At 39.5% G+C, this 47,908-nt stretch carries 44 protein-coding genes, 2 tRNA genes and 1 rRNA gene; 9 read left to right on the forward strand and 38 right to left on the reverse strand.

What is annotated here, in order from left to right:
- Positions 1-93 precede the first annotated feature (93 nt).
- The 4 genes from OW157_RS06800 to dhaL all read left to right on the forward strand — a co-directional run bounded on the left by OW157_RS06800 (position 94) and on the right by dhaL (position 3,061).
- Positions 94-990 (forward strand): cation diffusion facilitator family transporter, encoded by an 897-nt coding sequence (locus OW157_RS06800; RefSeq protein WP_268752591.1) that lies wholly within the window; start codon positions 94-96, stop codon positions 988-990.
- Between the two features lie 98 nt (positions 991-1,088).
- Positions 1,089-1,472: a dihydroxyacetone kinase phosphoryl donor subunit DhaM gene (gene dhaM / locus OW157_RS06805; protein WP_268752592.1), complete on the forward strand. Its 384-nt coding sequence runs from the start codon at positions 1,089-1,091 to the stop codon at positions 1,470-1,472.
- Between the two features lie 12 nt (positions 1,473-1,484).
- Positions 1,485-2,474 carry a dihydroxyacetone kinase subunit DhaK gene (gene dhaK / locus OW157_RS06810; protein WP_268752593.1) on the forward strand — a complete coding sequence of 330 codons (990 nt, stop codon included), beginning with the start codon at positions 1,485-1,487 and terminating at the stop codon, positions 2,472-2,474.
- 14 nt (positions 2,475-2,488) lie between these two features.
- Positions 2,489-3,061 carry a dihydroxyacetone kinase subunit DhaL gene (gene dhaL / locus OW157_RS06815; protein WP_268752594.1) on the forward strand — a complete coding sequence of 191 codons (573 nt, stop codon included), beginning with the start codon at positions 2,489-2,491 and terminating at the stop codon, positions 3,059-3,061.
- 59 nt (positions 3,062-3,120) lie between these two features.
- On the opposite strand, the gene OW157_RS06820 is transcribed toward dhaL, so the two are convergent.
- The 4 genes from OW157_RS06820 to OW157_RS06835 form a co-directional block, all read right to left on the reverse strand.
- Positions 3,121-4,122 (reverse strand): NAD(P)-dependent oxidoreductase, encoded by a 1,002-nt coding sequence (locus tag OW157_RS06820; RefSeq protein WP_268752595.1) that lies wholly within the window; start codon positions 4,120-4,122, stop codon positions 3,121-3,123.
- 55 nt (positions 4,123-4,177) lie between these two features.
- The gene (locus OW157_RS06825) at positions 4,178-5,218 is read right to left on the reverse strand and encodes an AEC family transporter (protein WP_268752596.1); all 1,041 of its coding nucleotides are present in this window, start codon (positions 5,216-5,218) and stop codon (positions 4,178-4,180) included.
- Positions 5,219-5,368: 150 nt separating this feature from the next.
- Entirely contained in the window at positions 5,369-6,067 is a 699-nt protein-coding gene (locus OW157_RS06830; protein ID WP_268752597.1) for a response regulator, read from the reverse strand.
- A complete protein-coding gene (locus OW157_RS06835) occupies positions 6,039-7,529 on the reverse strand; it encodes a Spo0B domain-containing protein (protein ID WP_268752598.1) in 1,491 nt (496 codons plus the stop codon). The genes OW157_RS06830 and OW157_RS06835 overlap by 29 nt, the downstream gene beginning before the upstream one ends.
- Positions 7,530-7,602: 73 nt before the next feature.
- Between OW157_RS06835 and OW157_RS06840 the strand changes: the two genes are divergently transcribed.
- Complete coding sequence (locus OW157_RS06840) at positions 7,603-8,139, forward strand: DNA-3-methyladenine glycosylase I (RefSeq protein WP_268752599.1); 537 nt, start codon at positions 7,603-7,605, stop codon at positions 8,137-8,139.
- A gap of 9 nt (positions 8,140-8,148) precedes the next feature.
- Here the strand turns inward: OW157_RS06840 and OW157_RS06845 are convergent, their stop codons facing one another.
- From OW157_RS06845 to OW157_RS06890, 10 genes are all read right to left on the reverse strand, one after another.
- The gene (locus tag OW157_RS06845) at positions 8,149-8,799 is read right to left on the reverse strand and encodes an HD domain-containing protein (protein ID WP_268752600.1); all 651 of its coding nucleotides are present in this window, start codon (positions 8,797-8,799) and stop codon (positions 8,149-8,151) included.
- Positions 8,800-9,117: 318 nt separating this feature from the next.
- A complete protein-coding gene (locus OW157_RS06850) occupies positions 9,118-10,140 on the reverse strand; it encodes a branched-chain amino acid aminotransferase (protein ID WP_268752788.1) in 1,023 nt (340 codons plus the stop codon).
- Between the two features lie 173 nt (positions 10,141-10,313).
- Positions 10,314-10,562 (reverse strand): membrane protein insertion efficiency factor YidD, encoded by a 249-nt coding sequence (gene yidD / locus OW157_RS06855; RefSeq protein ID WP_268752602.1) that lies wholly within the window; start codon positions 10,560-10,562, stop codon positions 10,314-10,316.
- Positions 10,555-11,139, reverse strand: coding sequence for a DJ-1 family glyoxalase III (locus OW157_RS06860; protein ID WP_268752603.1), 585 nt, complete (start codon positions 11,137-11,139; stop codon positions 10,555-10,557). The genes yidD and OW157_RS06860 overlap by 8 nt, the downstream gene beginning before the upstream one ends.
- A gap of 78 nt (positions 11,140-11,217) precedes the next feature.
- Complete coding sequence (locus tag OW157_RS06865; RefSeq protein ID WP_268752604.1) at positions 11,218-11,676, reverse strand: Asp23/Gls24 family envelope stress response protein; 459 nt, start codon at positions 11,674-11,676, stop codon at positions 11,218-11,220.
- Positions 11,677-11,774: 98 nt separating this feature from the next.
- The gene (locus tag OW157_RS06870; RefSeq protein WP_268752605.1) at positions 11,775-11,984 is read right to left on the reverse strand and encodes a DUF2273 domain-containing protein; all 210 of its coding nucleotides are present in this window, start codon (positions 11,982-11,984) and stop codon (positions 11,775-11,777) included.
- Between the two features lie 15 nt (positions 11,985-11,999).
- Positions 12,000-12,581 (reverse strand): alkaline shock response membrane anchor protein AmaP, encoded by a 582-nt coding sequence (gene amaP / locus OW157_RS06875; protein ID WP_268752606.1) that lies wholly within the window; start codon positions 12,579-12,581, stop codon positions 12,000-12,002.
- A 183-nt stretch (positions 12,582-12,764) separates the two neighbouring features.
- On the reverse strand, positions 12,765-14,150 hold the full coding sequence (locus OW157_RS06880) for an L-cystine transporter (RefSeq protein WP_268752607.1): 1,386 nt from the start codon (positions 14,148-14,150) through the stop codon (positions 12,765-12,767).
- A 15-nt stretch (positions 14,151-14,165) separates the two neighbouring features.
- Positions 14,166-15,083 (reverse strand): LysR family transcriptional regulator, encoded by a 918-nt coding sequence (locus OW157_RS06885; RefSeq protein ID WP_268752608.1) that lies wholly within the window; start codon positions 15,081-15,083, stop codon positions 14,166-14,168.
- A gap of 97 nt (positions 15,084-15,180) precedes the next feature.
- Complete coding sequence (locus OW157_RS06890; RefSeq protein WP_268752609.1) at positions 15,181-16,044, reverse strand: VOC family protein; 864 nt, start codon at positions 16,042-16,044, stop codon at positions 15,181-15,183.
- Between the two features lie 264 nt (positions 16,045-16,308).
- On the opposite strand from OW157_RS06890, the gene OW157_RS06895 reads away from it, so the two are divergent.
- Positions 16,309-17,127 carry a ZIP family metal transporter gene (locus OW157_RS06895; RefSeq protein ID WP_268752610.1) on the forward strand — a complete coding sequence of 273 codons (819 nt, stop codon included), beginning with the start codon at positions 16,309-16,311 and terminating at the stop codon, positions 17,125-17,127.
- A 206-nt stretch (positions 17,128-17,333) separates the two neighbouring features.
- Here OW157_RS06895 and OW157_RS06900 read toward each other — a convergent pair whose 3' ends face one another.
- The 3 genes from OW157_RS06900 to OW157_RS06910 all read right to left on the reverse strand — a co-directional run bounded on the left by OW157_RS06900 (position 17,334) and on the right by OW157_RS06910 (position 19,243).
- Positions 17,334-17,759, reverse strand: a complete 426-nt coding sequence (locus OW157_RS06900) for a universal stress protein (RefSeq protein WP_268752611.1) — start codon at positions 17,757-17,759, stop codon at positions 17,334-17,336.
- Positions 17,760-17,855: 96 nt separating this feature from the next.
- Positions 17,856-18,944: a M42 family metallopeptidase gene (locus OW157_RS06905; protein WP_268752612.1), complete on the reverse strand. Its 1,089-nt coding sequence runs from the start codon at positions 18,942-18,944 to the stop codon at positions 17,856-17,858.
- A gap of 11 nt (positions 18,945-18,955) precedes the next feature.
- A complete protein-coding gene (locus tag OW157_RS06910; protein ID WP_268752613.1) occupies positions 18,956-19,243 on the reverse strand; it encodes a GNAT family N-acetyltransferase in 288 nt (95 codons plus the stop codon).
- Positions 19,244-19,477: 234 nt separating this feature from the next.
- Between OW157_RS06910 and ald the strand changes: the two genes are divergently transcribed.
- Positions 19,478-20,587 carry an alanine dehydrogenase gene (ald, locus tag OW157_RS06915; protein ID WP_268752614.1) on the forward strand — a complete coding sequence of 370 codons (1,110 nt, stop codon included), beginning with the start codon at positions 19,478-19,480 and terminating at the stop codon, positions 20,585-20,587.
- Between the two features lie 74 nt (positions 20,588-20,661).
- Here ald and OW157_RS06920 read toward each other — a convergent pair whose 3' ends face one another.
- The 10 genes from OW157_RS06920 to OW157_RS06965 form a co-directional block, all read right to left on the reverse strand.
- On the reverse strand, positions 20,662-21,465 hold the full coding sequence (locus OW157_RS06920) for a formate/nitrite transporter family protein (RefSeq protein WP_268752615.1): 804 nt from the start codon (positions 21,463-21,465) through the stop codon (positions 20,662-20,664).
- Between the two features lie 146 nt (positions 21,466-21,611).
- Positions 21,612-22,163 (reverse strand): folate family ECF transporter S component, encoded by a 552-nt coding sequence (locus OW157_RS06925; RefSeq protein WP_268752616.1) that lies wholly within the window; start codon positions 22,161-22,163, stop codon positions 21,612-21,614.
- Positions 22,164-22,194: 31 nt separating this feature from the next.
- Positions 22,195-23,733 carry a histidine ammonia-lyase gene (hutH, locus tag OW157_RS06930; RefSeq protein WP_268752617.1) on the reverse strand — a complete coding sequence of 513 codons (1,539 nt, stop codon included), beginning with the start codon at positions 23,731-23,733 and terminating at the stop codon, positions 22,195-22,197.
- Positions 23,734-23,762: 29 nt separating this feature from the next.
- Positions 23,763-25,094: an APC family permease gene (locus tag OW157_RS06935; protein WP_268752618.1), complete on the reverse strand. Its 1,332-nt coding sequence runs from the start codon at positions 25,092-25,094 to the stop codon at positions 23,763-23,765.
- A gap of 207 nt (positions 25,095-25,301) precedes the next feature.
- Positions 25,302-26,975, reverse strand: coding sequence for a formate--tetrahydrofolate ligase (locus tag OW157_RS06940; protein ID WP_268752619.1), 1,674 nt, complete (start codon positions 26,973-26,975; stop codon positions 25,302-25,304).
- Positions 26,976-26,992: 17 nt separating this feature from the next.
- Positions 26,993-27,622, reverse strand: coding sequence for a cyclodeaminase/cyclohydrolase family protein (locus tag OW157_RS06945; RefSeq protein WP_268752620.1), 630 nt, complete (start codon positions 27,620-27,622; stop codon positions 26,993-26,995).
- Positions 27,623-27,632: 10 nt separating this feature from the next.
- Entirely contained in the window at positions 27,633-28,532 is a 900-nt protein-coding gene (ftcD, locus tag OW157_RS06950) for a glutamate formimidoyltransferase (protein ID WP_268752621.1), read from the reverse strand.
- A gap of 390 nt (positions 28,533-28,922) precedes the next feature.
- A complete protein-coding gene (locus OW157_RS06955; protein WP_268752622.1) occupies positions 28,923-31,940 on the reverse strand; it encodes an ATP-binding protein in 3,018 nt (1,005 codons plus the stop codon).
- Between the two features lie 14 nt (positions 31,941-31,954).
- Positions 31,955-33,346 carry a glutamate mutase L gene (locus tag OW157_RS06960; RefSeq protein ID WP_268752623.1) on the reverse strand — a complete coding sequence of 464 codons (1,392 nt, stop codon included), beginning with the start codon at positions 33,344-33,346 and terminating at the stop codon, positions 31,955-31,957.
- A gap of 180 nt (positions 33,347-33,526) precedes the next feature.
- A complete protein-coding gene (locus tag OW157_RS06965) occupies positions 33,527-35,557 on the reverse strand; it encodes a urocanate hydratase (RefSeq protein ID WP_268752624.1) in 2,031 nt (676 codons plus the stop codon).
- Between the two features lie 199 nt (positions 35,558-35,756).
- Here OW157_RS06965 and hutI point away from each other — a divergent pair, with 199 nt between their 5' ends.
- Positions 35,757-37,025 carry an imidazolonepropionase gene (gene hutI / locus OW157_RS06970; RefSeq protein ID WP_268752625.1) on the forward strand — a complete coding sequence of 423 codons (1,269 nt, stop codon included), beginning with the start codon at positions 35,757-35,759 and terminating at the stop codon, positions 37,023-37,025.
- A 131-nt stretch (positions 37,026-37,156) separates the two neighbouring features.
- Here the strand turns inward: hutI and buk are convergent, their stop codons facing one another.
- The 3 genes from buk to OW157_RS06985 are packed head-to-tail and all read right to left on the reverse strand — an operon-like array spanning position 37,157 to position 40,022.
- Positions 37,157-38,233, reverse strand: coding sequence for a butyrate kinase (gene buk, locus OW157_RS06975; protein WP_268752626.1), 1,077 nt, complete (start codon positions 38,231-38,233; stop codon positions 37,157-37,159).
- On the reverse strand, positions 38,233-39,069 hold the full coding sequence (locus tag OW157_RS06980) for a phosphate acyltransferase (RefSeq protein WP_268752627.1): 837 nt from the start codon (positions 39,067-39,069) through the stop codon (positions 38,233-38,235). Before OW157_RS06980 ends, buk begins: the two co-directional genes overlap by 1 nt.
- Positions 39,070-39,095: 26 nt before the next feature.
- Complete coding sequence (locus tag OW157_RS06985) at positions 39,096-40,022, reverse strand: 2-dehydropantoate 2-reductase (RefSeq protein WP_268752628.1); 927 nt, start codon at positions 40,020-40,022, stop codon at positions 39,096-39,098.
- A gap of 78 nt (positions 40,023-40,100) precedes the next feature.
- Between OW157_RS06985 and OW157_RS06990 the strand changes: the two genes are divergently transcribed.
- Positions 40,101-40,991, forward strand: coding sequence for a LysR family transcriptional regulator (locus OW157_RS06990; protein ID WP_268752629.1), 891 nt, complete (start codon positions 40,101-40,103; stop codon positions 40,989-40,991).
- Here the strand turns inward: OW157_RS06990 and OW157_RS06995 are convergent.
- From OW157_RS06995 to rrf, 8 genes are all read right to left on the reverse strand, one after another.
- On the reverse strand, positions 40,988-42,034 hold the full coding sequence (locus OW157_RS06995; RefSeq protein WP_268752630.1) for a PTS sugar transporter subunit IIC: 1,047 nt from the start codon (positions 42,032-42,034) through the stop codon (positions 40,988-40,990). The genes OW157_RS06990 and OW157_RS06995 overlap by 4 nt on opposite strands.
- A gap of 91 nt (positions 42,035-42,125) precedes the next feature.
- Positions 42,126-43,535, reverse strand: a complete 1,410-nt coding sequence (locus OW157_RS07000) for a dihydrolipoamide acetyltransferase family protein (RefSeq protein ID WP_268752631.1) — start codon at positions 43,533-43,535, stop codon at positions 42,126-42,128.
- Positions 43,536-43,554: 19 nt separating this feature from the next.
- Positions 43,555-44,541 (reverse strand): alpha-ketoacid dehydrogenase subunit beta, encoded by a 987-nt coding sequence (locus OW157_RS07005; protein WP_268752632.1) that lies wholly within the window; start codon positions 44,539-44,541, stop codon positions 43,555-43,557.
- Between the two features lie 27 nt (positions 44,542-44,568).
- A complete protein-coding gene (locus OW157_RS07010) occupies positions 44,569-45,552 on the reverse strand; it encodes a thiamine pyrophosphate-dependent dehydrogenase E1 component subunit alpha (RefSeq protein WP_268752633.1) in 984 nt (327 codons plus the stop codon).
- Positions 45,553-45,563: 11 nt separating this feature from the next.
- Positions 45,564-46,976 (reverse strand): dihydrolipoyl dehydrogenase, encoded by a 1,413-nt coding sequence (gene lpdA / locus OW157_RS07015; RefSeq protein WP_268752789.1) that lies wholly within the window; start codon positions 46,974-46,976, stop codon positions 45,564-45,566.
- A gap of 496 nt (positions 46,977-47,472) precedes the next feature.
- Positions 47,473-47,545 (reverse strand) — tRNA-Thr (locus tag OW157_RS07020).
- A gap of 24 nt (positions 47,546-47,569) precedes the next feature.
- Positions 47,570-47,643, reverse strand: a tRNA-Asn gene (locus OW157_RS07025).
- A 13-nt stretch (positions 47,644-47,656) separates the two neighbouring features.
- Positions 47,657-47,772, reverse strand: a 5S ribosomal RNA gene (rrf, locus tag OW157_RS07030).
- Positions 47,773-47,908 lie beyond the last annotated feature (136 nt).

Consider the following 47,908-nt stretch of genomic DNA (forward strand, 5'->3'; position numbering starts at 1 on the left):
CTAATGTTAATTTAGTTAACATATGAAGTCAACTTATACTCCCCAGCTTTTTGTAGTATAATTGGAAAGCATTAAAGTCTAAGGAGGTCAGTCATGTCAAATCAAGAAGAATTACGTTGGGCGCGCCGAGGAACCCTTCTTGCCATCCTAGCTTATGCGGTAATTGCTGGTGCCAAGTTACTCTTTGGTCATCGCTTAGGATCACAAGCCTTATTCGCAGATGGACTAAATAACTTTTCTGATACCATTTCATCTACTGTCCTATTAATCGGTGTGCAAGTCGCCTATCGTCCAGCTGACAAAAACCACCAATATGGTCACCGGAAGTTTGAAGCCATCACTACCTTGATGGTCTCTTTTATTATCTTGTATATTGGTATTCAGGTAAGCCTTAATTCTATCGAAGACATCCTCACCCCTAGTATCAATCAAGCACCCGACCCTAACACGGTTTGGATTGCTATCGGCTCAGCTTTGCTCATGTTAGCAGTCTATACTTTCAATAATAACATCGCCCGCAAAATAAAAAGCAGTGCCCTAAAAGCCTCAGCCAAGGATAATTTAGCTGATGCCCTAACCTCCTTACTGACTGCTGGCGCAATCTTCACCAGCCAATTCAATCTTTATTGGTTGGATGGGTTAATGGCCTTAGTTATCGGTTTAATTATTATCAAGGCAGGTTGGGAAATATTTGCTGAATCTACCTTTGCTCTGTCTGATGGTTTCTCAGCTGCTGATATCGACCGCTATCAAACCACCATCAACAAAGTTCCAGGGGTACTGGCTATAAAGGATCTACGTGGCCGTAACTATGGTCCCCATGTCTACCTCGATGTCACCATCTTAGTAGACCCGAATCTCTCGGTGAGAGATGGTCACGATATCACCATTGCCGTCGAAAAAGTTCTCTATATGACCCATTTTATTGAAATGGTTGATGTCCATGTCGAACCCTATGAAAAAAGTCATTTACCCAAAGAAAATCATTAAAAACCAATGCAACTTAGCCGCCTTAATTGAATCATTTGTCACCCCCTATTAATATTGCTAAAATAAAGGTGTAATCGGATTCAAAAAAGGAGGCACTTATGCAAACATTGATTTTGGTTTCCCATAGCCTACAAATTACTGATGGGATTAAAGCACTTTTAGAAGAAATGGTTCCCAATGAAGACAACAGTTTTGAAGTTTTATCTGCAGGAGGAACTGAAGAGGGAGAAATCGGCACTTCCCCGACTCGGGTCTTAGAACAAATTCAAGCTGCCCAAGGGGAAAGAATATATTTATTTACTGATATGGGTAGTGCCGTCTTATCTAGTGAAACTGCTCTAGACTTTCTAGATGATGACAAGAAGGAAAGAGTCACCATTCTCGAGAGCCCTATTGTGGAGTCAGCCTATGTGGCCGCAGTACAAACCACTATTGGCGCCTCACATGACGATTTATTGCAAGCCATCAAAGATCAAGCCTAAGGAGGACTGACCATGAAAAAGATTATCAATGATCCCAGCCAAGTCGTCAATGACATGTTAAAAGGAATGTCAAGTGCTCATCCTGATTTATTGGAACGATTGCCCGAATCCAATGTTATCCACCGTATAGCAGAAACACCTGATAAAGTTGGATTAGTTTCTGGCGGAGGCTCTGGTCATGAACCCAGTCACGCTGGTTTTGTGGGGCAAGGCATGTTATCTGCTGCAGTATGTGGTGAAGTCTTTACTTCCCCAACCCCTGACCAAATCTTAACTGCCATCAAAGCCTCTGATAATGGCCAAGGTGTTTTTTTAATCATCAAGAACTACACCGGTGATGTCATGAACTTCGAAATGGCTCAAGAATTCGCTGAAGCAGAAGGTATCCAAACAGCTGCTATTGTTGTTGATGACGATATTGCTATCGAAGATTCCACCTTTACTGCTGGAAAACGTGGCGTTGCGGGAACTGTTTTAATGCACAAAATTATGGGCTACTACGCCGACCAAGGCAAATCCCTCAGTGAACTAAGTGAGATTGCCGAACAAGTTAACGCTAACTTAAATACTATTGGACTAGCTCTAACTGCGGCAACTGTTCCTGAAGTAGGCAAACCTGGTTTTGACATTGCTGACGATGAATTTGAGTTTGGTATTGGAATTCATGGAGAACCTGGTTACCGGCGCGAAAAAATCAAAAGCTCCCATGATATGGCAGCTGAATTGGTCCAACAACTCAAGAAAACTTTTGACTGGCAAGCAGGCGATGAATACGCTGTCTTAGTTAATTCTATGGGCGGCACTCCACAAATGGAACTTTATATCTTCTGGAACGATGTGCAAGCCTTGCTCGCAGAAGACGGCCTCAAGATAAAATGGGTCAAAGTAGACGAACTGATGACGAGTCTAGAAATGCAAGGGGCTTCATTAACTCTCTTGCATCTTGACCATACCGACTGGTTAACGGCCCTACAGGCACCCGTTGATGTACTAGCATGGTAGGAGGAATGAAGACAATGGAATTACAAAAAAACCAAGCATGGTTAGACGACTGGCTAGCAGATTTAAAAGCTAACAAGGACTACCTTAGTCAACTTGATCAAAAAATTGGCGATGGCGACCATGGTAATAATATGGCCCGAGGCGCCAAAGCCGTAGAAGATAAGCTTGCTGAAAAACCAGCCGAAAATACCTCAGATCTTTTTATGCAAGTTGCCCAACTTCTAATGAGTAAAATTGGAGGTGCATCTGGCCCCCTTTATGGTTCAGCCTTCCTAGCCATGGCGACAGCTGTCAAAAACTCTGACGACTTAACCGCTATTTTCGCTGCTGGTTTAGATAAGATTAAACAACGAGGTAAAGCAGAAACAGGTGAGAAAACGATGGTCGATATGTGGCAAGCTGCTATCGATGCCCTAGAAGCTGATGACATCAGCATTGACCGCCTTGACCAAGCCCGAGACGAAATTATTGCGATGAAAGCTAGCAAAGGCCGGGCCTCTTACTATGGTGATCGATCAGTTGGAGAAATGGATCCTGGTGCTGAATCGTCTTACTATCTCTTCAAAAATGTATTCAAACAAGTTTAAATAATAAAAATCCTAGGTGACTAAATCGGCAATCACCTAGGATTTTATTATATTATTAGTTATAAAGTAACTTCATTAGTCAACAAACCATGTGTTAGATACTCATTAAAATTATCGAAAGAAATTTCAATCATATTTTTTAACGCTTCATCCGTATTAGACCCTACATGTGGTGTTAAAATCACTTTAGGATATAAATGTAACATCTCTTGAACGGATTTATCTGGTATTTCACTAATATCTGAAAATTCTTTAAAGAATACTTCTCCTTCATTAGGCAATACATCAGCCGCAAAGCCATATAACTGATTATCCTTAATGGCCTGAACAATAGCTTCATTATCTTGCAATTGACCACGAGCAGTGTTAACAATAATCGCCTTATCATTCAATTTGCTAATAAATTCTGAGTTAATCATCTGATCATTTTCGCCTGCAATATATGGCACGTGAAGAGACACAATATCAGACTGCTGCAACAATTCATCTTGCGTTTCTACAAATTCTAAAACTTCTTTTGCGGGTTCTGACTGATAAATATCATAACCAATTACGCGAGCACCCATGCCTTTATACATTTTGGCTTCTTCTATTCCAATTCGTCCAGTACCAATAATCCCAACAGTGCAATTACGAGCTTCACGACTAAACATTTGTGGCGTTACTCTAAAATCACCTTTAGCTGTTTGATTGGCAGTATATTGCACATTACGTAACAAAGTTAAACCTAAAGTAAAGGCTAATTCAGCAACTGAATTCGGAGAATAACCTGGTACACGAGCAATGATTTGCCCAAATTTTTTAGCTGCTGCAAGATCAATATGATCAACTCCCACTGTTCGTGTAAAAACTAACTTAATTCCATAATCTTTCATTATGCCTAAGTTTTTTTCATCAGCGACACAATTTCCTCTCAACAAGACTGCATCATGGCCTTTAGCAGTCTCAATATTGTCATGAGTCAATAACTCTTCTATTAAAGTCAAAACATAATCATATTTATTATATTTTTTAAAGGATTCTACTTCATTGGCGCGAACACCATAACATGCAATTTTCATTTTATTACTCCTTTATCATTGAATTTTATGTGCTTCTAAACTATAACATTGACGATTAAACTAACCCTATTTGACTTAACATCTGCAAAATAATCAACCAAATTGGGATTGCAATAACAGCCATAACAGTTGAAATTAATGATGCGTTAGATGCCAATAATGGTTGTTTATCAAATCCGATAGCATAATTAACAGCTACTGTTGCTGGAGGTGTAGCCATCATAACAACAGTCGTTGCGATAGCGACATAAGCCATATGACTTAGTCCCAAAGCATTCAAAACAAGAATTAGTAAAACATTTAATAGAGGGACAATAATTTGTTTAATGAATGCATAGTACCAAACTCGAGAATCAGCAGTAGCATCTTTAAATGGGATACCTCCTAAAGTTGACCCAATCGCTAACCATGCTAATGGGGATGATAAACTTCCAAGATAATCCATTGGTTTATAAATCCATGGTGCAGTCATATCAAAACGTAAAAATGCATAATTTCCATCAGTTACTGAGACTTGAGGTAACGATTCTTGGAAAACCCAAATTAATAATCCTGCAAATGTAAGCAAAATAACCGGATTCAAGAAAATTTGTTTCATATTATTTTTATCAAATTTAAGCGAAGACATTTGTAAATAACAATAAGAATAAAGCAACACTCGATAACCAATATTAAATACATTGGCATAAATAACCCCTTCATCTCCAAATACTGCAGAAATAATAGGAATTCCAAAAAATGTAGTTGAACCAAAGATAGCTAAATTAGACATAACCATACTTGTCACGTCATCGTAGCGAGAAAATATAGGTTTGGTGACAAAAATTAAAATTATTAAAAATAAAAATCCCCAAATTAATACGTCGATACTTTGCTTTAATTGCAAGTAATCAATATCTTTCATAAAAGCATTAAAAGCTAAACATGGGACAGCTAGTTTTAATACCAATCCTGATAAGACCTTACTAGTTTTATCATTGAAGGTTCCTGTTTTTCTACAATAGTATCCAATTAAAATAATAAAAATGGTTGACGCAATCGCACTAAGAAATTCCATGTTCGTGAAAGTCGTCATAATAGTATCAATTATATTCATTCCTTACACCTCATATATTATTAATATTTGAATAGCTAGCTTTATAGCTATAGATTAATATATGGTGATATATTTCACAATGTTATTTAATTTTTTTAAATTATTTAATTAATGAAAAAAGGCTGGGATTAAAGTCCCAGCCTCTTACGCTTAACAAGATATTCGATAAACGCTATAGGGTCTACCATTTTTTTGATATACGATCTCTTCGGTAAGATATTCTTTATCAACAAGAAAATTAATATAGTGGCGAATTGTGACATGAGATAAATCCCCATCGCGACTTAATTGGTTAATAGAAAACTGATTAGGATAGGTTTGAATAATTAGTAAAATATGTTGTAACGTCTTAAACGATATTCCTTTTTCCAGAGGTGTTTTTTCGAGCCATTGCAGGATTTTTTTGTTGCTGCGATTTTGTGGTTGATAATGGCCATCAATATCGGTTTGAGTAAATTGATTATGGTGCCCTAACTTGCGTAATTTAAAGTTTTCTAAACTTTTGTGTAATCGTTGGGCATTAAAAGGTTTTAATATATAATCACTTGCTCCAAGATTGTATGCAGATTGAATTGCTTCTTTACTACTATTAGCAGAAACTACTATCAACTCAATCTTGGGGTACTTTTGTTTAATCCAGCCAATATAACTAATCCCTTCCTCTTTTCCGCCTAAATTATCATCAATAAATATGATATCAATAAACGCTTGATTTTTTTCTAAGATGTCTAAAGCTGTGGGCATACAATCAGCTAAGAATGTCACTTGAAATTCATCCAACTGTTCTATATATTGTTTATTAATTGTTTGAACCATAACATCATCTTCTATTAGTAATATTTGATACATTACTTGGCACATCCTTTTCATAACTTTGATAATATACTATTAGTCGATCCGTAACTAATACATTATTTTCTTTCCAATCATTTATTAAATTGATATCAACTGTAAAAGTAATGATCAAACTTTTCTTCGTTTCGATTAATTTGGTGCTGACTTTACTGACACCAGATGAAATGAGATAGTTATATAGTCTATTAACCATTTGTCTCCATTTCATTGTTTGGGCTACAGTCATAGTATTTGATATTTCTCCGGAAATATACAACTTAAATTTTATACCCTCTGCCTTGAAATTTTCTGACATTTCAAGTAATACACCTGCTACATTAACATTTGCCACTAAAACTAGAATAGCATTAATATCTTTTACTTCTTCATTTAGTAACCGATCAAGGTAAATTTTTAATTGCTCGTAATTACCCAATTCATTTAAGCCATAAATCACATGAAGCTTATTGAGATAATTATGGTGATAATTTCGAATAGCTTGGCCATATTTAGTAGCAGAATGAAGGGATTGGATCGATTGTTCAATTTCTTCAACGTCTCGAATAATATAAAAATCACCAATTGTATCATTCTTCATTAGAATGGGAGACTTAGAAATCAACCAATTTCTATAAAAAATTTTTTGTACGCTAGTCCCATAATTAATTGAATCAAACTCTGGTAACTTATCAGTTAAAATATCTCCCACACTTAAATTAAAGTGTTCAGAAATATAATGGTTGTTTACGATAACTCGTCCATCCCCGCTTGCCAAAATCCCATCAAATGAGTTTTCGACCATTGCTTTTCGTTCCTGAAGCACTCGGGCAATATCTATTGGTTCCATACCTAACATTGACTTTTTTATTGCTTTTGAAATAAAATACGAAAAGATACACCCTAATGTTAACACTATAATTAATATTAATGCTCCAAATATAACTGATTGATAAATATTACGATAGTAGGCATCTACCATTGTCCCTAAACTCACAACGCCAGCTACTCGCTTTGTATTTGGATCTATAATAGGAACATATGCTCTTATAGAACGCCCCATGGTACCATTACCAATGTTAGTTGTAATTTGGCCATTTAGTGCTTCATGATAATCATCATCACCTTGGTAAGGTTTACCAATTAATTGGTGATTTGGATGTGTGTATCGTGTTAAGTCAGAACCAAAAATCACAATATAATCGAGGTCATTCAATCTCTCTAAATGGTCAGCATAATTAACAATATCTTCTGAAAGCGTTCCTGACCTCACTGTTCCTATTACTCGTTCATCATTAGCAATCGTTTCTCCTATTTGCGTCAGTCTTTGGCGATAACTATTATCCATATTATGATATTGAGAAATGGTTAAAATAATATATAAGGTACTTACTAAAATTCCTACTACAATAGAAATACTCAATGCTATCTTTGTAAAGACAGTCGTACTCAGCCACCATTTTTTTAATAATTTAATCAAAATAATATTTCCTTTATATATAACTTTTATTTGTACAATTTTTTGATATTACAAAATAGAAAGGAGCCCTTCTATGTCTATCAAACGATGCCATTGGGCCCAAGAAGCCAATCAAGCCATGCAAGACTACCATGATTATGAGTGGGGCCAAGCCAGCTATGATTCCCAAATCATCTTTGAATACCTCTGTCTAGAAATCATGCAAGCCGGTTTAAGTTGGCAAACCATTATTAACAAACGTCAAAATTTCCAAACTGCCTTCGATTACTTCGATTACAATAAAATTGCCCACTACAGCCAAACTGACTATGAACGCTTAATCCAAGATGCTGGTATTGTCCGCAACAAAAGAAAAATAAAAGCCATCATTAATAACGCCTCATGTGCGCTAGCCATCGAAGCAAAGCAACATTTTTCTGACTATATTTGGCAAGTCGGGCAAAGCTTTCCTGACGATGAGGCAAAAAATACCCAAGCCATGGTCAAGCGCTTGAAGGACGCTGGGTTTCAATTTGTTGGCCCTAACATTATTGAATCTTTCTTAGAAGCAATTGGTATTTATGATCACCATGAGCCCCAATGCGATTGGTATAAGTCTAAGAGGACTTAAAAACATAATTTAAAGATCCTTTGCATCTACTTCCGCATAGAATTGCGCTAAAAACTCTTCCATAAATACAGTTCGTTGCCTAGCTATTTGGCGACCAGATGGTGTATTCATCAAGGACTCTAAATGAAGGAGTTTTTCATAAAAATGATTAATCACACTAGTCGTATTCTGGCGATAATTTTCAGCTTGCAGGTGTGCTTGACTACGTGGTGCTTCTTCATCATAGAGACTTTGCCCCTTGGCCCCTCCATAATAACAAGCTCTAGCGATCCCCACTGCCCCTAAGGCATCCAAGCGGTCCGCATCTTGGACAATTTGTCCAGCCAATGGTAAGTGATGTTTTTGAGTCAAATTGGCCTTAAAGGAAAGATGGGTGATGACATATAAAACTTGCTTAATAGCTTCGTCATCCATCCCTAATCGGCCTAACAAGTCAGCGATTTGTATCTTTTTCTGGTCAATATTAGAAAAAATTTTATCATCTAAGCTATCATGAAGATAAGCCATTACTAGTGCTTGTTCACGTTCTGCCATTGATAAGGCCTCAGTATCGGCCAAACGCGCAGTTAAATGAACAACCCGACAAATATGTTGAAAATCATGTCCTGTCTTATCCTTAGCCAAGTCTTTTTCGACAAAAGCTGCAATTGCTTGTAACATAAATTCTCCTCACTAAACTTTTTAGCTATTCATTAATAAAATTAATTCTATTATAACTTAATCTTTGACAAGAAGAGAATAATCCGTTAATTTATAGGGAAAGAAGTAAAAACTCATAAGGAGAGAATCACTATGAAAAAAATTAGAACCTTTATTTCTATTATTACTGCCCTAGTATCACTTATCGCCGCTATCAAAGGTTTTCTAGACTTATTCAAAGAAAATGACCCAGACAACAAGGTTTTTTAAAATACTTACCCATACTAAAAAAAGTCGGTCACTGATTTGTGTCAGTGACCGACTTTTTACATGTTTTTTCTAATCGACTTTAACAATCCATCCTTCAGGGGCAGGACGGTCACCCGTTTGAATGCCTGTAAATTCATCATATAAACGTTGAGTCACTGGTCCCACTTCTGTTTCTGAGTAGAAAACATGCTTATCTCCATGATGAGTAATAGACCCCACCGGAGAGATAACCGCTGCCGTTCCACAAGCACCTGCTTCGGCATAATGATCCAGGTCATCAATATAGACATCACCTTCTTCAACAGCCAAACCAAGTTTACGTTCAGCCAAGTAAAGAAGGGAATATTTAGTAATTGAAGGCAGAATTGATGATGATTTAGGGGTAATAAATTTATGGCTCTCTTTTTCAATGGCGAAGAAGTTAGCAGACCCGACTTCTTCAATCTTAGTATGGGTTTTAGGATCTAGGTAGATTTCAGCAGAATAGCCATCTGTCTTCGCCTGTTCGCCAGGAATTAAACTTCCCCCATAGTTGCCCCCTACCTTGCTAGCACCGGTTCCTTTAGGTGCAGCTCGGTCATAATCAGTGGTTACAAAAGCCCCTGGTGCCATTCCTGACTTATAGTAAGGTCCTACCGGCATCACGAAAATAGAGAAGATATATTCTTTGGCCGGAGCCACTCCAATATTATCACCCACACCAATCATATAAGGACGAATGTAAAGGCTGGCTCCAGAGCCATAAGGTGGTACATAGTCAGCATTGGCTTTCACCACTTCTTTGACTGCTTCAACAAATTTCTCCTCGGGATAAGCTGGCATTAACAAACGCTCTGCTGAAGCCACCATCCGCTTGGCATTTTCATTGGGGCGGAAAATTAAAATCTCATCCTCTTGACTACGAAAAGCCTTCAAACCTTCAAAAACAGATTGTCCGTAATGTAAAACTGTCGACCCTTCAGCAATGGTAATGTTTTTATCTGTTTCCAGACCTTCTTTATACCACTCGCCGTCACGCCAATACGCGCGAAAACGGTACGGCAAGTCCATATAGTTAAAACCAAGTTTGTCCCATTCAATTGCTACTGTCATATCAATCTACCTTTCTTATATCAGCCCTAAAGTAATGAAATCAGTTGTTTTCTTCTGATGATTTAAATTTTTCTTTTTTTAAGATAGACATAGTGTAACAAAAAAACAGGTAATTGTATAGACAATTCAGACAATTTTATCACTTTTAACCATTAATTTATTTGGGGCATTCTTTATTTATGATCAGAGTTCACCCGCAAAGAGAAATGATCAGGCACTGGATCGCTTCCTCCCTGAGCCCAAGGATGGCAACGAAGAATTCTAGCCCCACCCATGAGTGAGCCTTTAATAGCCCCATGTTTATCTAGGGCTTCTAACATATATTGAGAACAGGTGGGTTGGTAACGACAAGAGGGGGGAAAGGCCGGAGAAATAGCCTTCTGATAGAAACGCACCGCTTGCATGAATAAACCCTTAATCATGGGATTTTACGCTATCTTCAACTAATGGTAAGAGTAAGCCTTCAGCAATTTCATCACGTTTTTCCTTACCTAACAAAGTGTCAATAATAGCCAAGGCAAAATAAACCGCAGTCGCAGGTCCTCGCGAAGTAATTACCGCTTGCTCCTTATCCTGAACGACAAGATCCTCTTGGTGGTCAGCAAAATGTACTTTATCCCCTTCTAATCCTGGGAAACAAGTTCCCTTAATTTCTTGACTAATGCCAGCTTTATCTAAAACTAAGGGTGATGCACAAATAGAGGCAATATAGCGCCCCTCTTGGTGTTGGTCTTGCAAGAGCTTAATAACTTGATCATTGCTAGCTAACATTTCTGAACCAGGAAAACCACCCGGTGTAACCAATAAATCATAATCAGATGCTTTAACATCGGCTAATAGCTTATCTGCCATGATAGCAATATCATGGTCTCCTATTGTTTTTAAGGAACCTGTCGTAGAAACCATATCCACGGTAATTTCCGCTCGCCGTAAATAATCAACAACTGTTAAGGCTTCGACTTCTTCATAGCCATTAGCTAGTAGTATTGCAACACGCATACATAATCCTCCTTCATTTTAAAAAAGATGGCTAGGTCTCCCCAGCCACCTTAAACACTTGTCAAAGTAATTATTCTATTATTCTACGCGAGAACCGTCTGAGTATTCACCGTTTTTGTTTGCTTTGCGGCGTTCTTCAGCTTCTTTACGTTCTTTTTCGTTTTGAGATTTTTCGTATTCAGCACGTGACATAATGTCGTTAACGTTCATGTTTACTTCAACAACAGTTAGACCTGTCATGTCTTTAACATTTTTCTTGATGTCTTCAACTGCTTTGTCAAAGGCTTTAGTTAAGTCTTTGCCGTATTCAGCAACAACTTCTAAGTCTAAGGCAACTTCTTTGCTACCTACTTCAGCGCTAACACCTTTAGTGCTGTCTTCGCTGCTAGAGAAGAAGTCTTTGATTCCTGAAGTGATGTCTCCTTTTAATTCTAGGATACCATCGATGCGTTCAACAGAAATATTAGCGATTTTTTCTAATACTTTACCTTCGAAAGTTAAAGTATTTTTATGTTGTACATTTTCATTTTGAGCCATAAAATATTTCCTCCTTAAGAAAATTAGTTAAATTCCTTCGAACAACTATAACTTAATGGTAACTTACTCACATAAAAATGCAAGCAATACGGGTTAGCTTATCTGAAAAAGTATGCCAACCAAGCGTTAAGATCAAAGTTACCATCATAGTAGGCACCTACTAGGTAACCGACACCTACAATCAATAAGACCAAGAGTGTCTCAGCAAATCCGATTGTCACCCATAAGAGGGAGAAGACAAATCCGATTAATAAACCGAGAACTCGACCCCGATATTTCTTCCAGTCAATATTTGGTTGCTTATCCATAGTCATTCTCCTTTCCTATTGTACGCGTGACTTGGCAGCCTTACGATTGGCTTCCATTTGTTCATTACTTTGACTTGGTCGTACTTCTTGCATCTTGACTTCAACATGTTTCAAAGGAACACCCAAGGTCAATTCTACCGCATTAATAATATGGGTTTGGATATCAGCAGCCATATCCAATACATCATGACCATCAGTCATCTCAAATGAAACATAAAGCTTAGTATCTTCAGGCTTCTTAATCAATTTTGAATTTACCTTAGGATACTTCACTTCATCATACTGGTCTAAAACCCGTAATGCTGTGGATTCCAATGCATTTTTTGTCAATTTAATCTTACCGTTATCACTCTCTTGAATAATGGCAGATTTAGTTTTAGCAGCAAAGACTGCACTAAAGAACATGACAACTGCTAGCAGTAAAATCACAGCTAAGATACCAGCTACAATCCAGCGGTACAATTCAACCGGTAAAACATAGTTAACCAATAAATCGCTCACCCAAGGAATTGGGTAGAACACTGAGATTGTTAAAACTAGGGTCAAAATAAAAATTAAACCAAATAAAATTTGGCAAAATCGGTTAAACCCACTCATATTTTCGCCTCCATCTATATTCTCCATAAATAATAATTACTTAAGTTTAGAATAGCTGTAAATGAACAAAGATGCAAGTATAAAGGGCTGGAAACGGTCACAAATCTGCTTCCAGAATTGACCAACAAAAAAGAAGAGTGAAGCAACAGGCCACACTCTTCTCTGATTAATTCATCACTTATCTTATAAAGCTTCTGGAGCCACTTGTTTATCTGGATTTTTCATAACATCATCGTCAAGACTCTTAGTTAACCGAGCAGAAACGACACCGGCAATCATTGAGTCATTAACGTTCAAGGCAGTCCGGCCCATATCAATAATCGGTTCAATTGAAACCATCAATCCAATAATTTCTACTGGTAAACCTAAGGCACCAAAGACAATCAGTGAAGCGAAAGTTGCTCCCCCACCGACTCCAGCGACTCCTAGAGAGGAAATTGTAACAATTCCAATAATAGTCAACCAGGTCATTGGATCAGATAAATCCATTCCTACAGTCGGAGCAACAACTGCTACCAACATAGTAGGGTAAATTCCAGCACAGCCATTTTGACCAATGGATAAACCAAATGTTGATGAGAAATTAGCAGTGGTTTCGTCAACACCCATGGCTTCTGATTGAGTGGCAATAGTCAATGGTAAAGCCCCTGCACTAGAGCGAGAGGTAAAGGCAAAACTTAGGGTGTTCCAAGCTTTTTTGAAGAAATCAATAGGGTTGACCTTGAAGATAGCCAAAATAAGGCCATGGATAATAAACATAATGGCAAAGGCCACATAAGACGCCACAACAAAGATTCCCATATTCTTCAAGGATTCAAAGCTAGCCGTAGCAACAGCCTTAGTCATCAAGGCAAAAATACCATAAGGCGCAATACGCAAGATTAATGTTACGATACGCATCACAATAGCATGCAAGGCGTCCATCGCATTTTTGAAAGTAGCTGCTAATTCTGGCTGCTTACGAGCAACTCCTAAATAAGCCACTCCAATAAAGCTAGAGAAAACAACCACACCAATATTAGATGTTGGTCGTAAACCAGCAAAATCTTCAAAAACATTAGTAGGCAAGAAACTCAACAATTGTTGAGGCAAAGTCATCCCTACTAGTTCAGATTGACTTTCCTTGATTTGGGCAATCCGTTCAATTTCTTGGTCCCCACGTACTAAAGTCGCACCATCCAGGTTAAACAATACGGTCGTTGCTAGCCCAATAAAGGAAGCAATAGCTACTGTTATAATTAAAGTCGTTAAGACATTTGAACCAATTTTCCCAATATTATTTTCTCCTTGAACTGTTGTAAAGGCTCGTACCAAGGACACAAAAATTAATGGGGTAACTAACATTTGCAATAGACGTACATAACCCGATCCCACAACAGAAACCCAATCAATAATAGTAGTGGTTGTATCTGAATCGGCTTGGAATAATAGCTGAATAATGGCACCAAAAACAATCCCCATACCGAGACCGATAAATACTCGGTTTGAGTATTTGACATGTTTCTTAGCCAATTGATTTAAGGCGTAAAGCCCTATAAGAAAAACCAATAATGTAAGTACAACTGACATATTTTCCCTCCTAAATTACCTATTTTCCCCATCAGAAAGGGGAACATTGGCTTGCAATAATGTAATAAACTGTTGTGCTATGACACTTAATTCTTGGTAGCGACGTTGAATATAGCCTACTTGACCATACTGGGATTCAGCCAAAGGGATAGTCTTCATTAAATGTTGGAATTGTGAGGTTAAGATTCCTGTACCTAGCAAATAGGCAGGTGTTTCCACCAAAACATTAATGGCGGTCGCGCGATCTGACACATACACAGTGCCTTGTTGGTGCTCTAAGGGCAAGAAAGTCTCCTCAATTAATTGTTGAGAGCTCCCTTGGTCCTGAGCAAAACTTAGACTAGGATAAGCCTTTAAGTCTTCGAGACCCACCACTTCATAATCTGCTAAGGGATGATTATTCCCCACAAAAATATGATTAGCAAAGGTCCCTAAAGCATAAAACTCCAAATCATAGCGACTCAAAAACTGTTTTATTACTTTTTTGTTATAATCATTGATATAGAGAATTCCCAGCTCACTATAAGCCGTTCGCACATCATCCAAAACTTGGTTAGTGGATGTTTCTAACAGGCGATAATCATGCCCCTGGTCTTCATCTTCTGCCACTAATTGGGCAAAGGTTTCCGATACAAAGTCATAATGTTGGCCAGAAACAGAGAACAAACGCTTGGTATTAGCTCCCAAATATCGATTCTCTAAGACTTCAACTTGGGACAAAACATCTCGAGCATAAGAGAGAAACTCTGCGCCTTGGTCAGTAATAAAAACTCCGCGTTTAGTCCGTTCAAAAATCTGAATCTGATAGTCAGCTTCTAATTCTTTGATTGCCGTGGATAAACTAGACTGCGCCATAAATAAGCGTCGGGCTGCCTCTCTAAAGGAACCTGCTTCAGCGACGACTACGGCATATTTCAATTGCTGAAAATTCATTGCTTCCTCCCCAAATAAAAGCTCTATTCAATAGAAAATAACACTAATATCATAACTTACTTGGGAAGTAAAAACCGCCTAATCTGCTCACGAAAACTTACTTTTTTTCAAGTAAAAGCTTAACCTCTACCCCATTAGGGTCTTTGGCAACAATAGCATCTTCTTGGCGCTCAGTGATTCGTCCACTAGCATCTAACGATTCAACCACTTGCTCATAAATTTTTTGGTCAAAATAACGTAAGCTATAGGCTGCTAAACCAGTAGCCTTATTACTATAATTAGGCATATGGTTAGCATTCCAATTATTGACGGCGATATGATGGTGGTAGCGATCATAAGACATCCAATATCCCCCTGCCATAGCTGTTTGTAAGGCCATGCCTAAGTCTTCCTTTAAGAATTGGGCATAGGCTTGAGAATCATGATGGGCCATATGCAAGTGGCCAACAATCGTTCCCGCAGGAAATTTGGCTTGCCTATCAGTATGACGGGCATCAAAGACTCCTTGTGCATCCATCGGGTCAGTCACTCCGATGACACGATCATGGTCATCACGGTTCCATTCTTGGCTATTTTTATCAGCATAGATTTCCACACCATTGTCTTCGGGGTCTTGGATGTATAAGGCTTCGGAATAGCCATGATCAGATGCCCCAGGAATATTGATTTCATCCTGTAACCAACGCAATAAGACATCTCCTAAATCAGCCCGACTTGGTAATAAGAAGGCAATATGATATAAACCATTACGTGGTCCTGTCAACAGATGATACTCCTCCGTTTGATCTAAAATCAACAAAGGCTGATTGTTTTCTGTCACTCCAAGAGCAACTTGATTATCCTTTTCCCATAATAAGGTTAAACCAATTATTTCTTGATAAAAAAGACTCATCTTCTGTAAATTTTTCACTCTTAAAGTGACATTATCCATTTTTAATGTGTGGTGAAATTTTTTCTCCATTGTTTTTTCATCTCCTTTTAGCTTATTTTAGCTAGTAAACTCTTCTTACCTAGCATATTACTAGTAAGAAAAACGAGCTTACTTTTAATAAGTCGGACCTAGTATAACATGTTTGCTGCTTATAGCCAGAAATTTTGTTTATAAAAGCTAATTTTTTTATGGCAGCTTTTACAATAGCATTTTTAGGTATGGTTTACTTCTATTTTTCGCTATACTATAATAAGCTATTGAAACAGTCTTGTGTTTATTAAAGGAGGAAACAAAATGTTAGATTGGTTTATTGACCTTAATCCCATCGTCCAAGCCACATTTGCTGGGATATTTTGTTGGGCCTTTACTGCTTTGGGTGCCAGCTTGGTTTTCCTGTTTAACGAGGTCAATCAAAAATTATTAGATGCAATGAATGGTTTTGCGGCTGGGGTAATGATTGCTGCCAGTTTTTGGTCCCTGTTAGCCCCAGCTATTGAACATGCTGAAGCAGCCGGGTACGGTCACTGGTCATTTATTCCAGCAGTGGTAGGATTCTTGGTAGGAGGTATTTTCCTAAGAGTTATTGATGCTATCATCCCCCACTTACATATTGGGGACGATCGGACTAACGCTGAAGGGGTTGACACCAATTTATCGTCAACTACCCTCTTGTTTTTAGCCGTAACCATTCATAACTTTCCTGAAGGTTTATCAGTGGGTGTCGCTTTTGGGGCAGCTGCTATGGGGCTAGAATCAGCAACTTTAGCTTCGGCCATCGTCTTGTCATTAGGAATTGCCCTACAAAACTTCCCAGAGGGTTCTGCCCTATCTATGCCGATACGTGCCCAAGGCGCTAGTAAAGGGCGTGCCTTCAACTTAGGTCAAGCCTCCGCTTTGGTAGAAATAATTGGCGCCTTCCTTGGTGCTTGGTTGGTATCGCAAGTGACTATCATCTTGCCTTACGCCCTCGCCTTTGCTGCTGGAGCAATGATCTTCGTTTGTATTGAAGAATTAATTCCTGAATCTCAAAACAATGGCAATTCTGACTTAGCAACCCTAGCGCTACTATTTGGGTTCGCCCTGATGATGACTTTGGATGTAGCTTTAGGTTAATGTATTTCAATAAAACATATGAGATATTGTGACAAAAATTAATAAGAATAGAAGCCTTGAACTAAAACACGAAAGATGGCAAAAGTCATCAAAGAGTTTTAGAAAAGGCAGTCTGTTCTAACTATTGTCTCATCCTCTTCTTATACATAAAATCAGGAGTCCTAGCTATAGCTAGGACTCCTGATTTATTAGTTTTTCTATTTAACTTAATGAGTTATCAATACATTACATTTGGCATGACGGACCACATATTCAGAGACAGAACCCATCATTACTCGTTCAATATTGCTTTTACCAGTGGAACCAATAACAATCAAATCCACATCACTGGCTTGTGCTTCTTCTAAGATCCCCCGTCTTGGATCTCCCTTTTCAATCTTGGATTGAGCATCAACACCAGCTTGGTCGGCTTCTGCTTGGTATTTTTGCATGTTTTCATCCGCAACATTACGAGAATATTCAAATAAGTGAGTAGAGTACTCTACATTACCATAACGAATGAAATCATCGACAGCATTATAAATAATCAAACTTGCATCATTTAATTTAGCAATCCGAATTGCTTCTTGGAAGGCAGTGTACGCAGCCTCAGAACCATCAATAGGGACTAGAATCTTACTTAGTGTTGTCATAATCAACCACTCCTATCTGGCAGCAATCATATAATAATTTTCTTTACATATATATTATAACACAAATTGGAAACGATATCATCAATTTACTGACAATTATTTTTTCTCTTGTAATTGATAACGAGCAAAGTCACTTGCCTTTAAGGATTTCAGGAAGGCGACAGTAAGAGTAACCATATCTGAAAAGTCTTGGTAAGAAGCTAGTAAATGATGCGTGTGGGCATAACGAGCTGGAACACCTAAAGTCAAAATTTCTACGCCCTTATTATTGAGAGAAATTGCTCCAGCATTGGTTCCTCCTCCTGCCCGGACTGCTTTTTGAATGGCAATCGATTCTTGGCTAGCCAAGTCAACAAAGCGTTGGTTCAAATAGTCACTTGCAATATAGGTAGAATCACGGTAGCGTAACTGTGGTCCTTTACCCATACTTCCTTGTACTAGAGATGGCTCCTTAGCAAAATCATCCGATGGTGTTGCTTCAAAAACAATGGCCATTTGTGGATCAATAAGCCGGCTTGTAATTTTAGCCCCACGCAAGCCTACTTCTTCTTGGCTCGCAAAAGAACCCACTAAATTAAAGGGTAAGTCAGCCACTTGGTCACCTAACTCTTGGAAAACTGCCAGAACAGCTGCTACACCTAAGCGATTGTCAAATGCCTTACCAAGCATGATTTGTTTTTCTTCTAAATAGTCAAAAGTCACGGCTGGCGTCACCGGCTGCCCCACTTCAATCCCAAAGAGTTCACGGGCTTCTTGGGCGGAGCTAGCTCCTACATCTAAACGTAAATCAGTTAAGCGTAGGGACTTTTCCTTTTCTGTAGCGGTCATAAAATGTGGTGGTTTACTTGAAGAGACAGCTGAAATATATTTTCCCCAGCGATTTTTAATTGCAAATTTTTGCGATTGCACTGAACTTGCCACCCAACCACCAATCGCTTGCATACCAATTTGACCATTAGAGGCGATATAGGCCACCATAAAACCCACTTCATCCAAATGGGAATCTAGCATGACAGTGGGTTTATTATGGTCCTTAGCCCCTAAATTTAGATAGCCATTCTTCATATGATCAACTTGTAGGGTAAAATCCCCCTTATTAGCCGCTACTACATCTAGAACTTCATCTTCAAATCCGGAAATTCCATAAGCATTAGATAAGTCAGCAATTAAATTTAGGTAAGACATGGTCTGCCTCCTTAATTTTTATCATAGTTTATCGCATCGTATTTTTCAGGTTCCTTAGCAAACTTATCGACAACATAAGGACACAAGGCTTTAATTTTCTTATCTTCTTTAGCCATTTCTGCCACTAGATGGTCTAATAATTTCTCTGCCATTCCTTGTCCACGAAGCGAAGGATCGACAAAGGTGTGGTCAGCCACTACATAGTCCCCCTTATCTTGATAAGTAATTTCAGCAATCATTTCTTCATCATCATTTAATAAGACATAGGCATTACCTTGCTTTGTAAAATCTGCTGTCATAAAATCATCCTCCTTAATTGATGTTAGCCCTATCATACGCCAAAGAACCTAGTCTTTTCAAAATAAATGCTGACCGAAGCCAGACCTATCATTAAAAATAGTTAATAATTGCATAGTCTATACTCATTTTTTGAAAGATCGACAGATTTAAGGGCTATCATTAGTGACTATATTCTATTTTTGTTATAGTAAATATGTTAGATATGAGTGTTTGAAATAAGGAGGACTTTTACTATGAAAATTGGTATTCCTAAGGAAATTAAAAACAATGAAAATCGGGTATCTTTAACCCCAGCTGGTGTTCACGTCCTAGTTGACGCTGGTCACGACGTTTTTGTTGAAACCGAAGCAGGTATTGGCTCAACCTTCCCAGATAGCGACTATGAAGAACAAGGTGCTACAATTGTCGCTACAGCTGAAGAAGCTTGGCAACAAGACATGGTAATGAAAGTTAAAGAACCTTTGGAATCAGAATATAAATACTTCCATGAAGGATTAATTCTCTTCACTTACCTCCACTTAGCAGCAGAAAACAAATTAACAGATGCTCTACTTGAAGCTGGTGTCACTGCAATTGGTTACGAAACTATGGAATTAAACGGTGATCTACCATTGCTTAACCCAATGAGCCAGGTTGCCGGACGTATGGCTGTCCAAATTGGTGCTCAATTCCTTGAAAAACAAGAAGGCGGAAAAGGGGTCCTACTTGGAGCTATCCCTGGTGTCCCTTCAAGCAAGGTTGTTATCATCGGTGGTGGAATGGCTGGTACTAATGCAGCTAAAATGGCCCTTGGTTTGGGTGCTCAAGTTAGCATCTTAGAACTAAACCCACAACGTCTTAACGAATTGGATGACCTCTTTGCTGGTCAAGTAGAAACCCTAATGTCCAACCCATTCAACATTGCCCAAGCGGTAAAAGACGCTGACCTAGTTATTGGTTCTGTTCTAATCCCAGGATCAAAAGCGCCAACATTAGTGACAGAAGATATGGTTAAGAGCATGCAAACTGGTGCTGTTATTGTGGATATCGCAATCGACCAAGGTGGTATCTTCGCAACCACTGACCGTATCGGTTCTCTAGATGATCCAACCTTTACTAAACATGGTGTGGTTCACTACGCTGTTCCAAACATGCCTGGTGCCGTCCCACAAACATCAACTCTAGGCCTAACTAATGTTTCCCTAAACTATGCGGTTGATATCGCTAATAAAGGGGCTGAACAAGCAGCTAAAGATGACTATACAGTAGCCAGCGGTTTCCAAACTTACCAAGGTAAGTTAACTATTGAAGCTGTGGCTCAAGCCCAAGACAAAGAATTCACTGCCTTAGAAGATTTAATCTAAAGCCTAGTGGTCTAAATAGCAAAAAGCATGGATGACATTTAAGTCATCCATGCTTTTTTTACATTTACTAACATTTAAGGCACCCGATCAATCATTTGGTCCTCCTTACTGGTATAGAACCAAGTATTTGTGGCCCCCATAATAAGACCACCTCCGATAAAATTGCCTAAATAAACAATCAACCAAGCTAAGAGAATATTACCTAAATTAATCATAGAACTTTGCCCACTGCCTAAAAAATAGGCTAGAGAAAATGAACCGAAATTGGCTACCACATGTTCAAAGCCAAAATAAACAAAAACAAATAAAGAACAAACCATAAAGGCCATCCGTGCCATCTCATTTTTTAACTGCATTTGTCCCATAATTGCAATATTCACTAAGATATTGGCTAAGATTCCGTCCACAAAAAGTGTCAAAATTGGTTTACTGATTTTACCTGATACAGCCGTAAACAGGTAAGCATCATCACTAAGGCCTTGAAAAGGACTAGCCAAAGACAGTAGATAGGCAGTTAGCAAACAACCCAAAAGATTCCCCAAACTACACCAGATCAATAGTTTAAACCCTTGAGACCACTTGATTCGTTTCTGCAAAGCTGCCGAAGTGAGATACATCATATTAGATGTTGCTAATTCTGCTCCCATAAAGACAATAATTACTAAACCAATTCCAAAGATGAAACCATTTAATAATTTCCCCCAATGAGCAGCTTCCTCCATAAAATTAGCTGACACATATAGGCTAACTACTCCTGCTAAGGTTAAATACAGACCAGCAAAAGCTGCCCGAATCAGATATTTTCCTGGGTTCTTTTCTACATAAGCAATTTTCTGACTCACTGCTTGATTGATACTTGTAATTAAAGGATGACTCATTCTTCTCCTCCTCAATAAATGAAGCAAAAGAGGCTGGAGCAAAGCTCCCAGCCTCCTAGCTTTATACGAATATTCAGCGTTTCATAGACCAACAATACATCATTGAAAAACTTTATCTAGTTTGTCATTTTATCTTTACGACTTCCTTAAATGCGCCACTCTCGCAACAAGCGTTTAATCGTTGGATGATTGAGTAGCTTGTAAATAATAAAAGTGTTTAAGGGTAGCGAAATTAAATTCTTCACCAACCGAATCGGTAAGATGGCAAATAACCCTTTGTCAGTCATGAGATAAACCCATAAGGATCCTAACAATAAATTAACAACTAGAGTATTAAGCAAGACTGTCATAAAAGTTCGTTTCCAAGTCACGTCTTGGCGATAGAAGCCTTTGCCATAGAAATACCCTGCCACAATAGCTGATAGGGTATAACCTGGGAAGAAATAGCCCCAAGAACCACCTCCAATAAAGAAGTCAAGTACATCTACGATACCACCGATTCCAGCGGCTAAAGCTGGGCCAAGTAAGGCCCCCATCAAGGCTGAGCCAATAAATCCGAATCCGATTTGTACAAAGGGAGGAATGGAAATGGCAGGCAACATTCCTAAAGCTAGTCGGAAGGCAATAACTAAGGCCATGAGGGTAATATTTTGTGTAGATAAACTTTTCTTCCCTATTAGGGAACGACGCGATTGCATAAACAGTACTCCTTTTCCATTATGGTGGCGACTAAACTAATTCAAGAGTAAATACCTTGTCGATTTCAGCAATTAAAGAACCATCTTCAACAAGTTTAGATACCTTGTTAATTTCATCGTAAATTTCAATATCTTTATCGTTCTCGATAAAGTCTGCTTGTTGGCGAACCATATCGTACACCAGACGAGCTCCCTTACCTAGACTCGGCTCAACTTCTTTAAGATCAATGGCTTGGCAAGCAGCCATAATTTCAGTCGCTACAATCCGTTGCGAATTCTTCACAATATCCAAGGCATGACGGGCAGCAATAGTACCCATTGAAACAAAGTCTTCTTGGTTTTCACATGATGGGATAGAATCCACACTAGCTGGGTGAGCCAAGACTTTATTTTCAGAAGCTAAAGCGGCACAAGCATATTGAGTAATCATGAAACCAGAGTTTAAACCAGGGTTCTTAACCAAGAATGATGGCAGACCAGATAATTGGTTATTAACCAAACGTTCCACACGACGTTCAGAAACATTACCAATTTCAGCAGCAGCAATACCTAAGAAATCAAATGGTTGAGCCATTGGTTCACCGTGGAAGTTACCACCAGAAATAACGCGACCATCAGGTAGAATGATTGGGTTGTCAGTGACAGAGTTGATTTCAATTTCAACTTTCCGGCGAACATATTCCACACCATCTTTGCTAGCACCGTGAATTTGTGGAATACATCTTAATGTATAGGCATCTTGAACATGTCCTGGTTCAGACTTAGTCGTATTCTTGCTATCTTCTAACAAAGTACGCATGTTTTTAGCAGTCGCAATTTGACCAGGTTGGGCACGAATTTCATGGATTTCTGGTACAAAAGCATCTGTTAATCCACCGTGTGCTTCAATGGATAAGGCCCCCGCCACATCAGATAACTTAGCTAAAGCAATAGCATCATAGGTAGCCAAGGCGCCTACAGCAGTTAGAACTGTTGTCCCGTTGATAAGGGCTAGTCCTTCTTTAGAAGCTAGTTTAATCGCTTCTAAGCCCGCTTTGTTTAAAGCTTCTTGACCAGACATCAATTCGCCTTCATAGTAAGCGCGACCTAGACCAAGTAAAGGTAATACCATATGAGATAAAGGAGCCAAGTCACCAGAAGCACCTAACGATCCTTTTTCAGGGATATGTGGGTGAACCTTGCTATTTAACATAGCCAATAGGGCTTCGACCGTACTTAAACGAATACCAGAAAATCCTTTTAAGAGGGAGTTTACCCGAATCAACATAATTGCACGCACCACATCACGTGGGAAGGGTTCACCGAATCCAGATGAGTGGGTACGGATTAAGTTTTCTTGCAATTGAACGGTTTCTTCATCACTGACAGACACTTTTTGTAGAGAACCAAAACCAGTGTTGATTCCGTAAGCTGGCTCACCACTTTGTTGAATGTCTTCAACGATTTGACGAGATTTTTTTACCGCTTCGCTTGCTTCAGGAGCGATTTCACATTGGGCATCATAACGCGCCACTGCAATCACTTCATCTAAGGTTAAATGATTACCATCTAAAATAATTTTTTCTGACATTACAAACACTCCTTTATTATATTAAGGCATTAAGCCATTTTTTTCATTACAAAATAGAGCACACTAGCAACTACAAAACCAATGGCTGCAAAGACCAAGTTCATTGGGTTGGCAGCGAGTACCATCCAAATACTTACGATTACGGCAATAATTGGAATTACTGCTCCTCCAGGTACTTTAAAGCTTGGTTTTTCTAAACCAGAGCCACCCTTAGCCACTTTCTTACGTAAGATTAGCACTGCGATGGCTGTTGGAATATATTGGAAGAAACGGAACACTACAGATAACTCAGCCAAGGATTCAAAAGATCCAGACATAATCAAGAGTATCGTTAAGATTCCTGTAAAGATGATGGCTACCACAGGGGCACCATTTTTATTTAATTCCCCTAATTTCTTAGGTAAAAGACCATCTTGGGCAATAGCAGCACCGAAACGCGGCACCATGATTGATTCACCCATATTTAAACCAAAGACAGACACTACTGCCCCAATTGAGATGGTCCAGAAACCAATCGGACCTACCATCATACGGAAAGCATCATGTACTGGTGCATCTGATTCAAGAATGCCCCTACCCAACATGGCAATCGTACCAGCGATGATTAGGATATAGATAACGGCTACAATAGAGTTAGCTGAAATAATCGCTTTAGGCACATTTTGTTTTGCATTTTGCATTTCACCCGCAACATTTGGTAGGGTTTCGAAACCGATGAAGGCATAGAACACTGTTAGAGCAGTTGAAGCCATAGCACCTGATAAGGTCAATTCAGGATTTAACTGAACGAACGGTGTAAAGCTGCCATTGTCAAAGCCACCTTTCAAGAAGAAGATGGACAAACTAGCAAAGGCAATAATTGGAATCAATTTGGCAATTGTGACTGTTACGGTAAATATTTTTGATGTTTTGATCCCGAACAAGTTCATCACAGAAAAACCAACAATCAATAAACTAGAAATAACCTTATTCCAGCCATCTAATGCAGGTATGGCTGTCACTAATAGAGAAGAGAACCCAACGGCCATAGCTGCCCAAGCTAGAATCATTACAAACCAACCTAAGACCCCAACAACAAAGGCAAAGTAATCCCCAAAAGCTTCCTTGGTATATTGATAGGCCCCACCATTCTTATCGAAGTAACCTGCTACTTCAGCAAAACAGATGGCTAATAATAAAACTAAAATAGCTGTAATTGCCATAGCTACTAATGAAGCTGGCCCTAAATCTTGGTAAATCGTCCTAGGTAGTAAGAAAATACCAGATCCAATAACAGCATTAATCCCATACAGAGTTGCTCCACTTAAGGAGAATTTATCACTTTCTTTTACATGAACATCTTCTTTTTTTACAGTTTCCATAAGACTTTCCTCCCGGAACTCTCTCCCCAAGTAATCGCCATCTAGTGAACGGTTCGCAATAGCGCTTACTTAGCATTAACAAGCAACATTAAGCAAAATGGCCACACAAATATAAGCATTTAGATCCCGATATTTATCTAAAAAGAGCTTATATTGTGCTGGCCATTAGTAACTTACGCTTTTATTCACCAAATATAATCAGTATTCTTAGAATAAACCGGTAATATTTCCATCAGCATCAATATCAATCTTTTCAGCAGCAGGAACTTTCGGAAGACCTGGCATGGTCATTACATTTCCTGTAAGGGCAACAATGAATCCGGCCCCTGCTGAAACTTTTAGTTCACGAATCGTCACATCGAAATCTGTTGGTGCACTCAATAGACTCGCATCATCAGAGAATGAGTATTGTGTTTTTGCCATACAAATTGGTAAGTGGCTAAGACCCATATCTTCAAATTTCTTCAATTGTTTCTTAGCAGCTTTAGTGAGAACAGCCTTATTACCCCGATAAACTTTTTGAACAATTTTATTTAGTTTGTCTTCAATAGAATCGTCATCATCATAAACAAAGCTAAAGTTGTTCGGTTTTTCAGCTAATTCAACCACTTTTTCAGCGAGGTCAGCACCACCTGCGCCACCCTTAGCCCATACATCAGACAAGACCACTTCAACATCATATTCTTTGACCGCTTCTTCTACAGCATCTAATTCGGCTTGGGTATCCGTTGGGAATTTGTTGATTGCCACAACCAATGGTAAGCCATAAACATTTTGAATGTTATCAATATGACGTAATAAGTTAGGTAAGCCATCTTTAACAGCTTGGACATTCTCAGTGCTTAGTTCTTTCTTATCTACACCACCATGTAATTTAAGTGCTCGAACGGTCGCTACTAACACCACAGCTGAGGGTTTGATACCTGCTTGGCGACATTTAATGTCGATGAATTTCTCTGCTCCTAAGTCAGCACCGAATCCCCCTTCAGTGACTGCGTAGTCACCATATTTAAGAGCTAATTTAGTGGCTAAAATTGAGTTACAGCCGTGTGCAATGTTAGCAAATGGACCACCATGGATAAAGGCTGGTGTATGTTCTAATGTTTGCACAAGGTTTGGTTTAATCGCATCCTTTAATAAGGCAGTCATTGCCCCTTCAGCTTTAAGGTCATGAGCAGTGACTGGTTGACCCTCATAGTTATAACCAATGATGATACGACCAATTTTTTCTTTGAGGTCAGCAATGTCATTAGCCAAACACAAAGCAGCCATTACTTCAGAGGCAACAACAATATCATAACCATCTTGACGGGTGAAACCATTAGCCCGTTTACCTAGGCCATTAACGATTTCCCGTAATTGACGGTCATTCATGTCAACCACACGTTTCCAAGTAATATTACGTGGATCAATATTTAAGGCATTGCCTTGGTGGATATGGTTATCAATCAAAGCTGCTAACAAGTTGTTGGCTGCTCCAATAGCATGGAAATCACCAGTAAAATGTAGATTAATGTCTTCCATTGGAATAACTTGAGCATGTCCACCACCAGTGGCGCCACCCTTAACCCCGAAGACTGGCCCTAAAGAAGGTTCTCGAACGGCTACGGCCGCTTTTTTACCAATGTGAGTCAAGGCATCCGCTAAACCAACAGAAGTTGTTGTTTTCCCTTCACCGGCAGCAGTTGGCGTTATAGCTGTCACTAAAATCAACTTGCCTTCTGCATCATCGAAGCTTGATGGATCAACTTCGATTTTAGCTTTGTAGTTCCCATATAGTGAGAGGTCTTCTTCTGCAATGCCTAAGCTTTGAGCAACGTCTTTAATAGGTTTAGGTTCAACTTGACTAGCAATTTCAATATCTGAAAGTATTTCTGACATAATGCTCCTCCTAACGATTATTTTAATCCTGATTCAATTTCATTATAAATTTCTTCCGCCAAGGCTTTACCTTTTTCCAAGTAAGCTTCTGCTTCTTGTCGGGTGTCTTTAACAAATGTTTCATCCTTGATCCCTGGAAGGTTGATTAGAACATTAAGGTAAGATCCTTGTAATCCTGAATTTAAGTTTAACGCTGCCACACCTAGGTCAGAAGCAGCATTGGTATTCGATTTACCAATAGCTCTCTTAGTGGCTTCTAAGGCAGCTACAGTTAATTCCATAGTCGCTAATGGCGTTTTTGCTGCTCCTTGCAAAGCTTTAGACATGGCTTCTTTACGGGCAGCTTTTTCTTCATCAGTAGTTTTAGGCATAGAAAAGACTGCTGAAACATCATTAAAGGCTTCCGTGTCCTTATCGATAGCCTCCAATAATTTTTCTTTTAGATCAGCTGCTTTAGCATGAATTTCTTTGAGTTCCTCTTCATACTCTGCATATTTTTTCTTGCCAATTGAAAGGTTCATCACCATTTCTGTTAAGGCAATTCCTTGTGCTGAAGCAAGTGCTGAAGCTGAACCGCCACCAGGTGCTGGAGCATCTGAACCTAATGTTTGGACAAAATCTGTAAGGGTCAAATCAACTAATTTCATCCTTTACCTCCTAGCCAATAATGTGGTTTTCAATAACTTGTTTGCTGTAGTCGAAGTCTTCAATTTGTAAGTAGTATTCAGCAGTATCAACTAAGGCTTTAGCAGGTGTTAAACCAATCACTTCAGAACCAATAATATTAACCCCATAACGAGCAGCTTCGAAACGAATCGTTTCAAAGGTCCGATATAGTGGTAATTTTTCGAAGTTAACCATGTTCATGGACACTTGAGCAATATTACGGTCATCTAACATCAAGCCAATTCCCTTGCAGTATTTATATCCACCGCTTGATCCACGAACAGCTTTAGCGATTTTCTTCGCAATTGTCACATCATCAGTGTCTAAGTTAACATTAAAGGCCACTAAAGGCATACGTGCACCGACAGCAGTGATTCCAGCTGTTGGGTGGATCTTACGTTCACCATAGTCAGGAGCCCATTCTTCTTCTTTAAGTTTTTCTGGCATTCCTTCAAATTGGCCTTTTCTTACTTTAGCCAAGTTTACACGCTGCGGTGCAGAAGCAGATTCTTCATACAAGAAAATTGGAATATCTAATTCATCATTGATCCGTTTAGCCACTGCCTTAGAAATTTCAATACATTCTTCCATAGTAGCATCTTTGATTGGTACAAATGGCACTACGTCCGTTGCTCCCATCCGCGGGTGACCACCTTCATGTTTAGTCATATCAATATTTTCGCTGGCGTATTTGACTAATTGGAAAGCCACTTCTTGAATCCCTTTATCATCACCAACTAGGGTTACTACTGTCCGGTTATGACTCTCATCTGGTGAATAGTCTAATAGGGTTACACCTGCCACACTCTTAGCAACTTCAACTAAACCATTGATTACTTCTTCATTTCTACCTTCAGAAAAGTTGGGAATACACTCAATAATTTTAGCCATTCTTATCACTCCTAATCATTCTATATCAAGCCCAGCTAATAAACTTGATAACGTTTTCACAGTTATAGATTATCAATTAATAATTTCCTTGTCAATTTGGCGAATATAACTTATAAAAAATAAAAGATGAGAAGGGAAATTCTCATCTTTTTCGCATCTTTTGCCTTGAAGCCGGCAACCCCTAATTTTTTGACGATAATTTGACAATAACTTCTTGTAATAATTCAAATTACCTATAGGATTAAGCTTCAGGAAGTATGCCTTATATAATATATGTTACCATCTATTAGAAGAAATGGGGAGTTTTATCCCTTATTTTTCTGTCTTTAGACGATTTTTTTATATTTTGCTCATTTAATCCGAATTAATTCTAATCAAAATATAATTATTCTAATTATTCCCTAATGTTTTGTCGAGGTAACGACGCTCAAAAACATCACGATTCAGGGAAAGATTGGCTGTGGCTCTTTCTTTATAGTTATTAATACGATCTAGATCTAGGACTCGTGACTCTAGTTTGGCTGCAAAAGATACTGGCCATTTTAGAGAGGATAGAATAGCTTTGGCCCAATTTAAAATACCGACATCACGCCGACTCTTCTCTTTTTGGTCAATAAGGAAGTCTTGACAGGCTTCTAAATATTGGTAAGCTGATTCAAAATCATTTAATAAGGCCTTGGTCACTGCCATAAAAGCGAGTAACTGTGGCCGACGCCACACAAAAGTAGCATGGTCTGCGATTTCAAGGGCGTGTTGGTGATAGCTAAAGGCCTTGGTATAATCCCCTTTCGCAAAGTGAGCAATTCCCATATCAATCAACAAAACAACTTCAGAAGGCTGTGAGTCTTTACCATAAATATAAGCTAAAGCAACTTCTTGACGCGCAATTGATTCGTCATAATCTTCCTCAATCAAAGCAATTTCAGACAAATAATCATAAGCTGCCGCCAAGTTGATGCCGTATTTGTTTTCCAACATAGGATTAACAGTGAGCATATTAATGGAATCACGCAAATACTTCTCAGCCAAATTAATATTCCCCACCATTATGGCTTGTAGGCCGCGCAGACGCAAGAGGATACCAATCGATTCATGATCATTTTGTTGAACGGCTAACTCGAAGGCAAAGTCAATATAATGAGCCATATCTTCTGCATTATCAATTTGAATACAATAATAAATCATTTGTAAGTAGGCCCGCAACAAATAGTCAGTTTCTCCAATATCCTTGGCTTTGACAATTACAGATAGGATATTTTCAATTCCCTTCTCATAATGACCGATGCGGATAAAAAACCGGCCTTCAATATACAAGAAGCGGAGCTGGAGTTTTAAATAAGCTGAATCTGTACTATAGCTATCTTCCATGACTTTTAATTCCTGCTGGATAGCCATCATTTTTTCTTCCGCTTCATCTTGTCGAGCTGGAGATGGGTCGACTTTGGCAATTTGCTCCTGGTTATAAACTGGAAACAGTTCATGTTTGAACTTCAAGTCACGCTGCAGGTAAGCTAATTCATATTCCAAGGCTTCTAAGGTCCGATCAGCTTTCCGACAGTGGTAGGCAATTTGATTTAAAATTTTTGAATTAAACAAATAAGTACCTTGGTTATCAATTAGGGTATCAGCAATTTTCCCATGCATCAGCCGTTTAATGGTCTGGCTTTGGCGACTATAGAGGTAAAACTTAATCCGTTCCGCCTTGATTCTAATCATAACCGTATCTTGATCTAAGCAGCTTTCCGCAATCAAATTACGCCGGAAAAGTTCTTGAAGTTCTCGCTTCATTTGCATCATTGGTAAGTTAATTAGTGAGGTAAGTAAAGGTACCGGTACAGCATTCGGGAAAAAGGATAGCGTTTCGAGAATCTCCATAGCTTGTATACTCAAAAAACTACACTGCTTATCAATAGAAACTTTCATCTCATCATTCAGTAACTCGTAAGACTTACCCTCATGGTGAAGGCGAACTAATTCATGGATAAAGAGCAAATTACCCCCAGAAAAAGCATAAATTTTTTCTTTATCATTATCACTCAAAGGAGTTAATCCCTGGCTTAATTGGTCAATAAAATGATTACATTCGTCTGCAGTGAGAGGAGGAATTTGGATTGTCTGACTCAAACCCGTAGCCTGTAGATGGTCTAAGATACGTTCCACTTCAGTTAACCACTGACCATTCCCAATACAAACAAAGAGAATGGATAATCCCCCTTCCAAAATCAATTGGTTAAATAGGCGTAGGGACGCAAGGTCTACTTGTTCAAACTGATCAATAGTGACCAGTAAGGGACTAGACGTCAATATAGCCTCTAATTCTCTCTCTAAATCAACTAATTGGTCATAGGGCAAGATTTTCTCCTTACCAACTTGTAGTTGGCTATAACGCAGGGCTTGAAATTTTTCTGATTGTTTTGTCTCTGCTACATCCTTAAGTCCCTGTAGGAATTTGTCCCACATATAACCTGGACTCTTGGCATAAACTGACTGGGCCAGCAAGGTGACCCGCTCTAGATGATGATCATTGATCTGTTGCATACGGTCAACAAATTCCGTTTTCCCATTCCCAGTTTCTCCAGTGATCAGCATAACTTGACTATGAGGGTCAGCTATAAAGTCTGTAATGACTTGCTCATACTTAGCCATTTGCAAAGGTCGGCTGAAATAAGCTACTGGGAGACGATGACTCGGTTTATCCTGATGTTTCTGAACTGATTTAATAGTTTCTTTATAAAGGGCGATTGTTTCCTCAGAAGGGCCGATACCCAGCTCACTATTCAATAAATCAGTGAGATAAACATAGGTCTCAATCGCTTTACTTGGCATACCTCTCAAATGATAATAGCTCATCAGCAAACGGTAATGACTCTCATCAAATTCATCGATTTGGGTCAACTGATGGATATGCCGTTCCACTTGGCCAAAACGATGATTTTGAATATCGTTTTGCACCTTGGCCGACAGTTTTTCACTAAACTTACTTTGATAGTAGATACGTACACTATTAATCCATAAATCGTATTCCTCGCACCCTTTAACATAAAAATTATGCAAGAATTCATCCCGATAACAAGTAGGATCAAAATCATCCTCAGCGAGTAGGGCAGCAACGTCGCATTGTATAGTTAGTTCCTCTGAAAAAGCTAATATCTGTTTGGCCAAAGAAATAATGTATTCTCCACCCAAATGCTTGTTGGCTTGGTAGATAGAGTTACGTAAATTTTTCTTGGCAGCAGATTCTGATTTATCTGGCCACAACAAAGCGGCCAGCTCATCCCGACTAGCTGTCTTATTGATTAATAAATAGTAAATCAGGGCATTTATTTTAGCAAAAGGAAAACTCACCATACTATCGTCCAAATACAAGATAGGGTTCCCCAGTAAATAAGCCTTCAACGTCTTACCCATGGTCACGTTCCTCTCTATGGTCTACTCATCACTAAGTGTTGATTCATCAATTTTTGGGCGAGTTCAGGATAGATGGGCGCAATCACTCCGAGTGCTGATAGAATATAATCATTGTCTATCCAAATATTAGGCCCATATGGACGAAGATCTTGACATTCTTCTTGGTTAAAACAATGATCTAACAGTTGGTCACGATAGGGACTATGAACTAAAACCCCTCCGGTAGCGATAACCGACTCAAAAGCGCGCATATCTTTACCAGTTTGATGATAGGTATGACTAGCCAGCTTACGAATCCGTCCTACATGTCGTTTAACAGCTGTATCCATAGCAAAAGCAGCTAGATTGCGATCTAATTTATCTTGACGACTATCTTTAGGAATATAAGTAGAATTCTCCAGGCGATCCTTGATCGCTCTCTCAAGGTCAGGCATACCATTAAATTCAGGTAAATCTAAAAGTAACTTATCCCAACCCAATTGGTCGACCAAAGAACCGGCTGATTCCCGCATACCAATATCACCTTCTACAGTTCGTTTTAGTTCCGGTTCTAGCATCCCTTCATAAAAAACTTCCAATTGCGATGGGGTTCCCTTACCAAAACTATGAACATCTGTGGTTGCCCCACCAATATCGATTACTAGGGCGCCATCATCAGCGTGCTTTTGGTGGTTTTTACCCCATAATTCTGTTGCCTGTAACACTGCCGTTGGGGTAGGAATAATAGGTCGATTGGACAGTTGGGCGACTTGGTCGAGACCATTAGATTTCAAAATTTTTTCCATAAAAATAGACCGTGCCAATTGGCGAACTGAGTCTACTGCAATTTCATTGACAGCTGGCATCACATTATCTGCCAAATATAAGTGACAGGAGGACGAAGCAAAAATATCTTGGATAGCGGACTGAGCATTTTTATTGCCCGCATAAATCACATCAATAGTATCAAGTTGATCAGCCAGCAATTGACCGACCTCTAATACAAATTGTTGGTTACCACCATCCGTACCCCCCGTTAGTAACACCGCATCCGGTGCTAACGCTTGAATATCAGCCATATCATCAACGATCAAATGATAGAAATATGAACCCACGATTCGCGTTCCTGAACCCAAAGCTGCTGCTTGGGCAGCTTTTTGGGTTAAATCGCTAGTAAAACCAATAATTACCATTTTAAAACCACCCCAAGCAGATGAACAAAAGTAGTTTTCTAAACGGTCTCTTTGTTCATCAAAACCTACTTGAGCCAAAATATGGTCTCTACCAATTTGATAACCATCCATAATCGTAGACGATTGGGTGGTGGGATAACTATAAACTGCACTTAATTTCGCTTGTGTTTTATTGATCAAGGTAAATTTAGAAAAAGTTGACCCAAAGTCAACCACCAAAATATAGTCACACATAATAGTCCCTGCCCTTCACCATAGCCAGTATTAATTTTATTATAAACTTTTTTTCTATGTTTTGAAACCGCTTAATGATTGCTTGACGAGATAAATCATAAGAAAGCCCCCATAACTCAGTCTGATCACCAAGCTATGGGGGTAAGCATTTTGAAGGTCAAATATATGTTGTCGTTACAATTAATCAAATAATTTGGCAACGGCTTCTGTTACTAAGTCTTCTTCTGGAATGTATGGGATCGTGATATGGTCACTGCCAGCCCGGTTCTTATTGTATTCAATAGAAGTTTCAATCGCATGGTCATTACGTGCCCAGTTACGACGAGCTACCCCTCCCATTGTATCCCAAGCAATGGCTGATTTGATAATCTCATCAGTGAGCTCACTACCGTCAAGAACTAAACCAAATCCACCGTTGATTGATTTACCAATACCAACACCACCACCATTATGTAGAGCAATCAAACTCATACCACGAGCGGCATTACCTGCATAACATTGTACAGCCATGTCAGCAGTAACATTGGAGCCATCTTTGATATTTGATGTTTCACGGAATGGAGAGTCAGTACCAGAAACGTCATGGTGGTCACGACCTAACATGACTGGACCAATTTTTCCTTCACGAACCAATTCGTTGAATTTCAAGGCAATATCTACCCGGCCTTTAGCATCTTGATATAAGATACGCGCTTCAGTACCAACAACTAATTGGTTCTTTTCAGCGTCACGAATCCAGATGTAATTGTCACGGTCTTGGTAACGGCGGTCTGGATTAATCACTTCCATAGCCGCATGGTCAGTGGCAATAAGGTCTTCGTGATCACCACTCAAGCATACCCAACGGAATGGACCGTAACCATAGTCAAACAACATAGGTCCCATGATATCTTCAACATAGGATGGCCAAATGAAGCCGTCTTTATCGTCTTTACCATTCTTAGAAATTTCTTTGACACCAGAGTCATAGATAGCTTTCATGAATGAGTTACCATAGTCGAAGAAATAAGTGCCACGACTAGTTAATTCTTTGATAGCAGCATAGTGACGACCTAATGTTTCGTCAACTAATTCTTTAAATTGGTTTGGATCTTTGTCCAACATATCTGTCCGTTCATCAAAGGTCAATGTCACTGGACAGTAACCCCCGTTATAAACATTATGACAAGAAGTTTGGTCAGATAAGAGGTCAATATGGATATCCTTTTCAACGGCGTATTCTAATAAATCAACAATATTTCCGTGGAAGGCAATAGACATGGCTTCTTCTTTTTCTTTGCTAGCAGCAGCTAATTCAAAGGCTTCTTCTGGTGTTTCAGCTAATTTTTGGATCCAGCCTTGTTCTAGCCGTGTGTTGATACGAGAAATATCTACTTCAGCAATAATGGAAACTGCACCGGCAATATCAGCTGCCTTACCTTGAGCACCTGACATACCACCTAGACCAGACGAAATGAAAAGTTTACCAGCTAGGTTACCTTCTTCAGGAATACCCAATTTCAAACGTCCAGCATTTAATAAGGTATTGAAGGTACCGTGAACAATCCCTTGTGGTCCGATGTACATCCAACCACCCGCAGTCATTTGACCATAGTTGGAAACACCCATCTCAGCGGCGATTTCCCAGTCCTCTAAGTTGTCATATTCACCAACTAGTAGACCGTTTGTTACGATAACACGAGGCGCATCTTTTTTAGATTTAAATAAACCTAATGGATGACCAGACTCAACAACCAATGTTTGCTCATCAGTAATTTGTTCCAAGTATTTCATAATCAAGCGATACTGCATCCAGTTGGCACATACTTGACCTGTTTCACCATAAGTAACTAACTCGTAGGGGTAAAGGGCAACGTCGAAGTCCAAGTTATTATCAATTTGTACTTGCATCGCTTTCCCTTGGACACAGTTACCTTTATATTCATCAATTGGTTTACCGTATAGGCGACCTTCTGGACGGAAACGGTAACCATAGATTCGACCACGTGTACGCAATTCTTCTAAAAATTCAGGGATTAATTGTTCATGATATTTATTAGGAATGTAACGTAAAGCATTTTTTAAAGCTAATTCCGTTTGTTCTTTGGATAAACGGAAACCACGGTTAGGAGCCCGACGAATCCCTTCTTGGAATTTAGGCATTTCAGGAAGTTCATCATCCAATTTAATTGTCATTGCTTCCGAAACATCAATATCTGTAAATTTCACCATAGTAATCCTCCTAAATATTTTCTTTTTTACTTAATTTTAAGTATAGTATAGGCGTAGGCAGTCTAGAAAATGTCTATAAGCTACCCTTTTAATAAAAAAAGCGACAAAAAACCGCTTTCTTTAGATTTAGACATTATTTTGACGTTTTGTAGATATTATAGCAGAAGATAAAAATAATATGAAGAAAGAGTGTGATTAAATGCAAGCGGATAAAATTTTGGTTCACTTCAGTCAAATTTTTAACCCTAACGACCAAGGAAAACCCTTAACTAAAGAAGCCATGAATGAAGCTCAAATCATTGAAGATGGTTTTATTGCTATCAAGGATGATAAAATTTTGGCTATTGGTTCAGGAGAACCAGATGCCGAATTGCAAGGTGAAAATACTGAAATTATAGATTATTCAGGAAAAACTGCTACCCCTGGTTTGATCGATTGCCATACCCATCTCGTTTATGGCGGTAGCCGGGAACATGAATTTGCCCAAAAACTTAATGGTGCCTCTTACCTAGAAATTCTTGAACAAGGTGGCGGTATTCTTAGCACTGTTGAATCTACTCAGGCTGCCTCATTTGAAGAACTATATGACAAAACAAATCGTCTATTAGACTATATGTTAGATTATGGTGTCACTTCAGCAGAGGCTAAATCTGGTTACGGTTTAAACTGGGAAACAGAAAAACGTCAATTAGAAGTCGCTAAAAAATTAAATGAAGACCATCCTATTGACCTAGTCTCTACCTTCATGGGCGCTCATGCCATTCCAAAAGACTTACGTGACAATTCGGATGTCTTTATCGACCAAGTCATCGACATGTTACCTAAAGTAAAAGAAGAAAACCTAGCCGAATTCTGTGACATTTTCTGTGAAACTGGTAACTTTACTGCTGACCAATCACATCGTTTACTCCAAGCGGCTAAAGATTTAGGGTTTAAATTACGGATTCACGCTGATGAAATTGATTCCATCGGTGGGGTAGATGTGGCCGCTGAATTAGGAGCTACTTCTGCAGAACATCTAATGAAAATTACCGATGACGGTATCGATAAACTAGCCGAAGCTGATGTTATTGCCAACGTTCTTCCTGGTACCACTTTTAGTTTAATGGAAGATACTTATGCTCCTGCACGTAAAATGATTGATGCTGGTGTAGGTCTCACCTTATCCACTGACTGTAACCCAGGAAGCTGTCCTACCATTAATATTCAGTTTATCATGCAACTAGGGAGCTTCATGATGCAATTAACTCCAGTTGAAGTTTTCAATGCCGTCACCATCAATGCTGCTTATTCCATTGACCGTGCGGATACAGTAGGTAGCCTTGATCAAGGTAAACAAGCCGACATTGCTATCTTCGACACTCCTAACATTGACTATGCTATCTACTTCTTTGCAACCAACCTTATTTCTTCTGTCTACAAGAACGGTCAAGAAGTTATCAAACACACTGCTTATAGCAAAAAATAAAAATTTAAAAAGCTAAGCAATATAGACCCCCTAAAAGCAATTGACATTGCGGGGGTCCTTATAAGCAAAGGCCAGCGATGATTCAATCAGTCATCGCTGGCCTTTTTCTTTTTTATACCTTTCTTCAACTATTAGTTATGAAGATAAGTTTTTGCCTTTTCTTGGCCATTAACCACACGCATAAATCCTTGATACAAAGCTTCCATTTCTTGTTCACCAGGATAAATGCAAACTGGTGCTAACCAGTCAATTCGCTCTTTGATGGCCTCTGTAAAAGCTTGCGAATATGCCAAACCTCCTGTTAGTACCAGACCATCCACTTGACCTTTGACCACAGCCGCTAAGGATACCATGCTCTTGGCGACTTGGTAGGACATCGCTTCCACTACTTGAGCAGCATTTTGGTCCCCTGCTTGAATGTTTTCTTCCACAATTCGTAAGTCAGTTTCACCAAGGTAAGACATCAAGCCACTATTGCCTACCAACCACGATTTGATTTGGTCCATAGACATATCATTCGTCAAAATATAATCTGCTAATTCAAAGAGAGGTAAAGCACCTGAACGTTCTGGCGTAAAAGGTCCTTCGCCGTCTAAACCATTGACCATATCAATCATTTGGCCATGAGAATGGGCGCCGATGGAAATACCACCACCCATATGTGCGACAATCACTTGACTGTCTTCATATTTTTTGTCCAAATCCAAGCACGCTTGTCGTGCCATGGCTTTTTGGTTAAGAGCATGTCCCACACTTCGCCGGTCAAATTCCTTGACTCCAGAATATCGTGCCAAGGGGTTAAGTTCATCGACTACTACAGGGTCCACAATATAGGCAGGAACATCGAATTTTCTTGCCAACTTGTCAGCTAAAATAGCACCTAAATTACACGCATGAAGCCCATAGCGACTAGCCATTAAATCAGCTAACATGGTCTCATTGACCGCATAAGTTCCCCCAGGTATGGCTTGGAGTAAACCACCCCGAGCCACAATACCGTTTAATTGGTCGTCTTCCGACAGACATCTGGTCAAAAAACTTTCAACTAGAGACAAACGATAGTCTATTTGATCTAATAAGTTTTCATAGGCCGCTAATTCCGATTGGGGATGGCGAATAGTTTCTTCTTGCCTAACATCTTCTGAAGCAAATAAGGCTAGCTTGGTTGATGTTGAGCCAGGATTAATCACTAAAGTTACTGCAGTCATTACTTATTCTCCTCCCCGTCAACTTGTTGCATGGCAAATTCCAAGGCAAAGAGCTTATTTTCAATCGAATCCGTTCGTGAGTTTAAGACAATTGGCACCTTAGTTCCCACCAAGCAACCGCCCACTTTAACATCAGTGAAGAGGACTAAGGCCTTGTAAATCACATTGCCAACATCAATGCCTGTCACAGCTAGAATATCCGCATCACCTTGAATAGGCGCTTGGAAATGCTTTTTGGCTACAGCGTGTTTTGATAAGGCCAAGTCCAAGGAAATGGGTCCATAGACAGTCGCCGCTTCACCATTATAGTGGTCAGCGACTTCCTTGGCTAAAACTGAAGATGGCATCTTGGGATTGTAATTTTCGGCTGCGCTAATAATAGCAATCTTTGGTTGGTTGATACCCACCTTTTTAGCAATCAAACGAGCGTTGTCAATGATTTGACTTAATTGCTTAGCATTGGGAGCAATATTCATGCCGGCATCAGTCAGCAGAAGTGGCCGTCCTAATTGCGGCAAATGTATCATTGCCACATGCGAGAGGAGGTCCTGTTCTTTTAATTGATAATCTTTATTTAAAACAGCATGGAGAAGATCATGGGTAGTCACAATCCCCTTCAATAGAATGTCTGCATGGCCTTGATCCACAAACTGGGCAGCTTCTTGAGCTGCCGTCTGGATATCAGGAGCCAAGTGATAGGTCCATTCACCTTCAGCAATATCTGTTCGACAATCAAAGAGATCAAAATGCAAGCGACCTGGATGTTCTTGGTGGGCTAAGCGGACCAAGTCCAAGACACTGGCATCTGCTCCTCCCACAACAGCAATTCGATACATAGTTTCACTCCTTAGTACTCCCTTGCTTATTTTTTACCGATTAATACATCTTCTTTGGCATGAATCAATTGCGTAATTAAATCACAATAAGGTGTGGCAATGTCATGGTTACGACCTAAACGGCTAACTGCACCATTGATGAAATCAATTTCTGTGTAACGGTTGTTTTGCACTAAGTCTTGGTGCATAGATGGGTAATGATGGGCAGCAGACTTAGAAGTTTGCATCACATAATCTGTGATTTCTTCTTCATTTAGTGCAACTCCTTCTGCTTGGCCAACTACCACAAATTCATGGATAATTTCATGAACAATAGTTAAGCCATCTTCTGAAGCAAATAGTTCCCCAATCTTACAATCAAGTAAGGCGCAGTTAGAGTTCATAGTGCCGTTGACGCAGGCTTTCCGCCAGATTGATGGAATCACATCTTCATCATAAATGGCATTTAGATTGGCCTTACTTAAGACATCAGCAATTTCCTTGCCCTTGTCTTGACCATCTGGATTCAAGCTTTGAATATTAATGGATCCTGTTGAGGCAAGGTAAACATGGCCGGGTCCTTGCAATTGGGCTGTCCAAACAGTAACCCCCATGATAATGTTCTTTTCTGGAACATATTTGCTGATGACTTCTTGGTGACCCAAACCATTTAAGAGACAGAGCACTTGGGTGTCTGGACCGATAACATCTTGAATAGCTTCTAGCATATCGGGTAATTGCATAGCCTTAGTAAATAAGATGACTAAGTCGGCTTGCTCCTTAGCTTCTTCAGGACGCATAATCGGAATGTTAACAACCTTTTCCTCATCCCCAGAAACTTTTAAGCCATTTTCTCTGATGGCTTGTATATGGTCTTCCCATTTATCCAATAGAATGACATCATTCCCGGCCTCGTGTAATTGTTTTCCAAAACGACAACCCATGGCACCAGAACCAGCGATATAAATTAACATGTTAATACTTCCTTTCGATTTTGTTATAATAGATATAGACAATTTATGCGTTTTCATCAGCTGATGGAGGTCTTTTAAATGAATATCACCCACTTACGTTATTTCATTGAAATTGCCAAATGTCATAGTATTTCGCAAGCATCACGTCACCTCTTCGTCACTCAACCTACCTTATCCTTGGCGCTAAAAAAATTAGAACAAGAACTGGACCAGCAATTATTTTTCCGAACGGAACATGGCCTACAAGCCACTCAAGCTGGCAAACTTCTCTACAATGAAGGCCAACAATTACTCGACCAGTGGGACGAACTCACCCACCGCATCCAATCACTCAGCAATACAGAAGAAAAAATCGATATCCGCTTAGGGATTACGTCACTTTTCGCCATACAATTTGTGGATGAAATTGCTCGTTTCCAGCAGGCTTACCCCCATGTCAACCTCATCACCAAACAAGATGGGTCACATATGTTACAACAATTATTGGCTAAGGGACAGTTAGACCTAGCTCTGGTTTCCTATCCTAATTACTTACCGGATAAAATCACTATCGATTCCATTCACAATAGTCGCAAGGGCTACCATGTATATGTCGTGGTTCCCACTGAAAATCCCCTAGCCGATAAAACAACATTGACATTCGCAGAGTTAAAAGACCAACGTTTTTCATCACTCACAAATAATTATGTCTTGGGTCTACTTCTCAAGGAAAAAGCGCAAGACTTAGGCTTCACACCGAATGTGATTGCCTATCATTCCAGCTTACAAGTCCTCTTGCATAGCCTAAAGAGTTCACAAACTATCTGTTTGATGGCCATTGAATATCAAATCTTAGGGCCCCAAGAAGGCTTAGCTTGGATTCCTCTAGATGATGATCAAAATTACTTTCCAATTGGTTTAGCCTTGAATAAAGAAGGACAAAACTTGCCTGAAGTTCATGATTTTATTGCTATTATCCAAAATCACTAACCAAAGTATTGGAAAACTTCTTGACGGTCATAGAGCTTAAGTACCTTTTCAAATAAAATTTGTCCGACAAAACTAGCTGCAATTGGCACTAAGAACCAAGATACTAGTAGGAGCAGAATATTCAAGCCAGCATCTAAAGAAGCTAATGGTCCGACCAAACCAACTAATCCAAATCCAGCTGATTGCGGTGTTCCAGAAATATTAAATAAGGCAACCGGAATAGCTGATATGATAGCTGTAAATAAACATGGGAGGAGAATAATTGGTTTTCTAAAGAGATTAGGCATCATCATTTTCATCCCACCAAGGGCTATAGCTAAGGTGATTCCTGATTCATTAACCTTCCAAGAATTAACCACTAGGCAAACGGTGGTCGCTGCTACCCCCATAGCTGCAGCACCAGCTGAGATACCACTCAAACCAATGGCCAAACCAATTCCTACAGTAGTAATTGGAGAAATAATCAAAGCTGCAAATGACATTGAAATTAAAATAGACATTATAATTGGTTGTAAGTTGGTGAAATTATTAATCATACCACCAATTGCCGTTGTGATAAGAGTAACGTAAGGATATAAGAGCATCCCAACAAATCCAGCCCCGACACCGACAACAATCGGTAAGAAAATAATGGAACTAGAGCCAAATTTATCCTTAATCCACAAGGCCAATAACACAGCCACGGAAGCGGTAATCATAATATTGATGACATCCCCCGTTCCTGCCCCGATATAGGCTTCGGCATCAGGATTAAATTTAATCACACCAGATCCAACAAATGTTGCTCCCGCGACTACCATAATACGCATAGGATCAAAGTTAAATTGTTTGGCAATCAACCCCCCAATAATCAGCGGTGTGGCTAATTGGAAAATAACCGCCGCTTGAATAATCATTACAATATATGGATTTCCCGTAAAATACGTCAAGATAGCTGATAAAACGGCATTAGGAATCAAGGCGATAATAGTCCCTTGGGCTGTCCCTGTCAGCACCTTATTCAAAAAAGTTTTTACGGATAATGATTGTTCTTGCTCATTCATAATAAGCACCCCTTAATTTAAATTAAGGCCTGCCCAACACCAATATGAGCGGGCCTCAATTTATATTTTACAATACTTCTTGGCATTTTCACTAATAAATATCTGATTCTTTAGTAAATGCTGTTAAATTTGTCTTAACATCCGCTAAGAAACGACCAGCCGCTAAACCATCCAGAATACGGTGGTCAATAGATAAGCAAAGATTTACCATATGGGCAAATTTAAAGCCATTATCTTCAGTTGGAACAATCCGTTTATTGATTGATTCCACTTGTAGAATAGCAGCTTGAGGGTAATTAATAATTCCCATTGAAGACACGGAGCCAAAGACACCGGTATTATTAACGGTCATGGTGCCACCAGTCATGTCTTCGCTACTTAGTTTCCCTTGACGAGCACTACGAGCTAAACGATCAACTTCTTTAGCGATACCAGTAATCGATAAATTGTCAACATGTTTAATTACCGGCACATAGAGTTTATCTTCTGCTGCCACAGCAATGGATAGGTTAATATCATCGTAAGTTACGATATTACCATCTTGCCAAGAGCTATTCAGACTAGGGTTCTTCTTCAAGGCTTGAGCTACTGCCTTAACAAAGAATGGGAAGTAGGACAGTTTCACTTCTTCGCGTTGATAGAATTTGTCTTTTTCTTGGTCGCGTAATGTCACTAAGTTAGAAACATCAGCTTCTACTTGTAACCAAGCATGAGGAATCTCTGTACTAGACTGTACCATTTTTTTGGCAATAGCTTGACGAACGCCGTCTGCCTTAGCACTATGAGATTTGCCCTCACTTGATTTTTGACTAAGGCTAGTTGAGCTTGTACTAGCGCCAGTTTTACTTTTAGCGACATCTTGACTAAGATCCATTTGTGGTTTTTCTTCCATAGCCGCTGGGGTTGGCATTTCTGCATGTCCCGTTTGTTCAGCTTGGGCCACCGTTGCTGTTTCCTCTTGGTCAGCACTAGTAGCTTGAGTCTCTGCACTAGTGCTGGCTTGCCCATCATAGTTCAAGACATCCTTACGTGTAATTCGGCCATTACGTCCTGTCCCAGTGACTTGATCTAGGTCGATGCCCTTTTCTTGCGCAATTCGTATCACCGCAGGAGAATAACGCGGCACGTCGCTATTTACTGATTCTTGTGGCTTAGTGGCTGCTTTATCAGGGCTACTTTGATTAGTCTTAGTCGTTTCTTCTTGGCTATCTTTTTCATCGCTTTGTTCTTCTTCAGCTGCTGCCACATCTTCACCTTCTGCATCGGTCTCAATCACCAAAATCTCAGTACCAATCGCAACAGTTTCTCCTTCTTCAACTAAAATTTCTTTGATGGTGCCCTCATAATCAGAGGGAATCTCAGTGGTGACTTTATCTGATTGGGCTTCAAGTAAGGTGTCATACTTAGCTACTTGGTCTCCCGGCCCTACTTGCCAAGTGACAATACTTGCTTCAGTCACTGATTCACCCAAATTAGGCATCTTAACATGTACCTGAGTCATAAGCTCTTATCCTCCTTTTTTAAAATTCTGCCAGATCACGCATTGCTTCAAGGACACTGTCTTCATCAATCAAGAATTCTCGTTCTAAGTTCAACGCGTAACCCATGCTTGGTACATCTGGTCCAGCTAAGCGTTGAATTGGCGCATCCAAATGGAACAGGGCTTCTTCGGCTATTATAGCTGCAATTTCACCAATAATAGCACCCTCTTTATTGTCTTCGGAAACGAGTAACACTTTGCCAGTTTTCTTAGCGGCTTCCACTAAAGTTTCTTTGTCTAATGGATATAGGGAACGTACATCGACCACATGGGCGTCGATACCTTCTTCACTTAATTTTTCAGCCGCATTTAAGGCATGATATAAAGCCATCCCATAAGCAATCACGGTAATGTCTTCTCCTTCACGGACGACATTGGCCTTGTCAATTGGCACAGTGTAATCTTCTTCTGGCACTTCGTCTTTTAATAAGCGATATAAGCGTTTGTGTTCATAGAATAATACTGGATCATCACAACGAATGGCTGCTTTGATTAAACCTTTAGCATCATAAGGATTAGAAGGAGTCACAATCCGCAAACCCGGCTGACCAAAATAAACTTTTTCAGTGGATTGGGAGTGGTAAAGTCCCCCACGCACTCCACCACCATATGGCGTACAGTAAACGATTGGGGCTGTCCAATCGCCCTTGGTCCGGTAACGCATTCGTGAGGCTTCTGAAATAATTTGGTTAGTTGCAGGTAGAATATAATCGGCAAATTGGAATTCTCCAATAGCCCGGTAGCCCATCACACCTAGACCAACCGCTAAACCACCGATCTGTCCTTCAGTTAATGGGGTATTAAAACAACGATCGTCACCGAATTTTTCAGCGAGTCCTTGGGTTACGCCAAATACCCCACCTTTTACACCCCCAACGTCTTCACCAAAGATAAGGACCTTGTCATCACGAGCCATTTCTTCGGAAATCCCTTGATTAAGAGCTTCTAAATAAGTCAGTACCGCCATCTTATATCTTCCTTTCTCTAATTGGTCCTATGCCCATACTTGGTCGTATAAGGAATCTGCACTAGGGTCTGCTTCGGCTTCAGCAGCGTCGGTTGCTTCATTAATTTCTTGTTTAATTTTTTCTTCAATTTCTTCAATTTCTTCTTCAGTCAAATAGCCTTGGTCAATCATTTGTTTGGTAAAGGCTGCTAGTGGGTCTTTTTCTTTTAATTCAGTTAATTCTTCTTCTGACCGGTAGATTGATTGATCATCATCCGCTGAGTGGGAGGTTAAACGCGCCACAACTAACTCAATCAGAGTAGGACCTTCACCAGAACGTGCCCGGTCAGCAGCTTCTTTACAGGCTTTATAGGCAGCAACAAAGTCATTTCCGTCTACCGTGTAACCTGGAAAGCCATAAGCTGGCCCACGATGTGAGAAGTCTTCGTTGGCATATTGTTCTCTAGTTCCCACTGAAATCGCATAGCCATTATTTTCAATAACAAATACTACTGGTAATTTCTTAACCCCCGCAAAGTTCATGGCTTCTTGCACTTCACCTTGGTTGGCAGAGCCTTCACCAGTCGTCGTCAAGGCAATATAATCAGCATTTTCTAATTGAGCCGCATAAGCAACCCCAGTGGCTAATGGCATTTGGGTAGAAACAGTAGAAGAGTGAGACACAATCCGATGTTCCTTAGAGCCATAGTGGTTAGGCATTTGCCGTCCATGAGAGTTGGGATCAGCATCCTTACCAAAAGATGCCATAATGATATCTTTAGGTGTCATTCCCCAAACCAAGCAGGCGGTCATATCACGGTAATAAGGAAGGAAATAGTCTTTATCTGTTTCAAAAGCCATAGCCATGGCCACTTGAGCGAGCTCAGCTCCTTGGCCAGAAATGTTAAAAGATGATTTCCCAATCCGAGTTAATTGCCACAAACGTTCGTCTAAACGCCGTCCCATCAATACTTGTTTAAAAACAGTGATGAGTTCTTCTTTACTTAAACCACTTTGTTCTAGCTTTTCCATAAGACATCCTCCTATTTATGAATGGCTAAGTGATACGAATCTAGGCTAGCTTCTTGTAAGGCTTCTGACATGGTTGGGTGAGCATGGATCGCTTCACCAATTTCTAATGGTGTTGCATTAAGGTACATAGCTGTACTTGCTTCCGAAATCATTTGCGTCACATCGCCACCAATCATAGAAACCCCAATCAAATCATCAGTGTCCTCATCTCTTAAAACATTAACAAATCCTTTCCCCCCATCATGAATGATTGCTTTCCCATTACCTACAAATGAAAATTGACTTTTCTTGGCCTTAATATCTTCTGGTACATTATCTTCGTGGTAACCAACACTAGCAATTTCAGGCTGGGCGTAAACACAACGCGGCACTTCTTGATAATTGAGTGGCCAAACTTCTTCTTCGAGAAGATGACCCACAGCAATTTCGCCTTCCTTCATCGCCACATGGGCCAACTGCGGACTAGGGATACAATCCCCAATAGCATAAATATGCGATTCAGCTGTTTGGAAAAATTGGTTGACTTGGATTCCTTTTTCATCAAACTTAATTGACGTATTATTTAAGCCAATATTATCCACATTGGCTTGACGACCAACAGCAACTAAAACCTTGTCAAAGACCTGGGCTTGGTCTTCCCCTTTAACCGAAATTTCTACCTCACCATCAACCACTTGTGCGTCTTGAACTTCAGCACTGGTTTGTACTTTGATGCCACGTTGGCTGATCTCCTTGGTAAAGGCCTTAGCTACTTCCTTACTTTCCGTCAGTAATAAGCGTTCGGCATATTCGAATAGGGTCACTTCGACACCAAAACTATTCATCAAGGAAGCAAATTCAACGCCCACAACGCCACCACCGATGATAGCTAATTTATTGGGTAATGTTTCAAGTTGCAAAATATCATCGGAAGATAAAATATACTCATGATCAAAATCGATAGTCTTAAGTGCTCGCGGACGAGAACCCGTCGCAATAAGCAATTTTTTAGGGACAATGATTTCTTCATCTTCTCCTTCTGGCGTCACAATAACCGCACCAGAAACCGGTGAAAAGATTGAAGGCCCCATAATCACCCCACGTGCATTGATTACACGAATCTTATTTTTCTTCATTAAAGCTTGGACACCAGCATGCAATTGGTCAATCACCGACTGCTTGCGGTCTTGTACCTTGCTGAAATCAACAGAGAGCTCTCCTTGCAAGTCGATACCAAAATCACTAGCCGCCTTACTTTGGCTAAATACCTCTGCTGACCGCAACAAAGCCTTAGTCGGAATACATCCCCGGTGGAGACAAGTGCCTCCCAGCTTATCTTCTTCCACTAAAACAACATCTAAACCACTTTGGGCTGCCTTAATGGCTGCAACATAGCCACCACTGCCACCTCCCAAAATCAACAGATCTGTTTGTGACGTAGCCATACCTTTATCCATCCTCTCTTCCATATTTACTTGCTAAAATGAAACTGAATGCATAACCTGTAACCGCTTACAAGTTAATGATAAGCTATATTATTACCATTGACAAATTCAATCATTTTATTAGTCCATTAAAAAAATTAATAGAAAAGACGATGGATATTAATAACCCTTATCGCTAAATTGACGATATAATGAAAGGTTAGACATTATTAAGTAAACATTTATATTCGCTTCTATAAAAAATCTTACCGTTTTCCTTAAAAAGTAAAAATAAAAAAGCTGAGCACGCAGCTCAGCCACTATCAATCGGAAGATTTAGACTTCTTCTTCAATATAAAATTTACAAATATCATGGTACAAAATAACAGTTCATAAAAAAAATACTATTTATTCCTTTTCAATAGTTCTTAAAATAAAAAAATAGCTCAAAATGCTATATTATAACATTTTGAGCTGAAATAATTATAAACTGAGATATCTTACGACAATTCAGATAAGCTACTAACGGGATTCGAACCCGTGACCTCCGCCTTACCAAGGCGACGCTCTACCTACTGAGCTATAGCAGCAAGGTGAAAGTTTACATGAAAAAACTCCGCAAGTAGGACTCGAACCTACGACATCTTGATTAACAGTCAAGCGCTACTACCAACTGAGCTATTGCGGAATAAAAAAGAATTGCACGGCAACGTCCTAGTCTCACAGGGGGAAACCCCCAACTACATTCGGCGCTAAGAAGCTTAACTACTGTGTTCGGGATGGGAACAGGTGTGACCTTCTTGCCATCGTCACCGCACAATTCATATTAATATTGAGCATTATTCGCTCAAAACTGAATACTGTTTTCATAAACCAACCATCATACAACTATCCATTTGGATAAGTCCTCGACTCATTAGTACTGGTCCGCTCCATACATTACTGCACTTCCA

It is taken from the genome of Aerococcus kribbianus (assembly GCF_026805545.1).
GTDB classification, from domain to species: domain Bacteria; phylum Bacillota; class Bacilli; order Lactobacillales; family Aerococcaceae; genus Aerococcus; species Aerococcus kribbianus.

Coding starts and splice junctions, on each gene's coding strand:
- OW157_RS06800 (WP_268752591.1), top strand. CDS start 94: ATGTCAAATCAAGAAGAATTACGTTGGGCGCGCCGAGGAACCCTTCTT.
- dhaM (WP_268752592.1), top strand. CDS start 1,089: ATGCAAACATTGATTTTGGTTTCCCATAGCCTACAAATTACTGATGGG.
- dhaK (WP_268752593.1), top strand. CDS start 1,485: ATGAAAAAGATTATCAATGATCCCAGCCAAGTCGTCAATGACATGTTA.
- dhaL (WP_268752594.1), top strand. CDS start 2,489: ATGGAATTACAAAAAAACCAAGCATGGTTAGACGACTGGCTAGCAGAT.
- OW157_RS06820 (WP_268752595.1), bottom strand. CDS start 4,122: ATGAAAATTGCATGTTATGGTGTTCGCGCCAATGAAGTAGAATCCTTT.
- OW157_RS06825 (WP_268752596.1), bottom strand. CDS start 5,218: ATGAATATAATTGATACTATTATGACGACTTTCACGAACATGGAATTT.
- OW157_RS06830 (WP_268752597.1), bottom strand. CDS start 6,067: ATGTATCAAATATTACTAATAGAAGATGATGTTATGGTTCAAACAATT.
- OW157_RS06840 (WP_268752599.1), top strand. CDS start 7,603: ATGTCTATCAAACGATGCCATTGGGCCCAAGAAGCCAATCAAGCCATG.
- OW157_RS06845 (WP_268752600.1), bottom strand. CDS start 8,799: ATGTTACAAGCAATTGCAGCTTTTGTCGAAAAAGACTTGGCTAAGGAT.
- OW157_RS06850 (WP_268752788.1), bottom strand. CDS start 10,140: ATGACAGTAGCAATTGAATGGGACAAACTTGGTTTTAACTATATGGAC.
- yidD (WP_268752602.1), bottom strand. CDS start 10,562: ATGATTAAGGGTTTATTCATGCAAGCGGTGCGTTTCTATCAGAAGGCT.
- OW157_RS06860 (WP_268752603.1), bottom strand. CDS start 11,139: ATGCGTGTTGCAATACTACTAGCTAATGGCTATGAAGAAGTCGAAGCC.
- OW157_RS06865 (WP_268752604.1), bottom strand. CDS start 11,676: ATGGCTCAAAATGAAAATGTACAACATAAAAATACTTTAACTTTCGAA.
- OW157_RS06870 (WP_268752605.1), bottom strand. CDS start 11,984: ATGGATAAGCAACCAAATATTGACTGGAAGAAATATCGGGGTCGAGTT.
- amaP (WP_268752606.1), bottom strand. CDS start 12,581: ATGAGTGGGTTTAACCGATTTTGCCAAATTTTATTTGGTTTAATTTTT.
- OW157_RS06880 (WP_268752607.1), bottom strand. CDS start 14,150: ATGTCAGTTGTACTTACATTATTGGTTTTTCTTATAGGGCTTTACGCC.
- OW157_RS06885 (WP_268752608.1), bottom strand. CDS start 15,083: ATGAATTTTCAGCAATTGAAATATGCCGTAGTCGTCGCTGAAGCAGGT.
- OW157_RS06890 (WP_268752609.1), bottom strand. CDS start 16,044: ATGGAGAAAAAATTTCACCACACATTAAAAATGGATAATGTCACTTTA.
- OW157_RS06895 (WP_268752610.1), top strand. CDS start 16,309: ATGTTAGATTGGTTTATTGACCTTAATCCCATCGTCCAAGCCACATTT.
- OW157_RS06900 (WP_268752611.1), bottom strand. CDS start 17,759: ATGACAACACTAAGTAAGATTCTAGTCCCTATTGATGGTTCTGAGGCT.
- OW157_RS06905 (WP_268752612.1), bottom strand. CDS start 18,944: ATGTCTTACCTAAATTTAATTGCTGACTTATCTAATGCTTATGGAATT.
- OW157_RS06910 (WP_268752613.1), bottom strand. CDS start 19,243: ATGACAGCAGATTTTACAAAGCAAGGTAATGCCTATGTCTTATTAAAT.
- ald (WP_268752614.1), top strand. CDS start 19,478: ATGAAAATTGGTATTCCTAAGGAAATTAAAAACAATGAAAATCGGGTA.
- OW157_RS06920 (WP_268752615.1), bottom strand. CDS start 21,465: ATGAGTCATCCTTTAATTACAAGTATCAATCAAGCAGTGAGTCAGAAA.
- OW157_RS06925 (WP_268752616.1), bottom strand. CDS start 22,163: ATGCAATCGCGTCGTTCCCTAATAGGGAAGAAAAGTTTATCTACACAA.
- hutH (WP_268752617.1), bottom strand. CDS start 23,733: ATGTCAGAAAAAATTATTTTAGATGGTAATCATTTAACCTTAGATGAA.
- OW157_RS06935 (WP_268752618.1), bottom strand. CDS start 25,094: ATGGAAACTGTAAAAAAAGAAGATGTTCATGTAAAAGAAAGTGATAAA.
- OW157_RS06940 (WP_268752619.1), bottom strand. CDS start 26,975: ATGTCAGAAATACTTTCAGATATTGAAATTGCTAGTCAAGTTGAACCT.
- OW157_RS06945 (WP_268752620.1), bottom strand. CDS start 27,622: ATGAAATTAGTTGATTTGACCCTTACAGATTTTGTCCAAACATTAGGT.
- ftcD (WP_268752621.1), bottom strand. CDS start 28,532: ATGGCTAAAATTATTGAGTGTATTCCCAACTTTTCTGAAGGTAGAAAT.
- OW157_RS06955 (WP_268752622.1), bottom strand. CDS start 31,940: ATGGGTAAGACGTTGAAGGCTTATTTACTGGGGAACCCTATCTTGTAT.
- OW157_RS06960 (WP_268752623.1), bottom strand. CDS start 33,346: ATGTGTGACTATATTTTGGTGGTTGACTTTGGGTCAACTTTTTCTAAA.
- OW157_RS06965 (WP_268752624.1), bottom strand. CDS start 35,557: ATGGTGAAATTTACAGATATTGATGTTTCGGAAGCAATGACAATTAAA.
- hutI (WP_268752625.1), top strand. CDS start 35,757: ATGCAAGCGGATAAAATTTTGGTTCACTTCAGTCAAATTTTTAACCCT.
- buk (WP_268752626.1), bottom strand. CDS start 38,233: ATGACTGCAGTAACTTTAGTGATTAATCCTGGCTCAACATCAACCAAG.
- OW157_RS06980 (WP_268752627.1), bottom strand. CDS start 39,069: ATGTATCGAATTGCTGTTGTGGGAGGAGCAGATGCCAGTGTCTTGGAC.
- OW157_RS06985 (WP_268752628.1), bottom strand. CDS start 40,022: ATGTTAATTTATATCGCTGGTTCTGGTGCCATGGGTTGTCGTTTTGGA.
- OW157_RS06990 (WP_268752629.1), top strand. CDS start 40,101: ATGAATATCACCCACTTACGTTATTTCATTGAAATTGCCAAATGTCAT.
- OW157_RS06995 (WP_268752630.1), bottom strand. CDS start 42,034: ATGAATGAGCAAGAACAATCATTATCCGTAAAAACTTTTTTGAATAAG.
- OW157_RS07000 (WP_268752631.1), bottom strand. CDS start 43,535: ATGACTCAGGTACATGTTAAGATGCCTAATTTGGGTGAATCAGTGACT.
- OW157_RS07005 (WP_268752632.1), bottom strand. CDS start 44,541: ATGGCGGTACTGACTTATTTAGAAGCTCTTAATCAAGGGATTTCCGAA.
- OW157_RS07010 (WP_268752633.1), bottom strand. CDS start 45,552: ATGGAAAAGCTAGAACAAAGTGGTTTAAGTAAAGAAGAACTCATCACT.
- lpdA (WP_268752789.1), bottom strand. CDS start 46,976: ATGGCTACGTCACAAACAGATCTGTTGATTTTGGGAGGTGGCAGTGGT.